General features: G+C 64.0%; 53 protein-coding genes, 1 other RNA gene and 1 pseudogene (2 of these 55 only partly in view). 15 read left to right on the plus strand and 40 right to left on the minus strand.

All coding sequences use genetic code 11. From position 1 onward, the window contains the following. The 5 genes from QFZ33_RS17450 to QFZ33_RS17470 all read left to right on the plus strand — a co-directional run. Positions 1–263, plus strand: partial view of an aminotransferase class V-fold PLP-dependent enzyme gene (locus QFZ33_RS17450; protein ID WP_307029489.1) — the end only. 1144 nt of this gene lie to the left of the window's left edge; only the last 263 of its 1407 coding nucleotides appear in the window; the start codon falls outside the window, past its left edge; its stop codon occupies positions 261–263. A gap of 102 nt (positions 264–365) precedes the next feature. Then, positions 366–1145, plus strand: coding sequence for a class I SAM-dependent methyltransferase (locus tag QFZ33_RS17455; protein WP_307029491.1), 780 nt, complete (start codon positions 366–368; stop codon positions 1143–1145). Between the two features lie 10 nt (positions 1146–1155). Continuing rightward, positions 1156–1869, plus strand: coding sequence for a metal-dependent transcriptional regulator (locus QFZ33_RS17460; protein WP_307029493.1), 714 nt, complete (start codon positions 1156–1158; stop codon positions 1867–1869). A gap of 6 nt (positions 1870–1875) precedes the next feature. Further along, positions 1876–2352 (plus strand): fluoride efflux transporter FluC, encoded by a 477-nt coding sequence (locus tag QFZ33_RS17465; protein WP_307029495.1) that lies wholly within the window; start codon positions 1876–1878, stop codon positions 2350–2352. After that, positions 2349–2714: a fluoride efflux transporter FluC gene (locus QFZ33_RS17470; protein WP_307029497.1), complete on the plus strand. Its 366-nt coding sequence runs from the start codon at positions 2349–2351 to the stop codon at positions 2712–2714. The genes QFZ33_RS17465 and QFZ33_RS17470 overlap by 4 nt, the downstream gene beginning before the upstream one ends. On the opposite strand, the gene QFZ33_RS17475 is transcribed toward QFZ33_RS17470, so the two are convergent. Beyond that, a complete protein-coding gene (locus QFZ33_RS17475; protein ID WP_307029499.1) occupies positions 2701–4089 on the minus strand; it encodes an MFS transporter in 1389 nt (462 codons plus the stop codon). The two genes, QFZ33_RS17470 and QFZ33_RS17475, sit on opposite strands and share 14 nt — an antisense overlap. Before the next feature lie 22 nt (positions 4090–4111). Between QFZ33_RS17475 and QFZ33_RS17480 the strand changes: the two genes are divergently transcribed. Both QFZ33_RS17480 and QFZ33_RS17485 read left to right on the plus strand, forming a co-directional pair. Further along, complete coding sequence (locus QFZ33_RS17480; protein ID WP_307031884.1) at positions 4112–4474, plus strand: hypothetical protein; 363 nt, start codon at positions 4112–4114, stop codon at positions 4472–4474. A 146-nt stretch (positions 4475–4620) separates the two neighbouring features. Then, positions 4621–4755 carry a hypothetical protein gene (locus QFZ33_RS17485; protein ID WP_285289604.1) on the plus strand — a complete coding sequence of 45 codons (135 nt, stop codon included), beginning with the start codon at positions 4621–4623 and terminating at the stop codon, positions 4753–4755. An 85-nt stretch (positions 4756–4840) separates the two neighbouring features. On the opposite strand, the gene QFZ33_RS17490 is transcribed toward QFZ33_RS17485, so the two are convergent. From QFZ33_RS17490 to galE, 15 genes are all read right to left on the minus strand, one after another. Continuing rightward, entirely contained in the window at positions 4841–5824 is a 984-nt protein-coding gene (locus QFZ33_RS17490) for a S1C family serine protease (protein ID WP_307029501.1), read from the minus strand. 173 nt (positions 5825–5997) lie between these two features. After that, positions 5998–6366: a transfer-messenger RNA gene (gene ssrA, locus QFZ33_RS17495) on the minus strand. Positions 6367–6487: 121 nt separating this feature from the next. Next, on the minus strand, positions 6488–6958 hold the full coding sequence (smpB, locus tag QFZ33_RS17500; RefSeq protein WP_003804881.1) for an SsrA-binding protein SmpB: 471 nt from the start codon (positions 6956–6958) through the stop codon (positions 6488–6490). 116 nt (positions 6959–7074) lie between these two features. Next, positions 7075–8460, minus strand: coding sequence for a M23 family metallopeptidase (locus tag QFZ33_RS17505; protein ID WP_307029503.1), 1386 nt, complete (start codon positions 8458–8460; stop codon positions 7075–7077). 24 nt (positions 8461–8484) lie between these two features. Next, complete coding sequence (gene ftsX, locus QFZ33_RS17510; protein ID WP_214853448.1) at positions 8485–9399, minus strand: permease-like cell division protein FtsX; 915 nt, start codon at positions 9397–9399, stop codon at positions 8485–8487. Beyond that, positions 9396–10205 carry a cell division ATP-binding protein FtsE gene (ftsE, locus tag QFZ33_RS17515; protein WP_214853451.1) on the minus strand — a complete coding sequence of 270 codons (810 nt, stop codon included), beginning with the start codon at positions 10203–10205 and terminating at the stop codon, positions 9396–9398. Before ftsE ends, ftsX begins: the two co-directional genes overlap by 4 nt. A gap of 175 nt (positions 10206–10380) precedes the next feature. Then, positions 10381–11496: a peptide chain release factor 2 gene (gene prfB / locus QFZ33_RS17520; protein WP_214853452.1), complete on the minus strand. Its 1116-nt coding sequence runs from the start codon at positions 11494–11496 to the stop codon at positions 10381–10383. After that, positions 11483–11971: a pilus assembly protein TadG-related protein gene (locus QFZ33_RS17525; RefSeq protein ID WP_307029507.1), complete on the minus strand. Its 489-nt coding sequence runs from the start codon at positions 11969–11971 to the stop codon at positions 11483–11485. The genes prfB and QFZ33_RS17525 overlap by 14 nt, the downstream gene beginning before the upstream one ends. A 65-nt stretch (positions 11972–12036) precedes the next feature. Continuing rightward, positions 12037–12429: a hypothetical protein gene (locus QFZ33_RS17530; RefSeq protein ID WP_307029509.1), complete on the minus strand. Its 393-nt coding sequence runs from the start codon at positions 12427–12429 to the stop codon at positions 12037–12039. Between the two features lie 163 nt (positions 12430–12592). After that, the gene (locus QFZ33_RS17535) at positions 12593–12988 is read right to left on the minus strand and encodes a TadE family protein (RefSeq protein ID WP_307029511.1); all 396 of its coding nucleotides are present in this window, start codon (positions 12986–12988) and stop codon (positions 12593–12595) included. A gap of 3 nt (positions 12989–12991) precedes the next feature. Beyond that, a complete protein-coding gene (locus QFZ33_RS17540; protein ID WP_307029513.1) occupies positions 12992–13240 on the minus strand; it encodes a hypothetical protein in 249 nt (82 codons plus the stop codon). Between the two features lie 76 nt (positions 13241–13316). After that, positions 13317–14258, minus strand: coding sequence for a type II secretion system F family protein (locus QFZ33_RS17545; RefSeq protein WP_307029515.1), 942 nt, complete (start codon positions 14256–14258; stop codon positions 13317–13319). Then, a complete protein-coding gene (locus QFZ33_RS17550; protein ID WP_307029517.1) occupies positions 14255–15109 on the minus strand; it encodes a type II secretion system F family protein in 855 nt (284 codons plus the stop codon). The genes QFZ33_RS17545 and QFZ33_RS17550 overlap by 4 nt, the downstream gene beginning before the upstream one ends. After that, positions 15109–16332, minus strand: a complete 1224-nt coding sequence (locus QFZ33_RS17555; protein WP_190601994.1) for a CpaF family protein — start codon at positions 16330–16332, stop codon at positions 15109–15111. Before QFZ33_RS17555 ends, QFZ33_RS17550 begins: the two co-directional genes overlap by 1 nt. A 145-nt stretch (positions 16333–16477) precedes the next feature. After that, a complete protein-coding gene (galE, locus tag QFZ33_RS17560; RefSeq protein ID WP_307029519.1) occupies positions 16478–17515 on the minus strand; it encodes a UDP-glucose 4-epimerase GalE in 1038 nt (345 codons plus the stop codon). A 494-nt stretch (positions 17516–18009) separates the two neighbouring features. Here galE and QFZ33_RS17565 point away from each other — a divergent pair, with 494 nt between their 5' ends. Continuing rightward, entirely contained in the window at positions 18010–19725 is a 1716-nt protein-coding gene (locus tag QFZ33_RS17565) for a GH25 family lysozyme (RefSeq protein ID WP_307029521.1), read from the plus strand. Positions 19726–19990: 265 nt separating this feature from the next. On the opposite strand, the gene QFZ33_RS17570 is transcribed toward QFZ33_RS17565, so the two are convergent. Genes QFZ33_RS17570 through QFZ33_RS17605 form a run of 8 tightly spaced genes read right to left on the minus strand, consistent with a single transcriptional unit; the run spans position 19991 to position 28631 of the window. Continuing rightward, entirely contained in the window at positions 19991–21427 is a 1437-nt protein-coding gene (locus QFZ33_RS17570) for a lipopolysaccharide biosynthesis protein (protein WP_307029523.1), read from the minus strand. Next, positions 21420–22571 (minus strand): aminotransferase class I/II-fold pyridoxal phosphate-dependent enzyme, encoded by a 1152-nt coding sequence (locus QFZ33_RS17575; RefSeq protein WP_307029525.1) that lies wholly within the window; start codon positions 22569–22571, stop codon positions 21420–21422. The genes QFZ33_RS17570 and QFZ33_RS17575 overlap by 8 nt, the downstream gene beginning before the upstream one ends. Before the next feature lie 24 nt (positions 22572–22595). Then, complete coding sequence (locus tag QFZ33_RS17580; protein ID WP_307029527.1) at positions 22596–23612, minus strand: SDR family NAD(P)-dependent oxidoreductase; 1017 nt, start codon at positions 23610–23612, stop codon at positions 22596–22598. Then, positions 23609–24667: a sugar phosphate nucleotidyltransferase gene (locus QFZ33_RS17585; RefSeq protein WP_307029530.1), complete on the minus strand. Its 1059-nt coding sequence runs from the start codon at positions 24665–24667 to the stop codon at positions 23609–23611. Before QFZ33_RS17585 ends, QFZ33_RS17580 begins: the two co-directional genes overlap by 4 nt. Positions 24668–24672: 5 nt before the next feature. Further along, positions 24673–25827 (minus strand): UDP-N-acetylglucosamine 2-epimerase, encoded by a 1155-nt coding sequence (neuC, locus tag QFZ33_RS17590; RefSeq protein ID WP_307029533.1) that lies wholly within the window; start codon positions 25825–25827, stop codon positions 24673–24675. A gap of 1 nt (position 25828) precedes the next feature. Next, positions 25829–26881, minus strand: a complete 1053-nt coding sequence (locus tag QFZ33_RS17595) for an N-acetylneuraminate synthase family protein (RefSeq protein ID WP_307029535.1) — start codon at positions 26879–26881, stop codon at positions 25829–25831. After that, on the minus strand, positions 26878–27579 hold the full coding sequence (locus QFZ33_RS17600; protein WP_307029537.1) for a PglD-related sugar-binding protein: 702 nt from the start codon (positions 27577–27579) through the stop codon (positions 26878–26880). The genes QFZ33_RS17595 and QFZ33_RS17600 overlap by 4 nt, the downstream gene beginning before the upstream one ends. A gap of 2 nt (positions 27580–27581) precedes the next feature. Then, positions 27582–28631, minus strand: coding sequence for a hypothetical protein (locus QFZ33_RS17605; protein ID WP_307029539.1), 1050 nt, complete (start codon positions 28629–28631; stop codon positions 27582–27584). 204 nt (positions 28632–28835) lie between these two features. Here QFZ33_RS17605 and QFZ33_RS17610 point away from each other — a divergent pair, with 204 nt between their 5' ends. Then, complete coding sequence (locus tag QFZ33_RS17610) at positions 28836–29600, plus strand: acylneuraminate cytidylyltransferase family protein (protein WP_307029541.1); 765 nt, start codon at positions 28836–28838, stop codon at positions 29598–29600. A 186-nt stretch (positions 29601–29786) separates the two neighbouring features. Here QFZ33_RS17610 and QFZ33_RS17615 read toward each other — a convergent pair whose 3' ends face one another. The 3 genes from QFZ33_RS17615 to QFZ33_RS17625 are packed head-to-tail and all read right to left on the minus strand — an operon-like array spanning position 29787 to position 31635. Continuing rightward, positions 29787–30611, minus strand: coding sequence for a glycosyltransferase (locus QFZ33_RS17615; protein ID WP_307029543.1), 825 nt, complete (start codon positions 30609–30611; stop codon positions 29787–29789). 1 nt (position 30612) lies between these two features. Next, positions 30613–30966, minus strand: a complete 354-nt coding sequence (locus QFZ33_RS17620) for a DUF2304 domain-containing protein (RefSeq protein WP_111905828.1) — start codon at positions 30964–30966, stop codon at positions 30613–30615. Positions 30967–30969: 3 nt separating this feature from the next. Next, a complete protein-coding gene (locus tag QFZ33_RS17625; protein WP_223257210.1) occupies positions 30970–31635 on the minus strand; it encodes a glycosyltransferase family 2 protein in 666 nt (221 codons plus the stop codon). Positions 31636–31748: 113 nt separating this feature from the next. On the opposite strand from QFZ33_RS17625, the gene QFZ33_RS17630 reads away from it, so the two are divergent. Next, complete coding sequence (locus QFZ33_RS17630) at positions 31749–33812, plus strand: DUF6541 family protein (protein WP_307029546.1); 2064 nt, start codon at positions 31749–31751, stop codon at positions 33810–33812. Positions 33813–34022: 210 nt separating this feature from the next. Here QFZ33_RS17630 and QFZ33_RS17635 read toward each other — a convergent pair whose 3' ends face one another. From QFZ33_RS17635 to glf, 6 genes and pseudogenes are all read right to left on the minus strand, one after another. Further along, a complete protein-coding gene (locus QFZ33_RS17635) occupies positions 34023–34154 on the minus strand; it encodes a hypothetical protein (RefSeq protein ID WP_307029548.1) in 132 nt (43 codons plus the stop codon). 224 nt (positions 34155–34378) lie between these two features. After that, positions 34379–34588: pseudogene (locus tag QFZ33_RS24025) on the minus strand (hypothetical protein); the annotation flags it as partial. A 296-nt stretch (positions 34589–34884) separates the two neighbouring features. Then, a complete protein-coding gene (locus QFZ33_RS17640) occupies positions 34885–35610 on the minus strand; it encodes an ABC transporter ATP-binding protein (RefSeq protein ID WP_307029549.1) in 726 nt (241 codons plus the stop codon). 2 nt (positions 35611–35612) lie between these two features. Further along, complete coding sequence (locus QFZ33_RS17645) at positions 35613–36491, minus strand: ABC transporter permease (protein WP_307029551.1); 879 nt, start codon at positions 36489–36491, stop codon at positions 35613–35615. Continuing rightward, positions 36481–38493, minus strand: coding sequence for a glycosyltransferase (locus QFZ33_RS17650; protein ID WP_307029553.1), 2013 nt, complete (start codon positions 38491–38493; stop codon positions 36481–36483). The genes QFZ33_RS17645 and QFZ33_RS17650 overlap by 11 nt, the downstream gene beginning before the upstream one ends. Continuing rightward, on the minus strand, positions 38490–39677 hold the full coding sequence (gene glf, locus QFZ33_RS17655; protein WP_307029555.1) for a UDP-galactopyranose mutase: 1188 nt from the start codon (positions 39675–39677) through the stop codon (positions 38490–38492). Before glf ends, QFZ33_RS17650 begins: the two co-directional genes overlap by 4 nt. Positions 39678–39868: 191 nt before the next feature. Here glf and QFZ33_RS17660 point away from each other — a divergent pair, with 191 nt between their 5' ends. Next, positions 39869–44101: an FtsK/SpoIIIE domain-containing protein gene (locus QFZ33_RS17660; protein ID WP_307029556.1), complete on the plus strand. Its 4233-nt coding sequence runs from the start codon at positions 39869–39871 to the stop codon at positions 44099–44101. Here QFZ33_RS17660 and QFZ33_RS17665 read toward each other — a convergent pair. Continuing rightward, positions 44098–44595, minus strand: a complete 498-nt coding sequence (locus QFZ33_RS17665; protein ID WP_373427291.1) for a hypothetical protein — start codon at positions 44593–44595, stop codon at positions 44098–44100. The genes QFZ33_RS17660 and QFZ33_RS17665 overlap by 4 nt on opposite strands. 232 nt (positions 44596–44827) lie before the next feature. Here QFZ33_RS17665 and QFZ33_RS17670 point away from each other — a divergent pair, with 232 nt between their 5' ends. Beyond that, positions 44828–45076, plus strand: a complete 249-nt coding sequence (locus tag QFZ33_RS17670; protein WP_003804966.1) for a WhiB family transcriptional regulator — start codon at positions 44828–44830, stop codon at positions 45074–45076. A gap of 94 nt (positions 45077–45170) precedes the next feature. Here the strand turns inward: QFZ33_RS17670 and QFZ33_RS17675 are convergent, their stop codons facing one another. From QFZ33_RS17675 to QFZ33_RS17690, 4 genes are read right to left on the minus strand one after another with little or no spacing between them, the layout of a single operon-like run. Beyond that, complete coding sequence (locus QFZ33_RS17675) at positions 45171–46640, minus strand: sensor histidine kinase (RefSeq protein ID WP_307029558.1); 1470 nt, start codon at positions 46638–46640, stop codon at positions 45171–45173. A 34-nt stretch (positions 46641–46674) separates the two neighbouring features. Beyond that, positions 46675–51528, minus strand: coding sequence for an NAD-glutamate dehydrogenase (locus QFZ33_RS17680; protein ID WP_307031887.1), 4854 nt, complete (start codon positions 51526–51528; stop codon positions 46675–46677). A 58-nt stretch (positions 51529–51586) separates the two neighbouring features. Further along, a complete protein-coding gene (locus QFZ33_RS17685; protein ID WP_307029561.1) occupies positions 51587–52915 on the minus strand; it encodes an AAA family ATPase in 1329 nt (442 codons plus the stop codon). Further along, positions 52912–53556, minus strand: coding sequence for a hypothetical protein (locus tag QFZ33_RS17690; RefSeq protein WP_307029563.1), 645 nt, complete (start codon positions 53554–53556; stop codon positions 52912–52914). Before QFZ33_RS17690 ends, QFZ33_RS17685 begins: the two co-directional genes overlap by 4 nt. Before the next feature lie 153 nt (positions 53557–53709). Here QFZ33_RS17690 and QFZ33_RS17695 point away from each other — a divergent pair, with 153 nt between their 5' ends. Next, complete coding sequence (locus tag QFZ33_RS17695) at positions 53710–53925, plus strand: helix-turn-helix domain-containing protein (RefSeq protein ID WP_307031888.1); 216 nt, start codon at positions 53710–53712, stop codon at positions 53923–53925. A 47-nt stretch (positions 53926–53972) separates the two neighbouring features. Here QFZ33_RS17695 and QFZ33_RS17700 read toward each other — a convergent pair whose 3' ends face one another. Next, positions 53973–54542, minus strand: a complete 570-nt coding sequence (locus QFZ33_RS17700; RefSeq protein WP_307029565.1) for a hypothetical protein — start codon at positions 54540–54542, stop codon at positions 53973–53975. Between the two features lie 158 nt (positions 54543–54700). Here QFZ33_RS17700 and QFZ33_RS17705 point away from each other — a divergent pair, with 158 nt between their 5' ends. Then, the gene (locus tag QFZ33_RS17705; protein ID WP_307029566.1) at positions 54701–55492 is read left to right on the plus strand and encodes a LysM peptidoglycan-binding domain-containing protein; all 792 of its coding nucleotides are present in this window, start codon (positions 54701–54703) and stop codon (positions 55490–55492) included. A 95-nt stretch (positions 55493–55587) separates the two neighbouring features. Beyond that, positions 55588–56016: an Rv3235 family protein gene (locus QFZ33_RS17710; RefSeq protein ID WP_307029568.1), complete on the plus strand. Its 429-nt coding sequence runs from the start codon at positions 55588–55590 to the stop codon at positions 56014–56016. A 56-nt stretch (positions 56017–56072) separates the two neighbouring features. Here the strand turns inward: QFZ33_RS17710 and secA are convergent, their stop codons facing one another. Beyond that, on the minus strand, positions 56073–57332 hold the 3' portion of the coding sequence (gene secA / locus QFZ33_RS17715; protein ID WP_307029570.1) for a preprotein translocase subunit SecA. Its footprint extends 1473 nt past the window's final position; the window shows 1260 of its 2733 coding nt (coding positions 1474–2733); the start codon falls outside the window, past its right edge; the stop codon is at positions 56073–56075.

Consider the following 57332-nt stretch of genomic DNA (forward strand, 5'->3'; position numbering starts at 1 on the left):
ACGGCCGTTTCTGCGCCCACCCGCTGCTGAAGCGCCTCGGCCTGCCGTCCGGATCCTTGCGCGCCAGCTTCGGCGTGGGATCACGGCTCGAGGACGCCCAGCGGCTGCTCGCCGGCCTCGAGGAACTCCACCGCTCCGGCCTCGGCTGGGACTACGTGGTGGACGCCGGACGCTGGGTCCCGGCGAACGACACCCGCACCTACCCGGAGTGGGCACCCAACACCCCCGGCACTGCGGGCGCCGCACCCTGCGCGCAGGACTAATCGCCACCCGGGACTAAGACGCCACCCCCGCCTGCCACGGCAGCGGTCCCCGTGCGGTAAATTCGAAAGGTAATTTTCGACGTCGGGCTAAGGAGACTGTGCGTGGCACGGGGCGGTCCCAAACTTCATCACGGGCGGCGGCAGGAGCTTGGGCAGAGCTTCCAGGACGGAGGCGAGCACTACCACCGCGTTCGTCCCGGCTACCCTGGTGATTCCGCGGACTGGCTCATCCCCCCGGGGACCCTTACCGCCGCCGACATCGGCGCCGGAACCGGTAAATTCACCGCACTGCTCGTGGAACGCGGGCTGAGCGTCAGCGGGGTGGATCCTTCCGTGGACATGCTGGAGCAGCTCAGCGGCGCCTACCCCGGGGTTCAAGCTCTGGAAGGGACCGCGGAGGCAACCGGACTGCCCGAGGCGGCGTTCGACGTCGTCAGCGTTGCCCAGGCATGGCACTGGTGCGATCCGCTGCGGGCCAGCACCGAGATTTCCCGGATCCTCAAGCCCCACGGGGTGCTGGGCCTGATCTGGAACCAGCTGGACACATCAGTGCCCTGGGTGCACCGGCTGTCCCGCATCATGCACGCCGGGGACGTCCACAAACCCGACTTCCGCCCCAAAATCGGCCCGGAATTCACCTCCCTGGAAAGCCACCTGACCCGGTGGGAGGATCCCGTCACCCCGGACGACATCCTCGAACTGGCCAAGTCCCGCAGCTACTACCTCGCGGCCAACGACGCCACCCGCGCCAAGGTGACCGGCAACCTCACCTGGTACCTGCACGAGCACCTGGGGCATGCCGAGGGTGAACTGCTGCAGCTCCCCTACCTCACCCAGACCTGGCGGGCTGCCAGGGCGGAACGCCGTGGTGGCAGCAGGTAGGCTTGAAGCTGTGAAGACCAGTACGCCCTCCTCCTCAATCGAGGACTACGTTAAGGTCATCTATTCCTTCACGGAATGGCAGGACAAGCCCATCACCTCCACCCAGCTGGCGCAGCGCCTCGGCGTGGCCAATTCCTCGGTCTCCGAGATGGTGCGCAAGCTCAAGGACCAGGGCCTGGTCCTCCACAAGCCGTACAGCGCCATCACGCTCACTCCCCAGGGAGTCCGGCTTGCCCTCTCCATGGTCCGGCGGCACCGGCTCATTGAGACGTACCTGGTCAAGGACCTCGGATACAGCTGGGACGAAGTCCACGACGAGGCCGAACAGCTGGAACATGCGGTCTCGGACACGTTCATTGAGAGGCTGGCAGCCCGGCTGGGCAACCCGTCACGGGACCCGCACGGTGATCCCATCCCCTCGGCTGACGGTACCGTCCGGATGCCGTCGGCCCATCGGATGATCGAGCTCGACGACGGCCACACCGGCAGGATCACCCGGATCAGCGACGAGAACCCGGAGCTGCTGCGCTACCTCGCCGCTGAAAAGATCAGCCTCGACGCCGACGTTGAGGTGCGCGGCCGCAAGCCCTTCGGCGGTGCGCTCGTGGTCCGCATCGGCTCCCCCGGGACCAGCCGCGACGTCGACCTCGCCGACGAAGTGGCCTCCGCGCTGTGGATCCACAGCGACTCCGCGCATCCCGGCTGCCGCATGGCCGGCCTGTAGGCACTGGTGCGGGCTCCCCTGGCCGGCAGCACCGGCGCCGCCGCCAAGACGGCCTCCGGCTACGGCTGGCGGGTCTGGACGGCCGTAGCCGCCGGCGGTCTGCTGGGCACGGAACTCCGGTACGTGCTGGGCCTGCTGTTCCCGGACCAGCCCGGAGACCTGCCCTGGCCCACGCTGGGCATCAACAGCGTTGGCAGCTTCGCGCTGGCATCCCTCACCACCATCTGGATCGCGCGGCCGCAGACCGCGTTCTGGCTCCGTGCGGCAATCGGGCCGGGCGTGCTGGGCTCGTTCACCACCTTCTCCGCCGTGGTATTTTCCACGGACCAGCTGACCCGCACCGGACTCCCGGTGTTGGGACTTCTCTACGTGGGACTGTCCGTCCTGTTGGGCCTGGCGGCGGCCGCCGCCGGCTGGCGGACCGGCAAGATGGTCGGCGCTGCCCGTGCTTTCCGCGGCGCTCCTCGTGGTGCTGGACAGTGACGGCGCTCCTCGTGGGTCTTTTCGGCATCGCCGGAGCCCTTCTCCGGTTCGCCGTGGATGCCTGGCTGGCCGGCTTCCCGTCGCCGCGGCGGCACTGGCCCTGGGCTACCCTGCTGGTCAACGTAGCCGGCTCGTTCGTAATCGGGCTGTCCGTGGGCGTCACCGCGGTATTCGGCCCCGAATGGCACTCTGCCCTGGCCACCGGGTTCGCCGGCGGCCTGACCACTTTCAGTTCCTGGACCACTGCCACGGTGCGGCTGGCTAGTGAACGGCGCTACCTCGCCGCCGCCGCCAACATCCTCGCCAATCTGCTGCTGGGGCTGGCTGCTGCCGCGGCGGGAATCGCGGTCAGCGGCGGCTAGCCGGCACCGGGTTGCGGATTCCGACGGCGGAGCAGGCCGCACCCAGCAACAGCAGCACGGCGGTGGCCAGCAGCGCGCGGTGCAGGCCCGGCGTCGTCAGCTCGGGACCGACGATGAAGCCCGCAAACGCGATGCAGACCAGCCCTGCGATCCTCGAAACCGCATTGTTCACGGCTGAGCCCACCCCGGCCTGCTTCTCAGGCACGGATCCCAGGATGGCCGCCGTCAGGGGTGCCACAGTCATGGAAAGGCCTAGGCCGAAGACCACCTGCCCGGGCAGGACCTGGGTCCAGTAATTCAGGGAGCCGCCAACGGACAGCGTCAGCAGGAATCCGGCCGCACACAGCACCGGCCCGGCGGTCATGAACCACCGCGGCCCGTACTTGCCGGCCAGGCCCCCGAAGAACGATGCCAACAGCATCAGGATCACCGTTGAGGGCAGCAGCGCCAGGCCGGCGGTGGTCGCCTTCATGCCGCCGACCTGCTGGATGTAGATACCGAGTGCAAAGAACCCGAGGGAAAAGCCGCCGTAGATCGCGGCGGTGGCGATGTTGCCCCAGCCGAAGTTCCGGACCGTAAACATGCCCAGGGGCAGGAGCGGCGCGGCTGTGCGCGATTCATGGATGAGGAAAAGCGCCGTGGCCACGAGGCCGGCGGCCAGCGGCAGCCAGACCTGCGGGCTGCCCCACCCCACGGTTCCCTGTTCGATCAGCGCATAGACCGGTCCGCCAAGTGCGATGACGGCCAGGAGCGCCCCTGCAATGTCGATGCTGCCAGCAGAGCCGGGGGCGGCGTCGACCTTCCGCAGCCTGGCCAGCACGGGCCAGATGGCCGCCGCGGGCAGTATGTTGACGAAGAAGATGATTCGCCACGAGAGCAGGTCCACAGACACGCCGCCGATCAAGGGGGCCACGATGGCGGCAGCACTGGTCCACGCCGACCACTTGCCGATGGCCGCCCCTTGGGCGCCGCTGTCGAAGTGGCTGACGATCAACGCGAGCGAACTGGGCACCAGGAGTGCTCCGGCCACTCCCTGCAGCCCCCGGCTTATCACCAGCATTTCACCGGTCCACGCGGCTCCGCAGAGGACCGAGGTGAGGGCAAACCCGCCCAGCCCCCACTGCAGTACCCGGACCCGTCCGAAATGGTCCGAGAGCGAGCCGGCCGCGAGAATGAGCGCCCCGAGCGTCAGGAGGTAGGCGTCCACCACCCACTGCTGGATGCGGAGGCCGCCGCCGAGTTCCCTGCCGATGGCGGGCAGCGCCAGGCTGACGACGAAGCTGTCCAGGATTGCCATGAACGACGCCACGATAGCGACAGCCAACACCTGTCGCTGCAGGCGCGTGGGGGCGGTGGTCTGACTGGCATCGCTCATGACTTACCGTATCGTGGACTGGATGATCAGCAGACGTGATGCGGCAATTGCCCTGGATGTACCACTGGAAATGGCGCAGCGCCACGGCATTCCCAGGCTTCTGACCGAAGCACAGCTCGGCGAACTGCTGGACAATCCCCCTGCATGGTTGGTCCAGTCCCGCGCCAACCGGACAGGGAAACGGCCGGTGTGGGTGCACCTCGTCTGCGCGGTCTGCGGTTACGAGGAAGCTGCCCGGCCAAAGAAGTGGTGGCCGGAGTTCACGTACGTCGTGTGCGAGCATCACCGCCCCTCCGAGGTTCCCCCGGCGGCGCCCGGATTCGTACGGGGCGAGTTCGACGGCGTTGGCACCAGGTTTGTGGGAATCGCGGACGTCACGGGTTGACGGGTTTTGTGGGCGGACAAGCTTTTTGGGCGGACAGGGTGATTTGCGCAGGTGCCTGCCGGACTTGGGCAGTTACATCTGGGCTGAAACAGGCGTAATTTACGTAGGGAGGGGCACCTCCTGCCCCTCGGACGAGGGAGCACGCCATGCCGGACAAGTCGCCGCACCAGCAGCATCAGAAAAAAGCGGGCAAGACCATCAAGCAGAAACGCGCGGACAAGAAGGCCAAAGCCCCTATCGAGGGAGCCCCGGACCCTGTGGCGCATCTGAAAAAACGCTGATTGCCAGATAACACCGAACGGGGTGGCCAGGATTTCCTGGCCACCCCTTTTGTGTGTCCGGCCCGTTTGTCTTTCCCCAGTCCGTCTATCCCCAGTCCGCCATCTCGCCGGGGACGGCCGCGACGTCAGTTAGGTGTCCGTCGCGAAGGACGGCTATGTTCATCGGGACGCCGATCGCCTCGGCGAAGAGGAGTTTCTGCAGGCTCTCGGCATTGCTGACGGCGCGGGAGCCTACCCGCAGCAGCACATCGCCGGTCTTTAGACCTGCCTGCTCCGCCGGGGAACCGGAGAGCACCTCCACGACGCGCAGCCCCTCCCGCTGGCCGGTGCGGACCACTTCGCTGGCGCCCAGGCGGATCGGGGTGCTGACCACGCCGAGATAGGCGCGCCGGACCCGGCCGTCCGACAGAAGCGCGGAAATGATCCGGCGCGACGTGCTGTTGACAGGAACAGCCAGCCCAAGCCCGGCACCGGCCACCGCAGTGTTGATTCCTACGATCCGGCTTCGTGAGTCGGCCAGTGCCCCACCGGAACTGCCGGCATTCAGGGCGGCATCGGTCTGTATGACATCCTCTATGACCCTGCGGTTGCGTCCGGCCCAGACAGGGATGGCGCGTCCCAGTCCGCTGACCACACCTGCCGTCACCGAGCCCGAGAGCCCCAGCGGGTTTCCGACGGCAATCACCAACTGTCCCACTTGCAGTGACTCGGCGTCCCCGAACTCCGCAGGAGCGACGCGCGGGGCGCGGCCCCGGACCACTGCAAGATCGGACAACGGATCCGCGCCCACCACCTCAAGGTCCGTGCCGGAGCCGTCAGCGAAGACGGCGCGGCCCTTCTGGGTGCCGGCCACCACGTGGGCGTTGGTCAGCAGGTAGCCGTCCTCGGTGAACAGGACGGCGGATCCGGCGCCGACCCGGAACCGTCCGTTGCGGCGGCTCCCCGTCATCTCGATGGCGGCCACATGGGGCGTGACGGTCCTGGCCACCCTGATGACCGTCTCCGAATAGGAGTCGAGGGCCGCGCCGTCGTCGGCGGGACCCGGTTCGTTCGCAGCCGCCGTGGACATGGCATGCCTCCCTGCCGTTGGTATCGAATCGCTGGATTCGTGATACCTGTCACAACCCCACCGGCAGGGCGGGTAGTCCCGTACCGGCTACGCCGTGGGTGAACGGCGGCAACGGGCTTAAACAAGGAATGCCCGGACCGAGGTCCGGGCATTCCCCGTTAGGTAACGGGATTTAGTGGAGATGGGGGGAATTGAACCCCCGTCCGATGTCGTGTTGTCAGGGCTTCTCCGGGCGCAGTTTGCGTCGGATTTTCTCGGCCCCAGCCATGCTGCAAACAGCTGGCTGATCCGGGCCCAGTCATCTAAGAGTCCCGCTTACCCCGGTGACGAAGGTAAGCAGCAGTGGCTATCTAAATGACGCCAGGATCCGGGGCGATAGCAGCCTCGGGCTGACGGACTGTCTTACTGCTTAGGCAGCAAGAGCGAAGTCAGTGCGCTTAGAATTGGCACTTATTGGTTTGCAGACAGCGTTTACGAGATAATTCTGCATCCTCGGCCCGCTTCACCTGTCGCGACTAACATCGTCGAAACCGATCATCCCCGTATTTTGTTACCAAACCGGCTGGGCGCAGGTTCTGGACCAGATCCCTGCCGGACTACCAATCATAACGCATCAGGGCAGCCATTCATTCCTGGTTGTTCACCGCGTGTCGTCGTGCCGCCTCAGCGCCGATTGCGTTCCCGCATGACGCGGAGGGCCTCGCGCTTGTCCTGCTGCTCGCGCAAAGTCTGGCGCTTGTCGTAATCCTTCTTACCCCGCGCGATGCCGATTTCCACCTTGGCGCGGCCGTCCACGAAGTACAGCTGCAGGGGCACAATGGTGAAGCCGGATTCGCGGATCTTGTGCGAGATCTTGATGAGTTCCTCGCGGTGCAGCAGGAGTTTCCGCCGCCGGCGCGCTGCATGGTTGGTCCAGCTTCCCTGGTTGTACTCAGGGATGTGGATGCCCTCCATCCAGAGCTCGTCGTTATAGAACGTGCAGAACCCGTCAACCATGGAAGCATGGCCTTCGCGGAGGGACTTCACCTCCGTCCCCATGAGAGCGATGCCGGCCTCGTAGGTGTCCATGACGTGGTAGTCGTGCCGGGCCTTCCGGTTGGTGGCCACGACTTTTCGGCCACTTTCTTTGGGCACGGTTCAACTCCTCAGTTCTCGGTACTGGCTGTCCCGGCGGCACCGGAACAAAGTCTTACTATTCTACGGCAGGTGCACCGGCGGGCCCGCGCCGTCAGGCTGCGGCTGCCCCCTGGTCAGAGCAGGCGCATCGGGTCAACAGCCTCGCCGTTCAGCCAGGTCTCAAAGTGTGAGTGGCAGCCGGTGGAGTTTCCTGTGGTGCCCGAGTATGCGATGAGCTGGCCCTGGCTAACCTGCTGTCCGGGCGAAACCACCACGCTGGTGTTGTGGTAGTAGATCGTAGTCAGCGAATTGCCCTGGACCACGCCGTGCGAGATCTTGACGTTGTTTCCGCCGCCGTCGTCCGCCCAGCCAGCTGAGAAAACTTCGCCGGCTGCCGCCGCGTACACCGGGGTGCCGCAAGCGGCACCGAAGTCAATGCCCGTGTGCATGTAGCCGCCGGCGCCGTAGAAATCGATGGTTCCGGGCGGCGTCGCCCGCCATCCAAAACCGGAAGTGATGGGTACGCTGCCGGGGAACGGGTGGCGGAGGCCAAAGGCCGACGGCGGGCCGGTCACCGGGACGAAGGGCTTCGGTTCCTCACCCTTTGCCTTAGCCGCGGCGGCGGCAGCAGCAGCGATCCGCCTCTGCTCAGCCAGCCACGCCTCCCGCAGCTTGCGGTCACGCTCGACGATTTCGGCCGCGACGGCGTCCTGGCGCGCCTTGACGGCTGCCAATTTCTTCTGGATTCCCGGCTTGGCGGCCTCGAGTTCATTATTGAGGCGGGTGGTGTCGGCGATGAGCTTGTCCACCTTGGCCTTCTTGGCGGCGGCCTCGTCGCGGGCGGCCTTCTCTTTGGCAAGCGCCGCGTCGGCCTTGGCCTTGAGGTCCTTGATCTCAGCTTCGACTGCCTGCAGGCGTGCCTGGGAGTTGACGTTGGTGGCGTTCTGCTGCGTGAGCTTATCCATTGCGGAGTTCTGGCTGCGCAATGCCTGGTCGGCCATGTCCATCGTGTCAGTGAGGCTGCCCGTGTTGTTGGAACCGAAAAACAGGGTGAGGTCTGACGGCACGCCGCCGGACTTGTACGCCTGGGTCGCGATCTGGCCGATCAGCTTCTTCGTGCTGGCGATCTTCTGCTTGTCCGCATCCAGCTGCTGGGTGATTTTTGCCTTGTTCTGCTGGGCCAGATCCACCCTGGCAGCGAGGGCCTCGACTTCCTTGACGGCACTCGCCACCCGGCCCTGGGCCTCGAGCAGCGCCTGCTGCGCGGCCGGAAGCTGTCCCCGGTAGATCACCAGGTCGCCGACAGCTTTGGAAATTTTTGCGTCGACGAATTCGAGCGACTGCTGGACCCGGGCGGCTTCGGCCTTGAGGGCGGCCTGCTGGTCTTCAAGGTCGTCTGCGAAGGCGGCGGGAGCCGACGCCCCCAGGCTAGCGGCCAGCACCAGTGCCACGGCGGCACTGAGAACTCTGCGCTGGCGCCCGCCTGGGCTTCTTCGCGCCGGCCTGCCGGAACTGGTCATGGGCATTCCTTCGATGAGCATGGCCTACACCCTCAAGTATCGGCGGAGTGTGAGCAGAGATGAAGTGCCCGCCAGAACAACACCCAGCCCGACGAGCGCCGGGGCAAGGAGCAGTGTCTGCGCCGGCGAGATGAACGCCGTATCCGGATACTGCTTGGACAGGTATTCGCCCAGGAAGAAGTGGGCCACGGCCCACAGTGTTCCAGACGCGAGGGCGGCGCCGATCACCGCGGCAATCACGCCCTCCAGGATGAAGGGCAGCTGGATCACTATCTTTGACGCTCCCACGAGGCGCATGATGCCGGTCTCCCGCCGCCGGCTGAACGCCGAGAGCCGGATTGTGGTGGCGATGAGCAGGATGGCGCACACCGTCATCACACCGGCGATAATCACTGCCACGAGCGACGCCGCGTTCATCACGGAGAAGAGCCGCTCCAGGACCTGCCGCTGGTCGATCACAGTTTCAACGCCCGGCTGTGAGGAGAACGTCTCGCTGATGATCTGGTACTTTTCCGGGTCCTTCATGTTGATCCGGAAGGAGGCGGGAAGCTGGTCCGGCGTGACCGAATCCACGATCGGAGAGTTCGAGAACTGCTCCTTGAAGTGCTTGTAGGCGTCGTCCGTGGATTCGAACTGGAAGTCGTTGACGTACTGGGCCACCGCTGGCGATTCCAGCAGCGTCCGCAGGTTGTCCTGCTGTTCGGCCGTCACCGGTCCCGAGGCGCAGCCGGCCGCCGTCGACCCTTCGCCGCACAGGAAGATGGCCACCTGGACCTTGTCGTACCAGTAGCCCTTCATCTGGTTGATCTGGAGCTGGAGCATCCCGGCGGCGCCCACGAAGGTCAGGGACACGAAGGTCACCAGGATGACGGAGACGACCATCGACAGGTTGCGCCGCAGGCCGCCGCCGATCTCACCGAGGATGAACTGGAGCCTCACAGCCGGCCCTCCCCTGCCTGCTCGCGCGCTGCCTGTTCGCCGGCAGCCTGGCGGCCGGAGTCCGCGGCCTCATCGCGTCCGCTGGCATCCTTGAGCCTTCGGGACTGACCGACCACAGGCAGCATCGACGTGTAGAGGGCCCGGGCTTCGTCGCGGATTACTTTGCCGTTCTTGAGCTCCACGACGCGCTTGCGCATCTCATTCACGATGTCGTCGTCGTGGGTGGCCATGACCACGGTGGTGCCGTTCTGGTTGATTTTGTCCAGGACGCCCATGATTCCCATGGACGTGGTGGGGTCCAGGTTGCCGGTGGGCTCGTCGGCCAGCAGGATGCCGGGGCGGTTGACAACGGCGCGGGCAATGGCCACGCGCTGCTGCTCACCGCCGGAGAGCTCGTGGGGCATGCGTTTCTCTTTGCCCTCCAGACCCACGGTCTTGAGCACCTCGGGGACGGTGTCGCGGATGACGCTGCGGCTCTTGCCGATGACCTGCATGGCAAAGGCGACGTTGGCGAAGACGTTCTTCTGCGGCAACAGGCGGAAGTCCTGGAACACCACGCCGATGCCGCGGCGCAGGCGGGGCACGCGCCAGCTAGAGATGTTGGCGACGTTCTGCCCGGCGACGTAGACCATGCCGGAGGTGGCGCGGTCTTCCTTGAGGACCAGGCGCAGGAACGTGGACTTGCCGGATCCCGACGCGCCGACGAGGAAGGCGAATTCACCACGGTCAATTTCAAGGCTGACAGAATCCAGGGCGGGCCTGGCCTTCTGGTCGTAGACCTTGGTGACATTTTCGAAACGGATCATGACCCTAAGACCCTGCAGGACACGGCTTTATGGGCAGGGTCTGCAACCGGTGCGGGGGCTTTCGCTAGGGGGAAGTAGGGCTCCGGCCTCTCGACTATACGCACGCACTGCCATGCTCAGGCGGGAGTCGGAGGGGCGTGTCGCGGGATTTGGTCCCTTGCCCGGGCGGGTGCGTCTAGCGTTCGGCGTTGCGGTTGTCCGTGCGCCAGCGGATCCCGGCTTCGATGAAGTCGTCAATGGCCCCGTCCAGCACGGCGGAGGTGTTTCCCACCTCGTGTTCGGTGCGGAGGTCCTTGACCATCTGGTACGGGTTCAGCACGTAGGAGCGCATCTGGTCGCCCCAGGAAGCCTTGACGTCCCCGGCGAAGGCCTTCTTCTCCGCGTCCTCCTGCTCCTTCTTGAGCAGCAGGAGCCTCGACTGGAGCACCCTCATCGCGGCGGCGCGGTTCTGCAGCTGCGACTTCTCGTTCTGCATGGACACCACCGTGCCCGTGGGGATGTGGGTCAGGCGGACGGCGGAGTCGGTGGTGTTAACCGACTGGCCGCCGGGGCCGGACGAGCGGAAGACGTCCACGCGGATTTCGTTGTCCGGGATGTCAATGGAGTCTGTCTGTTCGATGAGGGGAATGACTTCCACGGCAGCGAAGGAGGTCTGCCGGCGCCCCTGGTTGTCGAACGGGCTGATCCTGACCAGCCGGTGTGTTCCCGCCTCGACGCTCAGCGTGCCAAACGCGTACGGCGCGTTGACCTCGAAGGTGGCGGACTTGAGGCCCGCCTCCTCCGCGTAGGAGGTGTCCATTACGGTGGTGGGGTAGCCATGGCGCTCTGCCCACCGGAGATACATGCGCAGCAGCATCTCAGCGAAGTCCGCGGCATCGACGCCGCCGGCACCGGAGCGGATAGTGACCACGGCCTCGCGCTCGTCGTACTCGCCGGAGAGCAGGGTGACGACCTCGAGGTCCTTCAGCGACTTGCGGATAGACTCAAGCTCCGTCTCAGCCTCCCCCATGGAGTCGGCGTCGTCCTCGTCCTGGCCGAGTTCCACCAGCACCTCAAGGTCGTCGATGCGGGAAACCAGCGTGTTCAGCCGCTGCAGCTCCGATTGGCGGTGCGACAGCCGCGAGGTAATAACCTGGGCGGCCGCGGGGTCATCCCACAGGTCGGGCTCGCCGGCCCGCTCGCTTAGTTCTGCGATCTCTTCCTTGAGCGCCTCGACATCGGTGACCTTTTCGATGGAGGTATAGGTGCCGCGCAGCGCGCGGATTTCTGCAGCAAAATCAATTTGAGCCATGGTTGTTTAAGCGTACGCTATCCGCCCTGAGCGGCCGGACGTTGGGACCGGCGGCTTGGGCTACCGGGTCAGCCGCGAACGTGCGGTGGACGTGGCGGCAATGGTTATGCCATCCGGGATGAGGAAGTTGACCACCGGGCGGGTGCACGGTGGCGCTGAGGACCACGACGGAGGTGGAACCGTCCGGCGTCCCTGTTCCGGCTGCGACGGCCAGTCCGTCAACGCGCCCGAAGGCGCCGTTGCGGCTGAGATAGTCGGCGGCGACTGTCCGGACTCTGTCACCGTTCAGCAGTGCCGACGGGGTGCCGGTGGCCGTTTCGACCTGGCCAAGTGTGTAGGAGTCGGCGGCGGCCACAGAGGCGCCGTCCGCGAGCGACAGGAGTTTCTTGTGCTCGATGTAAAGGCTGGACGCGGCCATGACCACGGTGCTGACCAGCAGGGCCAGCATGACGAACCCGATGATGAGGAGTGTCATTTGCCCGTCCTCATCGCGACTGGTTCGCGGTGGCGCGGCGAAGGTGGGGCTGGCTGCAGGGGGCGTCAACGGAACCTGCCCACAACCTGGGTAGCCGAAGCGCTGAGCTGGCCGGCGTCGAGGCGCAGTGCCTCCCCGAAGGGGACGAAAGGCAGCGGCACGGTGAGCCGGACGGTGACGGTGACCGCCGAGCCCGCCGCGGTGCAGTCGCCGCCGGAGTCACAGTGGATCTCGACGTTGGCGTTCCCGGCGGTATGGCCGTAGTCAGCAAGGGCCACCAGGGTGGCCTGCTCTGCCGCCGCCCGGCCCGACGGTGCATCGGGCTGGGCCACGAAGACCTTGGCCGCCTGGTCCGCTGCGCCCACCACGGCGAACGAGCCACCCTGAATTTGGCCAACCGTGATGATGAAGTAGACCACGGGGACCATGAGGAGCAGTCCAAGGAACGTGAACTCCACGACTGCACTCCCCCGCTGCCCCTCGTCGCCCCCTGCGTTCCCGGGGGCAAGGGTGCCCTGGGCGCAGAGGCTGCCACGGGGGCCCGGAGTACCGCAAGGCCCGAGGCACAGAGCCTCCCGGAACCTGTCCGCAACGTGCTTGGTGGAGTCCCCCCGCCTGCGGTCAGCCGGTGATCGCGGCATGGCCGGTGACCTCCAGCCCTCCGCGCGGACCGATCAGACCGATGACCGGCAGTGGGGCCCTAACGGTCACCTCCAGTGTCCGCAGCCCTTGGAAGACGACTTCACGTGTTTCAATGTCGCGGGCAAAGTCGGCATTGAGCGCCGTGCCGATGAGCTCGCCGGTACGGTGCCGGGCGTCGTCCGCGCTGCGGTCGGCCAAGGTTCCGTGCCGGGCGCCGGACGCCGCAGCGTCGATGAGTGTGTTGCGGACGTGCAGGATGAGCGCGAGCTGAATGATGGAGACAAAAAACATGGTCAGCAGGGCGCCCACGAGCACAAAGTCGACAACAGCAGCACCGCTTTCACGTCCGGAAGTGGCCGCACCGGTTCCGTTCATGGGCTACTTTCCGACCGTGTCCATCGCCTGGTTGAACATGGCTTCCAGGGCCGGGCCGGCCACGGCCAGCAGCGCGGCAACAAGGACCGCCGACATCAGGGTGATCATGACCCAGCCCGGCACATCCCCGCGTTCAGCATGGTCCGCGAAGGCCGCTGTCTTCCGGGGGCGCGGGACCGCAGTCAAGGAGTGGCTGATCAGCGCCGCCACTGCGGCGACAAGTGCAAGTCCGTGCCTGGCCATGAATGTCATGTGCTTCCCTTTTCTCGGAGTTGTTTGTTTGTTTGTTGGATGTAGCCACAGCCGGCGGTTGCCGGAGCAGGCGGCGTCAAAAATTCAGGCTGAGTGCCGCTATTCCGGGGAACACGGCAAACACCACGGTCAGGGGCAGCACCCCGAAGACAAGCGGCACCATCATCGCGATCTCCTTCTTGCCGGCGGACTCCATCAGCTCACGCTTGGCCGTGTCGCGGACGTCCTGGGCCTGGGCCCTAAGGACTTCGGCCAGTGGCGTCCCGCGTTCCACCGCCACGATGATGCCGTCAACAAAGCGGATGAGCGGCCCCAGATCCGTGCGTGCAGAAAACTCCTGAAGCGCTTCCACCAGGGGCTTGCCCGCACGGGTTTCGGCCAAGACCCGGCTAAATTCCTTGGAGAGCTCGCCCCGGGCGGTCCTGCACACGCGGTCGAGGGCACCGGTGGCGCTCTCCCCGGCGCCCACCGCGAGCGCAATCATTTCCGCCAGACTGGGGAATTCTGCCAGCATCCGTTCCTCCCGCCGTTTGATCTGCACCCCCAGCCAGTAATCCCTGAAGAGGAATCCGCCGATCGCGCTACCGACGGAGATTGCCACGGCCAGGACGGGGCTGAATCTCCCGGCGAGCGCTGCCAGCACAATCACGCTGACAGCTGCAATGAATGTGCAGAGCCCCCAGAACAGCTGCTGGGCCCGGAAGTCCAGCGGCGACTTGTCGATGCGTGCTTGCGCAAGCCTGCGGCTGAGGGCTGCGGAGCCAAGATTGAATCTGGCCAGTTTGGCTGTGGCTTCCCTGATCAGCGGGCGGAGTATGTGTTCTAGGGGACCAAACGGAGTGAGGACGTGTTCCTCCGCCCGCAGGAGCCTGGATTCGAGGTTTTGGGATCTGAGCTGCGGTTCGATCCGTTCCACGAAACTGATTGACCGCATGAATGGGAGCCTGACAAGGAGGAGCCACAGACCGGCACCCAGGAATGCGCCGCAGACGATCGCAGCCGCTGGAACGGCGGTCATCGCAGCACCCTCTCTTCCTCTGGGAGGGCTCCTATCTTCAGCATGACCGAGTAGCACACCAGCGAGACAACCAGGCCTCCCAACAGCACGGCCGCCCCGATGGGGGTGTTGTATGCAGCCACAGCCTCCGGACGGCTGACCAGCAGCAACATGACGATCCACGGGGCCGCGACGGCCAGCCGGGCAGCGTTGACTGTCCACGACTGCCGCGCTTCAAGCTCGCTCCGGGTCCGTGCACTTTCGCGCAGGAACTCGGCGAGGGTCCCGAGCAGCTTGCCGAGATCGGAGCCGCCCACCTCCCGGGTTAGCCGAAGTGCCTCGATGATGCGGTCAGCTACGGGGTCCGCCAGCCGCTCCTTGAGCCTGTTCAGCGACGCGTCGAACTGGCCGCCCGAGCGGTAGTCCGAGCCGAAGTCGCGAAACACGTGCCGGAGCTCCTCGGGCCCCTTTTCGCCCAGCTGTATCAGTGCTTCGGGCAGGGATAACCCGGCCCGGATGGCCGACCGCAGATGGTCCACGACGTCGGGCCACACCCGCCGCAAGACGGAGCTTCGTCTTTTTATCCGCCATTTCACCACGGCCACCGGCAGCCAGGCACCGAACAGGCCGAAGCAAACGGAAACGGGCAAGGACCTGCTCACCGCGAAGAAGGCCAGCGTCGCGAAGGTGCCAAGTCCCAGGCAGCTGCCGATGAGACCTGCGCCGCTGACCTTTTCAATGCCAGCAGACAACAGCAGGTCATGGAGGCGGCTTGTCCGCGGTTCACGCCTGGCACGGGCGGGCTCGTCCCAGGCCGACCACCAGATGAGGAACAGCCCGGCTCCTATCAGAACCCCCAGCAGCGCAGCCATCAGCGCGGATCCAAGAGTGCCGCGACCTCATAACCGGCTCTGGCGAATTTCTCCTCCGCCGGCATGGTGTTGGCCGTTGGCTCCAGCAGGCCGCCGATCGTCGAGAAAATCATTGAGGACTCGATAATTCCGTTCTCGACCCGCCTGCCCAGGGAGAGGATTTCCGTCACCTGCCTCCGCCCGTTTGCAAGGCGGCTGCAGTGAACCACCAGATCGATGCACGAGGCCACAGTGGGAACCACAAACGCGCTGGAAATGTTGTCCCCGGCGAGCAGCGGCAAAGTGCACATCTTGGTCACGGCGTCGTGTGCTGAATTGGCATGGACGGTGCACATCCCCGGCAGCCCGCTGTTGAGGGCGATCAGCATGTCGAGGCTCTCTGCTTCGCGGACTTCGCCCACCACCAGGCGGTCAGGCCGCATGCGGAGGGCTTCCTTGACCAGCCTGCGGAGCGGTATCTCGCCTTCGCCTTCGAGGTTCGGCTGCCGGCATTGCAGCCCGACCACATCGCGCAGCGGAAACTGCAGTTCGAAGATCTCCTCGACCGTAATGACGCGCTCGCGGCTGCCAATGCTGGCTGCGAGGCAGTTCAGCAGCGTGGTCTTCCCCGCCTGCGTCGCGCCTGAGACCAGGATGTTGAGTCCGCTCGCCACAGCGGCGCCAAGGAAGCGCCCCGACTGAGGGGTCAGTGTGCCCAGTTCCACGAGATGGTCCAGCCGGGTCGCCTTCACAACGAACTTACGGATGTTGACGGCCCAGTGGCGTCTGGTGACGTCCGGGATGACCACGTGCAGGCGGGACCCGTCAGGCAGTGCTGCGTCCACGAAGGGTGATGAGATGTCCAGCCGCCGGCCCGAGCTCTTGAGCATCCGCTCCACGAGGTCCCGGACCTGCTGGTCCGTCAGGCTCAGTGATGTGAGTTCAGATTCGCCGTTCCGTGCGACGTAGATTTCAGTGGGCGCGTTGATCCAAATTTCCTCGATGCCCGGATCATCCAGAAATGGTTGGAGGGCACCGAACCCGGCCACCGCGTCAAAGACAAACCGGCGTGCTGACTCCAGCGGCCCAAGCGGCGGAAGCGGACCCATGAGGGCGCGCTCATCATAGTCGGTCACGGCAGCTTCCACGAGCCGCCTGACCTCGGCCGTCTGGTGCAACGGATCGAGACCCCGCCGACGAATCAGCTCCCGGACTTCATCCTCGACAATGCGTACTGCATCCATGAATTCCCCCGAACGACTGCCGGCCCCAGCGGAGGCAGTACATCTGGGTTAAAGCTAAAGGATTGCTTACGCCGAATACAGAGAAAAATCGCTATTGTGGATAACCGACCTAGCCGCCCATGTCGGCAGTCGGCCACCGGGGCGTCTACGTCGCCGATGCAGGTTGAACTTCACCGGCGTAGCCGTAGGGATTTGCGCTCTGCCAGCGCCAGTGGTCGGCGCACATCTGCGCCAAGTCACGGTGCGCGGACCAGCCCAAATCTGCCAATGCTGCGGAGGCATCTGCGTAGCTGACGGCCGCATCCCCCGGCCGCCGGGGCGCGAATTCAAAGGGCACCGGATGCCCTGCAGCAGCACCGAACGCGTCGATGACCTCCAGAACGGACGAACCCCGGCCGGTCCCAAGGTTCCAGCGGAACGAACCGGTTTTGGTCTGCAGGTAGTTCAACGCTGCCAAGTGGCCGGCTGCGAGGTCCATGACATGGATGTAGTCCCGGATCCCCGTCCCGTCTGGCGTGGGGTAATCGTTGCCGAACACCATGACTTTCTCGCGCCGTCCCACCGCAACCTGCGCAACGAAGGGCAGAAGGTTGTTGGGGATGCCGTGCGGGTCTTCGCCGATGCGCCCCGATTCGTGCGCACCCACGGGATTGAAGTAGCGCAGCAGTGCGATGCTCCACCGCGCGTCGGCGTCGCTCAGGTCGGACAGGATGTCCTCAATCTGCTCTTTCGTCCTGCCGTAGGGATTCGTCGCGTCCAGCGGAGACTTCTCAATCAGGGGAACGTGCTCCGAGGCACCGTAAACGGTGGCCGACGAACTGAAGACCAGCCGCCGGACGCCCGCCTTATCCATGCTCTCGAGCAGGTTGAGCGTACCCACAACGTTGTTCTTGTAGTACCAGAGCGGCTTCGCCACGGACTCTCCGACGGCCTTCAGGCCGGCGAAGTGGATGACGGCGTCGAATCCGCCCTCCGCGAACACCTGGTCGACAGACTCAGCGTCAAGGAGGTCGGCCTCGCGGAACTCCACCTTCTTGCCGCTGAGCTCCTCGACGCGGCGAACTGCCTCGATGTTCGAGTTCATGAGGTTGTCCAGCACGACAATGTCGTGTCCGTCCTCGAGCAGGCACAGAGCCGTGTGTGATCCGATGTAGCCGGCGCCGCCGGTGACCAAAACCTTCATGGCGTCCAGTCTAAAGCTGCAGCTATAAGCGCTGAAATCCCTGAACGAGACGCCGTAGCAAAAGCGCTTCCGCCGCGTCCCCTTAAATCACATTGGAACCAAGTCCATCATTAGCACCAATAGTAACAAGAGTGGTAGGGTGGGCCGCGCCAAGGACTACCCCTTGGGGCTGGGCTGATCGTGGGGCGACCCAATCGCGACCTCCCGGCGGCGCCTATTGGCCTTTGGGCCACGGGCCTGGACTGCGGAGCGGATATATGACACAGACCACAACTGCACGGCGTAGGACTGCTGGCACGTTCAGCGCTGGCCTTTTCGCCCTCGTGGTTCTTGCAGGTTTTTGGGCGCCGGTTCCGGCCTCAGCCATGGAATCACCGCCGGCTGCCACCACAGGCGAAGCAAGTGCCCCCGTGGAGCCTGCCCGGGGCCCCGAACTCGATTCCGAAGCAGCGAAGGCTGCGATGCGGGCAGCGGTCGGACCAGACGGTGCGCAGATGGGCCAAGGCACTAAACTTGCCGTCCAGTCGCGATTGGATGCTGCGGCAGAAGCCACATGGGTGCCGTCTTTCGGCGTCAAGGGCCAAGATGTCAGCAGCCATCAAACAGGCCTGAACTGGCAACAGCAATGGAACATGGGGTCGCGCTTTGCGTACGTAAAAGCCACCGAGGGAAACTACTACGTCAGCGACAGCTTCTCTTCGCAGTATCTGGGCGCCCGCAACGTGGGCATGATCCGGGGCGCCTATCACTTCGCTATCCCCAACGCCTCTTCTGGCGCAGATCAGGCCCGCTTCTTTGTAGCAAACGGTGGAGGCTGGACGGGTGACGGGTACACCATGCCCCCAGTGCTGGACTTCGAATTCAATCCCTACGCTGGCATGACGATCAACGGCTTCTACCATGGAAACACCTGCTATGACAAAACGCCGCAGCAGCTGGCTTCGTGGGTCCGGGACTTTGGCAACACCATGCGGTCGTTGACCGGCCGGCTGCCCGTCATCTACACGAACACAGGCTGGTGGAAGCAGTGCACCGGCGATGCCCTTGGTTTCGGCGACTACCCCTTGTGGGTCGCCAATTATCCCACCGCTCCATCCAACGATGCCGGGCCCGTCCCGTCCAGCTGGAATCAGTACAGCATCTGGCAATTTAGCCCGAGCGGGCCGTTCGCGGGCGACTCGAATGTGTGGAACGGCAGCTACGCACAGCTGCAGGCCTTTGCGAGGAACGGTTTGACTTCCGCCGGCGCCATCGAGCGAAAGTGGGTGGCCCTGGGCGGAGCCTCAGGGAGCCTGGGGGCGGCAATCTCCCAGTCCGACATCTGCAACCTGGTTGGCGGCGGGTGCTACAGGTCATATGCGGCCGGCAATATCTACTGGACCAGCGCAACTGGTGCACATGCTGTGACGGGCAGCTATTGGAAGGCCTGGGGCGCGGTCGGCTGGCAAAGCGCAATCGGCTATCCGACAGGCGACGTCACCTGCCCCTACGGGTCGCCAGCCTCCTCAACTTGCCACCAGACATTCCAGGGCGGCATCGTCTATGCCACTCCCGGTGTGGGTACGTTTGCCGTGGCCAACAAGTACATGTCCGGGTGGAAGGCTGCCGGCTGGCAGCAAGGAATCGGATATCCCACTGCTGCAGCCTCCTGTGGCCTGTATGGCGGCGGCTGCTATCAGCCGTTTCAGAAGGGAAACATCTACTTCACTGCCTCTACCGGTGCGCACGCCGTGACGGGATCGTACTGGAATGCGTGGAAGGAAGCAGGCTGGCAGCAGGGGCTCGGCTATCCTACTGGTCCCACCGCTTGTGGGCTTTACGGCGGGGGTTGCTACCAGCCCTTCCAAAAGGCCAACGTCTATTTCTCCTCGACTACAGGCGCCCATGCCGTTTTCGGGGCCTACTTCACTTCATGGAAGTGGGCTGGCTGGCAGGCAGGCGTCGGATACCCGACCGGACCTGTGAAATGTGGGCTCTACGGCGGAGGTTGCTATCAGCCATTCGAGCGGGCTACCAGCTACTACACTGCCGCAACCGGAGCGAACATGGTCGGTGAGCCCTATTGGTCGGCATGGGGTGCTGCTGGCTGGCAACCCCGTTTGGGTTACCCCCTGGGAGTGGCAGTCAAGTGGAACGGATACCGGGAGGTGCCTTTCCAAGGCGGATCCATCACCTACAGTGCCAATGGGGTCACCGTGCGCACCAAGTGAGTGGGGTGCTGCCGTAGAGCTTCTCCGCCACCCCGTCGGTCAACGCATGAAGGGGTTGAGGTCGGCAGCATGACGCGAAACCCTAAGCGAACACAGCAAGGAGTGTGCGGAAGCGCCGACCCGCAACGAAACGACGGGCCCTCGAGTACAGCCAACCGGGCGGCTTGAGCCGGCAATCTCCTTCACCTTCAGTACCGTCCTCTTCTTCCGGCGGCCCTCGGTACATCCGAACGGCCGCTGCCAAGAAAGGCGTTCCCAGCGCCAGTCAGAGCGAAGCGCTGGGCGTCGGCTTTGCCTTGCGCAGGCGCCACAGTACCAGTCCGCCAGCCGCCGCAACAGCCACGGCGACGGCAGTAATAACTCCCGAACCGATGTCGCGCGGGAGCATCAGGAGCCCGGCTACATACGCTACTGCGGCGAAACAGCAGAGCCCATAGGTGCGTAGCGGCCACCCACCCGGCGCCTGCCGTCGTGCTATCAGAAAATACACGATGCCGAGGAGGAAGAACGATCCTGCGGACGTTGCCGCCATCAGCACCAGATTCCCGGCGGATGCCGGGACTAGCGCTGCCACGGCTGAGATTCCCAGCACGGAGGGCGTCACCACCGCCAGAATCCACGTCCGCTTATCGGCAAAGAGCAGCGAAGAAGCGTTCAAATACAACAGGTAGCCGAGGGCGATGAGCGGCATTATCTGGGCAACAGGGATGAGGTCCTCCCGGCCGACAGCCATGATGTGGGTGACCACATTCGCTCCGCCGCTTGCCACTATCACCAACGCGAGCCCAGCGAGACTCGCTGTCTTCATGACCGAGCGAATCCGCTCCGGCCGCTCCTCCGGCTTCGCAGACATGATTGCCGGCACCCAGGCATTATTCAGGGCGCCCAGCAAAGTGACAGTACCCAGGACAAAAATCTGGACCTTGCCGTAGTCGCCGGAGACGCCCTCCGCTGCCACAGCCGCCAGCAGAAAAGCTGCTCCCTGTGTCAGGAGCATCATCGATCCGGTGTGGGGCAGGACGGGCAGGCCGATGAGCAGCGCCTCCTTTGCGGCACCCGGTACGGCGAAAGGCAGCGACGGCGGCGCGATGAAGAGGGCCGCGACTGCCGTGAGGCAGACCGCGGTCCCGAAGCCCACCATGAAAACGCTGGCGGTGGCGCTCACCAGTAGCATTGCGAGCAGTCCCACGCCATAGGCGGCCACCGATGACCCGAGGCTGAGCAGCACGAACGCGACAGGCCGCCCTTGAGCGCGAAGCAGTGCCTGGGCAGCCAGCACGGTGGCGAGCACGCCCATCGTCAGTAGCGCCACCGTGAAGCTGAGCACTCCATCGCCACCGCCAGCCATCCACCAGTATGCCGCTGCCACGGCAGCTCCGACTGCAACGCCGAGCAGGCTGAGAAAGCCGCTGATAGAGCGCGCTTTGGCTGCCCCGTTGTGGTCGAACCATGCCTTGGTAATTGCCAGCGGCAGCCCCGCGGCGCCAAGAACCACACCGATCTGGATAACCGATACGGACAGGAACAGTTCCTGCCACTCGGCATCGCTGTCCAGCACGCGGAGAGCAAACGGCTGTACCAGGAAAACTCCCAAGCCCTGCATGAGCGCGCCAGCCAGATACAGAACGGAGTTCCTACCGGTCCTGTCCACGGCGCTGCTATTCCCGGACTCGGCAACGTCTGCCCGACCGGTGCTACTCACCGCTAAGTCGTAGCCATTCGTGTACGCGCTTGATGACGCGGTCCTGATCGGTCTCGGTGAGGTCGGTCGAGCAGGGCAGCGAAAGGCCACGGGCGAAGAGATCCTCGCCGACGCTGCCGCCGAGGCTTAGCTCGTCACACAGCGGCGGCTGCATGTGCAGCGGCCGCCACAGAGACCGGGATTCGATGTTAACTTCGGCGAGGAAGTCCTGCAGTTCGTCCCGCGCCCCAGTTCCGCGCGAGGCCGGAACGAGTACCGAGTACAGCCAGTAGGTGGATTCCTGGCCGGGAAGGCTTGGAGGCGTTTGGATCTCAGTGCCGGCGAAAGCGTCTGCATAGCGGCCTGCGATTTTGCGCTTTGTCTCCACAAAGCCGTCGAGCCGCTCCAGCTGTGCCACTCCGAGGGCTGCGGCGATGTTTGTCAGCCTGTAGTTGAAGCCGATTTCGTCGTGCAGGTAGCCCCGATCCGGAAGCCGGGCCTGGGTTGAGAGGTGCTTCGCCTTCGCCGCGAGCTCCGGATCGTCGGTGGTGAACATTCCCCCGCCCCCGGTGGTCATGATCTTGTTTCCGTTGAACGAGTAGGCACCCATGTGGCCGACCGTCCCGACGTGGCGGCCTTCCAGCGGCCCCTCTGTCCACAAGGCGCCAAGTGCCTCAGCGGCATCTTCGATCAGGACGATGCCATATTCATCGGCAAGTTCACGTGCCGCCACGGCATCTGCTGGCTGCCCGAGGATGTGCACAATCTCAATGGCTTTGGGAAGCTTCTCCCCCGCCGCTGCCCTGCGCTCAATTTCCCGGCGCAGGCTCCCAACATCCATGCACCACGACTCAGCCAGCGAATCGACCAGCAGCAGTTCGGCAAACTGGTAGGATGCTGCATTGGAACTCGCCATGAAGGTGAAGTCGGAGACGGCAACGAGGTCCCCCGGTCCTACGCCGGCAAGGCGCATCGCAATGTGCAGTGCCGCTGTTCCGGAAGCGCAGGCTACCGCATGCTTGGCGCCGACGTAATCGGCAAACTTCCTCTCGAACTCGGTGACGAACTGCCCCACGGAAGAGACAAACCCGCTGGCGACGGCTTCGTTAACAAGTTCTGCTTCACGCTCGCCGATGTTGGGCACGGCTAGTGGGATACGGGTCACCACAAACGACCTTTCTGGCAATAACTATCGGGAGTATCGGGCTGCGGCGGACAGATCGACGCCGCGGGCCTTGATCCATTCAGCGGATTCGCGCAGGCCCTCTTCAAGGCTGACCTGCGGGGCCCAGCCGAGTTCGGCCAGCGCCTGCGACGGGTCCGAAAGCAGGTGCATGACTTCGCTGGCCTCCGGGCGGACCCGCTCATCCTGGGTGATGATGTCCGCCGTCGAACCCGTGACCTTCCGGGCCATCTCAACCAGTTCACCGATGGAGACGTCGTACCCGGTGCCGAGCTGAATGACCTGGCCCTCCAGCGGGATATCAGCGCTGGCTGCCTTCAGGAATCCGTCGGCGGTATCGGTGACAAAGGTGAAGTCACGGCGCGGTGTCAGCGAACCAAGGTGGATCTTTTCGGCACCGGCAACCATCTGCTGCAGCACGGTGGGGATGACGGCTCGCGCGGACTGCCGGGGTCCGTAAGTGTTGAACGGGCGCAGAACCACGACGGGAGTCTCGAAGGAGCTTGCCCATGCCTCGCAGAGCTTGTCGGCCGCGATCTTCGTTGCGCTGTACGGGGACTGGCCACGGAGCTCGTTTTCGATGGTGATCGGCACGGTCTTGGGCGTGCCGTAAACCTCGGACGTCGAGGTGTTGACGAGCCGCGGCACATTGTGCCGGCGCACACCTTCAAGGACATTCAGTGTGCCCACGACGTTCGTTTCCACGTAGGAGCGCGGAGCCTCGTAGGAGTACGGAATCGCAATGAGGGCCGCCAAATGGAGGACAACATCCGAGCCTGCAACGAGGTCGGAAACGAACTCGGCGTCCCGGATATCGCCGAGCCGCAGATCCACAGCGTCCCGCTCCTCGGAGCTCAGGTCATCGAGCCAGCCATAGGACCCATTGGAGTTGTAAACGCACAGTGCCCGCACATTGGCACCCTGGGCGATCAGCTGCTGGGTGACGTGGCTTCCGATGAAGCCATCCGCTCCCGTAACAACTACCGTCTTGCCCGTAAGGTTCTGCTGAGTCAAGGTGATCACTGGCCTTTCGCTGTCGCTAGGTCTTTAGGTGTTCCGACGTCGATCCAGTCGGATTCGATCGGCCATGCGGACACTGTCCTGGACTGTTCGATACAGGCCTGGACCAGTTCCGGCATGGAAAAGGGTTCAAGGTATGGCACCAGCGCCAGCGCCTCAGGCGAAACGGCATAGATACCTGTGCTGATTTCGAATTCGATGGTGGGCTTCTCAACGACTGCTGAAATCGAACGTCCCTCGCCGATTTCAAGGACGCCGAAGGGCACCTGATGGGTATACGGCCGGGCAGCAACGGTCACGCTGGCGTTCTTCGCGGCATGGAAGGCGAGAAGTTCGGCCGCCGAGTAGCGGACCATAAGATCCGCGTTCGTGACGAGCACAGGCTCGGAGATGTCAGGCCGCTCGTGGTGAAGCAACCCCAGCGCACCGGCGGTGTTGAGGGGCTTGGCCGGATCCTCGTGCAGGTACTTAATGGTGCAGCCAAGGCGGGAACCGTCGCCGAGGTGGGCCATGATCTTCTCAGCCAGGTACGCCACGGAAACGTAGATGTTCGTGACGCCCGACTCCACAAGGCCAAGAATAATCCATTCGATAATGGTCCGGTCGGCAACGGTCATCAGCGGCTTCGGGGTGTCCTTCGTCAGCGCACCCAAGCGCGTGCCCTTGCCGCCGGCCATAATGACGGCGATGTTGCTCAGCGATGTCCGTCCCACAATGTCGTTGAGCGTGTGCAGTCCCACGAGCCGGCCGGCATCATCAACCACCGGAACTTCACTGATCCGCAGGCTGCGCATGAGGTCCAGGACCGAGGCGCGCGTGGCATCTGGACCAACGACATGCGGAGCCCGGTTGGCGAACTCGTGGACAAGACCGTCGAGCTGCGCTCCCTTCAGCAACCCCCGGCGGATGTCGCCATCGGTAAGTACTCCCTGAAGTTTCCCCGACTCATCGGTAACCAGGGCAATCGCGGAAGCTCCGCGGTCGATGGTCTCCAACGCCTGCCTAACGGTGGCGTCCTGCCCGATACAGACGTTGCCGAGGGGCCCGTCAATACTCATACGTGTCATTCTCCAGTGCTGATGTCGATGAAGGCCTTGGTCAACTGCGCCTGAGCGCTGCTCACCACCACGCGTTCGATCCGAGCTGACGAATGCGAGTCCCCGTAGGGATTGACCACCTGACGTGACAATTCCCGAAACTCCGCGCTCAAGGCCTTTTCAATACTAGCGTGGATCTCCGAACGCTCGTCGCGGCAGTGGATGACGTTGGCGCCGCATTCGCGGCCTTTTTGCCGGTCTCCAACGTTGACCACTGGAACGGAAAAGGTGGCAGCTTCAAGAATCCCCGACGAGGAATTACCCACCAGGGCATCGATAGTGGCCATGACCTTTGGATACAACGGGCCAAGGCTCTCGCGCACAACGGCGGCTCCCTCGGCCGCAATCCCTTCAAGTTCTGCAACGATCTCATCGCGTCCGGCGTCGAAGCCCGGGTACGTGAGAATGGCGGTCCCGCCGGCGGCGATGGCCTCGTCGAACACCTGCCGTGCCAATGCACCGGCGTTCCCGTCCATCTCAGCTGTGGGCGGGTGGTAGGTCACCATCAGCAGGGGCCGGACCAAGGGCCGGCCGAATTCAGACCGGAACTCCTCGTCCGTCAGGGGATCCGGCGTGCTGAAGCGGTCAAGCCCTGGGGCGCCGGTCTGATGAATCCGTTCGGGCGACTCACCCAGTTGCGCAACCCGCCGTGCGGCGCCGGCTGTGCTGACGCAGTGCTGGTCCGCCAATTTGGTTACTGCGTGCCGCACGCGTTCGTCGAGAGCCCCCTCCGTAACTTCGCCGCCGTGGAGGTGCACCAGCCGCACACCCGCCACTACGACCGGCGGCACGACATAAAGCAGCTCCCAGCGGTCCCCCAGAACGACGACGGCGTCTGGCTGACTCTGTTGGAGCAGGTCCGCCATACTGCCGGACAGTTCGGGGCCGAGGGCCAGCTGGCCAGCCGCCGAGGCGTCGTCCAGATAGAGCTGCAGGTCGTGGTGCACGTACGCGCCATCAGCGAGTCCGGCTTCGCGAAGCCGCTCGGTCGCCGTCCCGGCAGGAAACCCCACCGCGGTTGCAACGTGCAGGTCCACGTCAGGATTCTCGGCCAGCCTGACAAGGACAGGCGCGATCGGGAAGAGATCGGCTCGCGTCCCTACGAAGCCCAGCACCCTCATGTCAGCCCAGGTCCTGTTCGACCAACGGGGTTCCGGCCTTGATGTCACGCCCTGCGGGACGGCCCACGACCTGGGCCGAGGGCCGGAGCCCGCCTTCGGGGCGCAGGATGGCTATGTCCGCAGCGGTGATGACCGTCCCTGCCGCAATGTCCCTCACAGCATGAAAGGAACGCCGGACCAGACCGGCATTGGCTTCCTCGCTAGGCATTCGGCGCTTATGACCGTCACCGAGAGCCCGGGACACGCCGCGGACGGAGCGAACGTAGTCCTCGAACTCGGCCTTCTCCAGTGACGCAGAGTGGTCCGGACCGTTGCGTGTCTTATCAGTGGTGATGTGCTTCTCCAGCAACGTCGCCCCCAGGGCGGTGGCGGCGATGGCGGTCAGGGATCCGGGCGTGTGGTCCGACCAGCCCACCTCGACTCCGAACTCCGTCCGCATGGAGGGAATGGCCAGCAGATTGGCCTCGTCTAGGGGTGCCGGGTAGGCAGAAACACAGTGGAGCAGTACCGTGGCCGGCGCCTTGGCTGTCGCTTCGAGGGCCGCCGCCACTTCCTCACGTGTTCCCATACCCGTCGACACGATCATCGGAATACCAAATTCCGCGATAGCGGCGAGATACGGGGTGTTGGTCAGCTCGCCGGAACCGATCTTGAGTCCCGGGACACCGATGTCCGCCAGCATCCGCGCGCTGTCATAGTCGAAGGGTGTCGAGAGGAACGTAATTCCCCGTTCAGAACAGTGATCTCGCAACTCAACCCACGCGGACTCGGGCAGTGTCAGGCGCCTGAGCATCTCGGACTGGGACTCTGCAAATCCAGCCTTCTTTTGGTACGGCGTGGTGTCCGCGGCTTCCGTGACCAGCGCTTCCGGCTTGAACGTCTGGAACTTCACGGCGTTTGCCCCGGTGTCAGCCGCCATGTCGATCAGCTCATGGGCGACTGCCACATCACCGTCATGGTTCACCCCGGCCTCGGCGATGATGAAAACTTCCTCGACAGCACCGATGCGGTGCGGACCGAACGTTACATGCTGGGCTTTGGATTCGGTGGTCACAGGGTTGTGCCTTTCTTGGATGACAATTCCCGGGCCGGAACACCAATGTAGGTTGCTCCCCCGGCGAGATCACGCGTTACGACGGCACCCGCTCCGATTACAGACCGTCCTCCTACGGTGCAGCCTGGAAGAATGCGGGCGCCCGACCCAACAAATACTCTATTGCCCACGAGGGATGCCCCCAAAAGAACCGCACCGGGAGCCAGATGCGAGCCGGAGCCCACGCCTACATCATGTTCGACAATGGCGCCTGAGTTGACGATGACAGCCGAGCCTATGTCTGCCAACGGACCTACGTGAGCGTGCTCGCAAACCTGCGACAGGGCACCCAAACTGGCGGTGGGATCCACCGTTGCACTTGCCGCAACAAGAGGGCCGGCGAGGTGCCTCAGATCGGCATCTGCAATGATCGCATCCGCGAGGCGGTTCCGGATTCCGTTGTCACCAATGCCCACTGCAATAGACAGTGAATTTTCCACCGCAAAACCCAATGCCTCGGCGTCGTCAGAGAAGTACCGCGGAGGCCGTCCGGCTGCGTTATTGAAGGGGCGGAGGTGCTGGTGGACCTCGGCGGAATCGTGGGTCGCGTCGGCGAGGCCAGCGTCGGCAACAGCTGCAACCGAGTCGCCGCGTCCGTTCACGATGGACGCTAGGCTGCGCGCGTGCCCGGAGGCCCCTATGATGAGCCAGGCCCCCACGCTCAGAGCCGGCCCGACTCTTTGAGCCTTACCGGTTCCACCGCGACTGCCGGTGTGAGCTTCGGCAGCGGGGAAGGCAGATGTTTCAAGGGGTGGCGAAGGAAGTGGATTGGCGAGAGGCCCGCTTCACCGCTGTGCGCGCCCTCCGGACGCTTCCGCAGTCCTAGGACGGCCTGGGCCTTTTCCAAGGGACCGCTGGCCCAGTAGTCCCAGAAGGCACCGACGGAGCGGCTGTTCCAGCCGAGCAAGTCCTTGAGTTCGTCGGGCGACTTCATGTCCTGCACACCAAGCTCCATGTCCGCGATGCGCTTGAGCTCCGCGCTGTCCGGCGACTTCTCATAGAACTCCGGCCACAGCTCACGCATCCGGAGTCCGGGATCGGTTTCCGCATTCTCACCGAGCTGGAAATCCGGCCCGTAGATTTGCACGGCTGCTCCTGCGGCCGCTGCGTAGAGAAGGGCGGTTGACATGCGGTTCGAAACCACCTTCTGTGCAGATCCCATCATCCACAGGATCCGTCCCAAGAACTGGGGATTCCGGCGCTCACCCGCGCTAATGACCTCATGTCCGGCATCGGTCCACGCGCGGTAGATTTCGGGGTGCGCGAGATCCTCAATATGCAGACAAACAGCAGACGGACCTTCCCTACGGAGGACCTCCTCTGCAAAGCCTTCGTGATCGCCGCTCACCTTCATCAACGCCGTCCCATGGACGGGAAGAACAACGGTGCCAGTGGTGCGTTTCGGCACTGCAACTCCGTCCCTGGCGGCCTGCAGCAGGTAGAGGAACGGCGCCCCAACAGCGGTCACCATGCTGGACCCGTCGGAGAATCGATTTTCCCGCCCGTCCATGGCGAAACCGCGGGAAGCAGAAGTCCAGATCAATCGCTTACGGTTGGAGCCGCGGTCATTGAAGTCGGCGAACTGTGCCAGTACCGGCGACTTGACAGTCCACCCGTGTTGTAGCAGGCCAGGAATATGGCGGATTTCTGACATTCCGCAGTAATTGGCCAACGCCGAGGAGTGACCGTAGTAATGGTTTTGGATGTCCATATGGAGTAGTGGCACCTCAGAAGAAATCAGACAGATGATGCTCACATACTACGTGCAGCTCCGCGGTGGCACGTCGACGGGACGAGCGGGGACGCCGATGCTACCGCTCGGCCGAAGGCCTGAACACGTTACCGGTAGGATGAAAATAATTTGCGACAGCGCATCGGCTTTGTCCAGCTCCACGACTGAGGTTAGAGAACATTTATGAATCCAGATACCGTACGCCCTCGTGTCTTGGCGGTCGTTCCGGCTCGCGGGGGATCCAAGGGCCTTCCCGGAAAGAACATCCGGCCCCTCATGGGGAAACCGCTTTTGGCTCACGCCGTTGCGCTGGCCGGGCTTCTGGGCGACAACGTCAGGTGCATCGTTTCCACTGATGATGAAGACATTGCCGAGGTGGCGCGGGAGTCAGGGGCCGAGGTGCCATTTATCCGGCCTGCGGAGCTGGCTTCTGATTTGGCACCGACAGCCGCCGTGCTTCGTCACGCTTTGAGTACGGCCGAGAGCATCTACTCTGAAGAGTACGACATGGTGCTGCTCCTAGAACCCACAAGCCCCACTCGGACGAAAGAAGCGGTTCAGGCGGCTATCGACCAGTTGTCGCAAACCCCTGAACTGGACGGCGTCATAGCCGTTTCTGAGCCATTCTTCAATCCGTTGTGGGTAGGCGTCCGTCCCCGCGATAAGGGACCAGTTCTGGAACGCTACTTCAAGGAGGGAACAGGCATCGTGCGCCGGCAGGACCTTCCTTCCTACCTAAGAATAAATGGGAACTTCTACGTCTGGCGCTCTGACTTCATTCGCAGGCTGGAGCACAGCTGGTTCGACGAGGGAGTCCACGGATACGTCCAAATTCCTGAACTCCACGCTTTCAGCATCGACGATGAGCACGAATTCCACTTGATCGAAGCCGTGGTAGCGGCCGGTTTGGCACCCTTGCCCGAAGTCGCCTCGCCCGTCGGAGAATAATCCGCTTTCCGCCGCCCCAGCTGAGCCAGGTCCCGGGGTCAGCTGGGGCAGGGCTTCAGGTGGCGGCGGCTATTTGTTCGGAATCCATCAGGAAGATGCGTGCGCCGTTGCCGCCACACACCCATCTCTGAGGCAGCCCGCCACCGTGACCGATATGCTGGGGACCGTGTCAGTTCAGGGAGAGTATTAGCGGGAGGCCAGCGTTCTGATCCGCCGAATCAGATCAGGTGGAAGATAGTACATCATGTAGAGCGCTGTGCGGAATGCCGTATTCCGGAGCAGTTGACTCGCTGCCGACTTTCCCAGCGACTCGGCGAGGTTCTTCCGACCGGCGAAAATTGTCTTGACGTAGGACGCGCGGGGATGGACACCCCGGCTGGTTTGGTTGGGGTGGATGCGGTACTCGACGACGTCGGCGTCGAGTACCGCCATGCGTCCGCGCAGGGCCAGGCGCAGCCAGAGGTCGTAATCTTCCATCTGCCTCATCGGGTTATACCCGCCCACCGCCCGATAGTCAGCGGCTCGGAACATGATCGCCGACTGGACGAGCACGTTCTGCTCCAGCAGTTTTCCGCGTACGTCAGCGCCTGATGCATGTCCGAAGGCCCCGATTCGGGCGCCTTCCTCATCAATCCACGGCGCCTGGCCGGTGACCGCCACTGTGTCCGGATGCTCACGCAGGTATGACACCTGCCGGGCAAGACGGCCGGGCAGGGCAACGTCGTCGGAGTCCAGCCGGGCAATAAATTCGCCCTGCGCGTGCTTGCATGCCTCGCCCAGGGCATGCCCCACGCCTTGGGGGTTCGTCCCGTGGACCAGACGCACACGTGGGTCGGAGGCCCATTCCTTGCCTGGGGCCAGCTCGACCCCGTCCAGGTAGAGGATCACCTCGAAGCTGGCGCCGTCCTGGTCCAAAACGGACTCGACAGCCCGGTCCAGCCACCGGTGCATGCTGTTGGTCGGAATGATCAGCGAGACATCCACAGTGGGTTCTGCCGGTTCGGCGGCCATACTATTTGCCGTCCGTTTCCCAGACTCTCGGAGTCTCATCTATGGCGATGCGCCGCGACAGCTTGGTCAGCGAGATCTCGGTCTGGCGAAACCGCTGGTACGTGGTGGCCATGAAGATCAGCAGCCATACAACGACGCCGTACAGGACAAGGTCGGTGCCACGGCCGATTCCGAACCATCCTGCGACCGTGGTCAACATCTGAGGAAAGAAGATCGACAGGGCCGCGACGAAGGTAAACACCATGAGCATGATGCGGCGGATGGCCAGATGCCTGGCATTGGAACCACCCCGCATGAGGATCATCGCAACCAGGACGACGGCGAGTACCAGGATGATCTGGATGACAATAAGCATGAATTACCTCAAAAACAGTTCCGCGAGAATGTTGACCGAGTTCAAAAGGGACTGCCCCTTAGCCTTCGAATAATCCGTGTAGATGATCTCCACGGGGTGTTCCACGTAGCGCGGCTTCATGGCTGCCAGCCTGTTGACCAGCTCGGAGGCATGCGCCATGCGGTTCTGCGTCAGGTTGATGTTGCGGGCAACATAGGGGTTAAAGGCCCTGAGCCCATTGTGCGCGTCCGTCAGGTCCAGCCCGGTGGACAGCTTGGACTGGAGCGCGGCAGTTTTGAGCACGATCCGCTTCATCGGAGTGAGCTTGGTTCGGTCGTCAAGGAAGCGAGAGCCGAGGACGATGTCTGCCTCGTTGCTGAGAATGCGGTTCGCCATCTCGAAGGCGTCAGAGACTTTGTGCTGGCCATCGGCGTCGAACGTCACAATGCAACCAAGCGCCGGATCCTGAAGCGCATACTCGATGCCGGTCTGGAGGGCGGCCCCCTGGCCAAGATTGATGGGGTGCTGCACCACCACGGCTCCCGCTTCGCGGGCGATTTTTGCCGACTCGTCCGAGCTGCCGTCATCCACGCACACGACGTAGGGGAAAGTAGGCAGGAGACCTCGGATTACATCGCCGACTACGGTCCCTTCGTTGTACATAGGAATGACAATCCACGTTCGATTCACTGGACTAGTCTCCCATACCGAACCCGGGCCCCGGGGACGGCACGGAGCGATCGCCCTGCTTACAGTATTGTTGGCCACTGGCCATATTTCCCTGAAACTGTCGAGGAGCCCCCATGCCCTGGGTGACATTCGTGCCCGTTTTACTGCTGGCTGCAGTGATCTTCCTGGGGCCCGGGCTCGTGGTTATGCGCGGAGCAGGAGTCAGGGGCCTTCCCCTCTTCGCGGTATCAGGTCCGACGACGGTCACTATAGCCAGCGCTGTTGCGGTTGCGGCTCCATACGCCAACATCGGGTACGGGATCGTCCCGGTGGCTGTCTGCGCACTGATCCTCACGGCCACGGCTCTCGTGCTGCGCTATGTCTTGGCTATGCGCGGAATAGTATTTGGGGCCCAGCCTCGGAAGTCGTTCGACGACGGTGCGGGGAACAGTGCCGGTATTGGGCCTGTGCTGACGTCAGCCCAGGAGTGGGTCAGGCGCGGTGCGATCATCGCCGCCTTCGCCATTCCCGCGGCCATCATCACGGTGCGGTTTGCGCGAATCATCGGCGCTCCCGGCAACATTTCGCAAACGTACGACAACATTTTCCATCTGAACGCCATTGGCCATATCTTGATCACCGGATCTGGTTCATCCTTGACTCTCGGAAACCTGACAACAGCTTCCGAGGCGTTCTACCCGGCCGCGTGGCACGATCTAATCGCACTCGTCGCCTCAACAGCGTCAATCTCAGTCCCGGAAGCCATAAGCGCCGGCAATATCGTCATTGCCGGGGTCATCTGGCCCCTGGGAATGATGTATCTGATCAGTCGGATCTCAACGGGTCAAGTCTTGCCCATGCTGCTGACCGGGGCACTCGCTGCGGGCTTCAGCTCCTTTCCTTACCTCATGATTGACTTTGGGGTTCTGTACCCCAACCTGTTGGCGATCGCGATCATGCCCGTGGCATTGGCGCTGACGATCGATCTTCTTGGCCTCAACCCAACCAAGCGGCGGATCATCCCTGTGCTCTGTCAGGGCGCCCTCATCCTCCCTGGACTGGCTTTGGCGCATCCGAGCTTTGTCGTGGCCCTGTTTGGACTGGCCCTCCCGCTGCTGCTGACGAAGCTCGTCCGCCTCGCCGCCGGTTACAGGCGCCGAGAGGCCACGGGACGGCAGCTGATCGGCTTTACAGTCCTGACGGCCATGTTCATTCCGTTGGTCTTCATCGTGTGGGACATGGCCGGTCAAAGCCTCACGTCTTCACGGTGGCAGCCCTATCAGTCCGTTTCCCAGGCCATCGGTGAGGTTCTTGGCGCCGGTCCCCAGGGAAGGCATGTTTCCCTGGTGATGTTCGTGATGCTCGTCTCGGGACTTGTCGCCTCCATCGCGCGGCGAAAGCTCGTATGGGTACTGGGCATGGCCTTTATTGCTGCCGGACTTTTCGTCGTGGCGTCCGCGCTTCCCGCGAGCGAGACCCGGCACTTCCTGACCGGCGTTTGGTACAACGACTCATTCCGGCTCGCCGCGATGCTCCCCGTCGTCCTGCTTCCCCTGGCCGTACTGGGTGGCGAAAGCATTCTGCGCGGAGCTGCCGCTGCGGCCACAAGGAACCGGGTGGGCGAGACCGCCAGCAGGATACTGCGCCTTCCCTGCGCGACTGCCATGGACAAGATTGCGCCCGCTGCCGTTCTGCTCGTGGGAGTCTTCGCCATCGCCGTAGGTGCGCAGTTCGGTGCCGTTGGAAAAGAGCAGGTCTTTGCGTCAGCCAACTACAGGACCGGGCCGCAGGCCCCTCTCGTCTCTACTGACGAGCGGGCGCTTCTGGACCGCCTGCCCAGCCACGTTCCGGCCGAAGCCACCGTCTACGGCGATCCCTGGACCGGGGCGTCCCTTACTGAGGGACTGTCGCTGCGCCGCTCTGTGTCCCCGCACATCGTCGGTCGCCGCACACCGGAAGAACTTGTCATCATGAGCAGGATTGACGAGGCAGGCGTTAATCCTCTGGTGTGCCCAGCAGTGAAGGACTTGAACGTCCAGTTCGCGCTCATTTTCGACGATCGGGAAGTGCACGGCGGTGCGCACCCCAATACGGCCATGGACGAGGCTGATAGCGCCCCTGGCCTCAAACTTGTCGACAGTCAGGGTTCAGCCCGGCTGTATCAGGTCACCGGCTGCGGACCACTCAGCAGCAATTAGGTAGATGTCCCCTGCACCGAACGGGTAAGCCCCGTGCGTTAATTGAACTGGTCCCCACGATTGTTGGACTGGCTGGGTGAGATCCTAAGCCGCGAGGGCATGGGCACGGTATTGCACCGGGGGCTCAGGCCCTCGGGCTTTGTCGAGATTATGGGTGTTGTACCAGTAAAGCTTCCGGTCTCCGACGCTGAACTAGGTCACGTGAGTCACTCACTTCTGGTTCGGGGCCATGGCGTCGAACTCCCGATTCAGCAGGTTCGGCGCGGCGGTGCCCTGTTCGCCTTGGTGGGAGTTGTAGCGTTTCCTCCGCCGGACCTTGCAGATCCCAAGTGCCCGCGTCATCTTCAGCACAGTCTTCTTCGCGGCCGTCCATACTTGATTGAGCAGTTCCGTGTGCTCTGTGCAGTGCCCGTAGCAACCATGTTCTTAGATTCAGGGGCCTGGAGCCAGGCCTGGTGATGGAAGAACATCGATCGGGTAAGACCTGAGACCTGCAGCAGAACCGGAACTGGGAAGTCAGCCTTGAGGGCGATGAGTGCCTGGACTTTCACAGTTGTTTTGAGCCCTCAAGACCCGCAATTTTCCCAAGTCGGCCACCTATGCCCGTAACCGTTCGTTCTCCCGGCGCAACCGCTCCAAATCTGATGTCCCCGCCGGCGGTGGGGCGTCGGGCCTCCGGGTCCCCCTTTGGGCTTAGGCCGCAATGCGTCCGCACCCTCGCGACGATACGCACGAGCACACGTTCTCACTAAGCCCGGCGAAGACAACCCAACCTTGGCCGCGAGATCCGGGTGGTCTCACCCGCCAGGAAGCGTTCCACCAATACGAGCTTGACGTCGAAGGAGTCCGACTGCTTCCACCTCGTGAGATTGACCCGAGTCATATAGACATCGACAGCCAAATCCCCGGGCAGCTCAAGTCACTGGCCACCGCGTCCTGACGGTGCCACATGACCCGCCACCCGCAGTCCGTCGGACAAACTAGGCGCTCGGCGGAGCCCAGGTCCCTTCAGGATCCGGTACATCCCGCCTTGGCACTCAGGGCATGTTCGCGAAGGTAGGTCGGCGTCGACTCAGCCCCTTAGCGTAGCGACTGCCTTTTCGATGGGGCCGTCAAATGTGATATTCCCGCGCTCGAGGAGGATTCCGCGGTCGCAAATACGCGACACGAGATCCAAATCATGGCTTACCACTACAAGGGTCTTACCCTCCGCCGCCAGCTCTTGGATCTTCTCGATGCACTTCTTCTGAAACGGCTCGTCACCGACCGCCAGGATCTCATCCACTAGGAACACCTCAGGGTCAGTGTGGACTGCGACAGAGAAGGCCAGCCGCAGATACATGCCTGATGAGTAGAATTTCACCTCGGTGTCGATGAATTTGCCTATTTCGGCGAATTCTACGATGGAGTCGAAGCGCTCGTTGATCTGCTCCTCCGTCATGCCAAGGATTGCCCCATTAAGGTAGACGTTGTCCCGGCCCGACAGATCATGATGAAATCCGGCCCCTACCTCGATCAGCCCGGCGACCCGTCCACGGGTCCGCACCGTCCCGTTATCGGGCACCATAACTCCTGAAATGTGCTTGAGCAACGTCGACTTGCCGGATCCGTTGAATCCCAGAAGGGCCACGGCTTCGCCTTGATTGATTTCCAGCGAGACGTCGTGAAGTGCGTGGAATTTTTCGGAGAGATCACCCTTGCGGCCCTTGACCAGCCAGACTATGGCTTCCTTGATCGACCGGGTATGGCGAAGAACGAACTGCTTGTTGATGTTTTTAACTTCAATAGCGGTGGGCAACTTTAAAGCTCCTGTGCAAAACGGCCTTCAAGCCGACGGAAGGTCGCCTGCCCGACGAGCAGAACGCCAGCAGAGACTAGCAATGCCACCGGCATCCAAAACTGGAGCAGGTTCGGCGGGAGAGGTGTGCTGCCGTCCGTCGTCGGGAGCCAAAACGCGAAGTGAAACGATTCCACTCCCACCGTTATCGGGTTGAATTGGTAAACGGTAAACCAGAATTGTCCCAGCTTGTCCGCCACCATAGTCCACGCGTACATCACTGGGGACGCCCATGTCGCCACCATCAAGAGCATGTCGACAAAGTTCTCCGAATCGCGGAAGTAAACGTTCACGGCACCGAACAGCAGTCCCAGTCCCGTCGCCAAGAGCCCCACAATGGCAAACCCCCCGACGGCAGCTGCCAACTGGAACACGGAGGGGTGCCAACCCGCGAACACACATGCCGCAACGAGGATCACGAGCTGCGGAAAGAAGTGCACAGCGGAAACCCATACGGACGCAACCGGAAACAGCTCCCGCGGCAGGTATATCTTCTTGATCAATCCGCCGTTGTTCACGATGGATCGGGAAGCGTTACCCAAGGCCTCAGTGAAAAAATTGATGAGGACTATTCCAGAGAACAGATAGATCGCATAGTTCGGCAGTCCGTTGGGGTTGCGGGGGCTGTTTTCCAGCCCCAAGAAAACGCCCAGCGCAATGTAGAACACGATGAACTGCACACCCGGCTTCACGTACGACCAAAGCAGGCCCAGAACAGAACCCCGGTACCTGACCTTCAGTTCCTTGCGAACCAGCAGCTTAAGCAGGAACCGCGTGCGGAAGACCTCAGCGAGCCCGCCGCCGAGGCCGGGGCGGGCCAACTCCTCCGTGCTAACGCTCATCTACACGTTCACTATGTGCGTCAAAGGTCTTCTTCCACGTTTCTATCGAAGTGATCTCAGGCAGCGCAGCCTTGTACTCAGCACTGAGCCTCTTCCAATCCTTCAGTAGCAGTGAGTGCAGGCGTACACTCTCTGCAAGCATCGAACGGAGCTGCTTCGGGTCGCGTTGGTACCATGCCGAGCCGGTGCCTTCCGCGTTCGTGACGACGGCGGAATCATACTGGGACATGCGCCACCAGCGGTTGTCCTGGTGAGCCACATTCGCTTGAGGCCGGACTTGGCTTGACGGCGCAACGGGCTGCACCAGCTGGCGCAGCACGGTCTTCGCCGCGATCGGGATCAACCCGAGTTTGTTCGGTTCGCGGACACCGTGCCCGTGCTTCGGGGGCTTATCCAGCTTCGCGGCCGGGAAGGTATCCGGATCAGTCGCGATCACCGAGTCCGGGTAGTTCTTCATCATGTCCCGGATTTCAGGCAGCTTTTTGGCCAACTGCTCATGCAGCTGCCCCGGTCCGCGCAGGAGATCGCGCAGCGCCATGTTCCGCCCCCGTGCCGTGGCGTACTGCATGGACACAAGGTGCTTGATATCTGCGTAGTGCGACTCGCGGACGATTCGGCCGCCAAACTCGTAGGGACTGTGGACCAGCGCGGCAATGAACCTGTTGCGGGCGTGGAAGTATGCCTGCCACCCCACGAGGTCGTCCTTGTCGATCCAGGAAACATGCCAAACCGCCGCGCCGGGCATGGAAACGGTCGGATAGCCATGCTCCTTGGCCCGGAGGGAGTATTCGGCGTCATCCCACTTGATGAATACCGGAAGGGCAAGCCCGATTTCACGGATGATCCGCGTAGGGATCAGCGACATCCACCAGCCGTTGAAATCCACATCGGCACGGCGGTGGAGCCAGCTGGTCTGACGCAGGTTCGTCGACTGGAAGTCGTGGCCAAGCAGCATGTCCTCACGGGACTGTTCCCAGAGGAAGCGCCATGGATTCACAACCTCACCGAAGGTGTGCAGCACCGTGCGGTTGTACAGGTCAAACATGTGGCCGCCGACGATGGTCGGGGTCTTGCACAGGTCCGCGAAAGTGAGCATCCTTGAGATGCTCTCGGGCTCTACTACGACATCGTCGTCCATCAGCAGCACGTAGTCGCTGCCGTTCTCCACTGCCTCGTACATGCCACGTGCAAATCCGCCGGAACCGCCCAGATTGTCCTGGTTGATGATCCTCAGCTTGCCGTCCAGCGCCGCAGCCACTTCGGCGAAACCGTCGGCATCGGAGACTTTCTGAGTCCCCTGGTCGACAACCACGAGCTCCTTGATGTGCTCCAAGGCATCCGGGTTCTCGGACAGCAGCCTGAGGTTGTTGATGCAGAATTCGGTCTTGTTGAGGGTTGTGATCTGCAGCGTGGCGCTACCCTGCTGGCTGTTGTCGCCCTCTGCCAGCCACTCAGCACTCCGGAGCACGAGAGGCTCGGACCCTGCCACAAGGTCGAACCAGTACCAGCCACCGTCGCCAAACGGGGCCAGGGTGAGGTCAAAAGTGCTCACCGAGCCGCCCTCAACGTTCCGGGAATCAACGCGCTGGAGCGCACCGCGGGCGTTCGACTTGTAGACGATCACGGAGCCGGAACCAGCAGTGGACACCGACAGTCGGACACTCTTGACGGTGGTCCAGCGACGCCAATAGCTTGCAGCAAACGCGTTGAAGTAGCTGCCGAACGAGACACGCTCACCGGGACGGACCGACGTCGAATGACGCGTCAGGAAGTCTTCCACGTGCGCTTCCTTGCTCGGAGCGCTGACGGTCTGGGTTTGGGTCCTACTGTTGGCCTCGAGGTTCGACGTCGGCAACTGCACACCTGTGGCCGTTCCAGTGTCAAGGTACAGGGGCACGGTGTCCATCTGGCTTTGGCTCGGCAAAATGACCCGCTGCAGGACCCGCCATGCCTGGCCTTCCTCGCTGACGCCCAGGTCCTCGGTCTTGGTTGCTGTGCTCATGCGTCCACTCCTCCGCTTTCAAGGTTGGCTCCGCTTTCGAAATGGGGCCGGATCTGGTTGTCGAACATTGTTAGCGCCGACCCGATGGCCATATGCATGTCAAGGTATTTGTAGGTACCAAGCCGGCCTCCGAAGAGGACGTTCTTCTCGGCTGCGGCGAGATCGCGGTACTTCAGCAAGCGGTCGCGGTCTGCGCTCGTGTTGATCGGGTAGTAGGGCTCATCGCCCTTCTCAGCGAAACGTGAGAACTCGCGCATGATGACGGTCTTCTCGGCCTGGTAGCCGCGTTCCGGGTGGAAGTGGCGGGGCTCGATGATGCGGGTGTAGGGCACATCGGCGTCGTTGTAGTTGACCACTGAAGTGCCCTGGAAATCACCGACGTCCAGCACTTCTTCCTCGAAGTCGATGGTGCGCCAGGAAAGATCGCCCTCAGCATAATCGAAGTAGCGGTCCACCGGTCCGGTGTAGATGACCGGGATACTGCCGACCACTTTGCCCTTGCTGTACTCGTGCGACTCGTCGAAGAAGTCCGTGTTGAGCCGAACCTCGATGTTCGGGTGCTCGGCCATCTTTTCGATCCAGGCCGTGTAGCCGTTGGTCGGCAGCCCCTCGTACTTGTCGTTGAAGTACCGGTTGTCGTAGTTGTACCTGACCGGAAGGCGGGAAATGATGCCCGCGGGCAGGTCTTTGGGATCCGTCTGCCACTGCTTGCCGGTGTAGTGCTTGATGAAGGCTTCGTAAAGCGGACGCCCAATGAGCTGAATGCCCTTGTCGTTCAGGTTCTGAGGATCTGTGCCGGCAAGTTCCCCGGCCTGTTCCTGGATGAGTTCCTTCGCCTCTCCCGGCGTCATGTTGGCGCGGAAGAACTGGTTGATCGTGGCCAGGTTGATTGGCAGGGAGAAAACCTCCCCGCTGTGCACGCCATAGACCTTGTGCACGTAGTTTGTGAAGGCAGTGAAGCGGTTGACGTATTCCCAGACGCGCTCGTTCGACGTGTGGAACAGGTGCGCACCGTAGCGGTGAACCTCGATCCCGGTCTGCTCTTCCTTCTCGCTGTAGGCATTGCCTCCGATGTGGTGGCGGCGGTCGAGGACGACCACCTTCAAGCCCAGCTCACTGGCGGCCTGTTCTGCGATCGTCAGGCCAAAGAAGCCTGATCCTACGATGACGAGGTCAGCAGTCACTAAATCTCCTGTTTCGAATTCGGGCAGCCCAACGTTGTGCATTGTCTGCTGACCTAGCCTACCTGAGTCTCCCCCGGCGGCAGTGATCCAGTCTTGGCGAGGGTTTGTCCACATACGCGGGCATGCAGGATCCGCTCGCATGTTATGAGGGCTAGCGTTTCCACCAAAAGGGCCCGGAAAGGCGGATACGAATGGAACTGCAATGCACCCTGGTGCGCGCTCCCGGGTCCCTATCCCGGGGTGGACCGGTCGAGCTGACGGTCTCGGCGCCGGACGGGTGCCCAGGGTCCAATCTGGAAACCGAACTCTCGCGCCGCTTCCAGACCGGCAGGCTGTCGGTGGAGGGCAGGCGCCTGGGCTTGTTGACAGTCGGCAGGAGCCCCCTCGTCAATGGGGCTGTTCTGGTGGATGGTCCTTCCATCGGAGACGGGTCCGACGCCGCCGTAGCCGGGGCGCGACCCGCCGGCGAACTTCCCGCTGCCGTGCTCCTCGTGGTGGACAGCGGCCCATCTGCAGGCTCTGTTCTTCCGCTGCGACGGGGAAGCTACCGAATCGGCCGGACCAACGCCGAACTGACGATTCCGGATGCCGATCTCTCCCGCGAGCACGCCAGACTCGAGGTCTCGGATAGGTCACTCACCCTTGTGGACCTTGGCAGCATTAACGGAACCGAGGTCGACGGCAAACGGGTGTCAAAAACGGCCGTCGCGATCGGTTCCCGTATTCGCTGCGGCAATTCGTCCATGTCGCTCGTGTTGGCTGCCCCGTCAGGGGCACGGGACGCTGAGCTTGGGTTCGCTGGGAGCTCTGTGGCGGAGCCGCTGACCGTGTCACACCCGGCTGTGCCGGCGGGCCGGTCCATGCTGCTCCTCGGGGCGGTTCTCCCCGTGATCGTAGGTGTGGGCCTGACCGTGGTGACGGGGTCGTGGATGTTTCTGGCCTTCACGGTGGTGTCGGCAGTGACTCTGCTTGTCCCGGTGTTCTCGGGCGCCCGCCAGCGCCGCGAGCTCAGATCGGCAGTCGCGGTGGCAGTTGCGCAGGATCTGGATCGACGACGGCGGTCCGCACCGTCCGCTGCTGTTCTTGCACTGAGCGCTGCGGTTCCTGCTCGGAGCCCTGCCGGCACCGGCCGGAACGCCGAACGGGAGACGTCAACGTACAAGGGAGCGCCAAGGCCTGCGCCGGGCGTCTGGCTCCGACTCGGCCTGGCTGATCAACTGGCCAACATACGCCTGGAGCCGGACCAGCCGGGCCTCAAACCGCCGGGGCTCGGGGCGGTGCCACTGCTCCTTGATCCGGGCCTCGCGGTCCTTTCCGTCCGGGGGCCAGAGCCGGAGGTTCACGGTCTGGTCCACTCGTTCATCATGCAGCTCACGGGATATCCGCTGGCCAGGGGTACCCGGATCGCGATTCACGGACCGGCTGCTGTCCTGCCACTCGCTGCGCGGTTTCTTCCCGGCGTCTCACTCCATTCAACGATCCCTGACACCCTGGCGGCCGTGACGGACACGTCCGGCGGACAGGATGTGTCCCGCATTCTCCTGCTCTTCGGCGAAGCAGAAGAGGGCACCCTGGAGGCCGGCATCATCGCAACAGCCCGCGGTCTCGGCTGGCGGGTGGTCCATCTGCCGGGCCGTGGACAGCCGCCAGCGGAAACCGACATTGAACTCGGCGAGCGCGGAGCCGTGCTTCGGGCGCGGGCCAGGCACCACCGCTTCGTTGCAGACCTGGTGCCCTCCGGCGTTTTCGACCGCTACTGCCGGACATACCGCCAGTCCCTCCCTGACATGCCGGCCGACGAACGTCCCCTCCCTGCGAGCTGCGGGCTGGGCGATGTCCTTGACCTGTCGGCTCCTGCGACCGCCAAGCGCTGGGCGGCAGGCAGGCTGGAGCCAGGACTCACCATCCCCCTGGGCCGGACCGACCGGGGAGTGCGTGTCCTAGATCTTGAGGCGGATGGCCCGCACGTCCTCGTTGCGGGCACCACAGGTGCCGGGAAATCGGAACTGCTTCGCACGATTACCGCTGGGCTCGCCCTGTGCTACCCGCCGGACCGCGTCAGTGTCCTCTTCTTCGACTTCAAGGGCGGCTCCGGACTCAGTCCGCTGACTGGCATCCCACACTGCGTCGGCATGCTGACGGACCTCGCCAGCAACCAGCTGGAGCGCACCATTGTGTCACTGCGGGCAGAAGTGCGCAGGCGTGAGCAGCTGCTCGCGGCCGCCCGCGCCCCGGACCTGGCCGCCTATCGCCTGTCCCCTGCGGGCGGACCGCCCCTCCCCCAGCTGATACTCATCATCGATGAGTTCCGGATGCTCGTCGAGGACGCTCCAGGGACCCTGACCGATCTGATGAGGATCGCGGCCATTGGCCGCTCCCTGGGCATCCACCTGATCATGGCGACCCAGCGCGCGCAGGGGGCTCTCACAGCAGACATCCGCGCGAACGTCACCACAAGCATCGCCCTTCGGGTGCAGTCCGCGCACGAGTCAGCCGATGTGATCGGCACCAATGCGGCATCGGCAATACCCGTCAACCGGCCCGGCCGCGCCTACCTGGCCAGGGGCACCGAAACTGCCGAGGAGTTCCAGTCAGCATCAATTGCCACCACCGGCGAGGATCCTGCGACTTGCCGGGTCAGGGTGTTTGAGGCCACCGCGGCGCTGAAGATGCTGCCTTCTGTCACCGGCAGCAGCCTTCCGCCGACAACCCCGTCGGACGCCGCCAGGCCCGTGGTTGAGCTGGCTGCCTCCCTCTGGGCCGGAATGGGGGGTTCCCCGGTGCGCCGTCCGCTGGCTCCGCCGCTGCCGGACGTGCTGGCCGATCCCGCCGATCTGGCCGCATTCACCGCAGTTGGCCTCTTCCCTGCCGGCCTCGTCCTTGCGAGCCTCGTGCCTGGGGGCGCGGTGCCGGCAGACACCGTCCCTGCAGACACCGTGCCTGGGACAGCCGGGGACTTGGCCGTAGGGCTGGGCTTGCTGGACCTGCCCGAGGAGCAGCGGCTAGCCGGTCTGACATGGCGGCCCGGAGCCGATGGGCATTTGGCGCTGATCGGGGCAGGATCCCGTGATGCCGCCCACGCCATGTCAATGGCAATGCAACAGCTGCTGGCCCATCCCACGGAATCCCACCTCTATGCCCTCGATGCGGACGGGTCCTTGGCGGGCCTGGCCGGCGCGCACCGCGCCGGGTCCCTTGTAAACCTCGACGACCTCCGCCGAGGTGTGCGCCTCCTGGAGCGTCTTGCGGCCGAAGCCTCCGGGCGGCTCAGTCGGCTCCCGGCAGCCTTCGGGCCACCGCTGGTGCTGGTCATTTCAGGCTGGGGTTCCTGGCTGTCGGCCCTCCGCTCCGGTCCTCTGACGCGTGCCGAGGACCATGTCCAGGACATCGTCCGGGACGGTCACCGTGCCGGAATCACCGTGGTGATCTCCGGCGACCGGGAACTCGTGACGTCGAGGTTCTTTTCAGCAATCCCCAACCGCATCTACTGCCCGCGGGGCGCCAGCGCCGAGAGCAGGCTGGCGTGGCCCAAGATGCCCGACCTTCCGCCGCTTCCGGGCCGGGCCGTGGCATCCGGTGCGTTGTCGGCCGGGCGCCAGGCGGTCTGCCAGCTCTATGTCCCAGGACGTCGAGGTGCCGGTTCCGGAACTGTCATTTCCCTCGGCGAAGCGATGCAGGGGCCGGTGCGGGTCAAGCCCTTCCGCGTGGATCCCCTTCCCGTGCAGCTCTCAGTGGCGGAAGTACTCTCCCGAATGCCTAGAGCGGATCGGGCTTCAGGTGACGCTGTTTCCGATGGTCCTGCTTCAGACGTCCGCCCGCACGGATCAAATCCCGCAGCGGCTCGCCCGGTGAGTACAGCCGCCCGGTGCCTGGTGGTCGGAGTGGCCGGGGACGAACCCGCCCCTGCCGGGGTGCGCCTGCCGGGAGGCGCTGTCCTTGCCGTGCTGGGCAGCGCCGGTTCGGGCAAGTCCTCGTTCCTGGCTTCCCTGCCGATGCTCAATCCCTTGGTGGCCGGGTGGCTGCACCCCGGCCCGGAATCCAACCCGGGCGACTTTTGGGCTGGGGTCCACCGTGACGCCACAGAAGGAAGCCTGCCCGCGGACGCCATAGTCCTCGTCGATGACGCCGACATGCTGCCTGCCACCACCCAGCAGCAGCTCGTGGAGCTGAACAGTCGCGGCTGGGCGATAATTTTCTCCGCCGCGTTCAGCCAGTCACTGATGCAGCGTGTCCCGCTCGCGCTGGCCGCCCGCAGTGGCGGCAGAGGCATCCTCATTGCGCCCCGGAGTCCGCTTGACGGCGACATCTTCGGCCTGCGGATGGAACTGGATCCCCAACCCCCGCCAGGACGCGCCCTGCTCGTGGCGGACGGCACGGCGGTGCCCGTTCAACTGGCGGTGGCCGGCGACGTCAGGAGGCGTTAAAGCGCCGGCGGAGCGGAAGCGGCACGGGAGGCGAAGCGGATCACGCGCTTGTCGAACAGCAGGACGATGGCCGTGGCGGCCGGGATCAGCATCGCGGCGCCGGCCACCGGGAATCCGCCGGTGAGCGTGGGGAAGCCGATGGTCAGCACGAACAGCTGGGCCACCAGCGCACCGGCCCTCGGCCAGCGGAAGCCCCGGAACAGGAACACGGCAACGGCATACAGCCACGACGCAAAGGCCAGCAGCAGGCCGAGTGTGAAAATGGCACCCCAGAACGACATGACAGGCGCTCCGCTGGCCAGCTGGAAACCGTACCAGGCTGCTGCCCCCAGCAGGGCCGTGGCCTCGGCTGCCACAATCCCAGAGATCACGGCGGCGGCGCGGGGACGGACGGGGCCCGAAGGATCCGTTCCGGCCGAGGCCTGGTCCTCCGGCACTCCACCGTCTCCGGCGTCAGCGAATGGGGCGGACGGGTCTTCTGGGGGTCTTGACACACTGGCACACTACCCGAGATAGTCGACACACGGCGGGACAGCCCGCCGATGTGATGCATCGCTCACGTTTCTTGGGGATTTCGTGGTCCACAACCCCTTGTTTACACAGCGTTAACATGAAACGCTTGATCCAGATGACCAAGGGGGCCCTGCAGGGCCCCTTTCCTTTGTAAGCCCTAGTGAATATTTTCACAAAGGGTATTGACTTCCCAGGAATGGAGTACTGATCAGCATGGATTGGCGTAACCGCGCGGCCTGCCTCGACAAGGACCCGGAGCTGTTTTTTCCCGTAGGCAATACTGGCCCCGCGCTTTTGCAGATCGAAGAAGCCAAGAGCGTCTGCCGCCGGTGTCCGGTCGTTGACACCTGCCTGCAGTGGGCGCTGGAGTCCGGACAGGATGCAGGCGTGTGGGGGGGCATGAGCGAGGACGAGCGGCGTGCGCTGAAGCGCCGCGCCGCCAGGGCCCGGCGCGCGTCTTAACGCGCACAAGAGCAGCGAGGGCACCCGAGCAAAAGCTTCACTAGAAAAGGCGACGGCCGCGGACCTCATGGTCCGCGGCCGTCGCCTTTGTCGTTTAGCGGCTTGCCAGACTCAGGACAATCTGCACCGCCGTGCCGCCGCCCTCGCGGGGCTGCCACTGGATGGTGCCGCCGAGTTCGCTCGTGACCAGCGTCCGGACAATCTGCAGCCCAAGGCCCTCCACATGGGGCGTCTCCGGCAGGCCCACCCCGTCGTCCGCCACAGTGACGGTGAGCAGTTCCTCATCGTCGTCGCCAGCTGAACGGTCGGCGAGCAGCCACACCGTGCCGGTGCGTCCCTCCAGTCCGTGCTCGACGGCATTGGTGACGAGTTCGTTGATCACCAGCGCCAGCGGCGTCGCGAAGTCGCTGGGAAGCTCACCGAACAAACCTGACCGCTGCGTCCGGACTTGCTGGGACGGTGAGGCCACTTCTGCAGAAAGGCGGAACTGGCGTCCGATCAGTTCATCAAAGTCAACGCTTTGGGTCAGCCCCTGCGAGAGCGTCTCGTGCACCAGGGCAATCGTTGCCACGCGCCGCATGGCCTGTTCCAGCCCCTGCTTTGCCTCGTCACTGACCATTCGACGGGACTGCATGCGCAGCAGCGCTGCAACGGTCTGTAGGTTGTTCTTGACCCGGTGGTGGATTTCACGGATCGTGGCATCCTTCGTGACCAGTTCCATCTCGCGGCGTCGCAGCTCGGACACGTCACGGCAGAGGACCAGCGCACCGAAACGCTGCTGCTCGTCGCGGAGCGGGATGGCGCGCAGCGACAGGCTTACGCCGCGGGATTCAATCTCGCTTCGCCACGGCATCCGCCCGGTGACAACAAGAGGCAGCGTCTCGTCCACCAAGCGGCGGTCCTTGAGCAGACCCGCCGTTACCTCAGCCAGCGAGCGCCCTTCGAGGGATTCGCCGTCGCCGAGGCGCCGGAACGCCGAGACGCCGTTCGGGCTGGCGTACTGCACGATGCCCTCGGCGTCGAGGCGGATCAGGCCGTCACCAACGCGCGGGGCCCCGCGGCGGGAGCCGGTCGGCGAGGCGAAGTCCGGCCAGAGACCCAGTGTGCCCATGCGCAGCAGGTCATAGGCACACTGGCGGTAGGTCAGCTCCAGCCTGGACGGCATCCGCGAGCTGGAGAGGTCCATGTGTGAGGTGACCACCGCCAGCGTCCGCCCGTTCCTGACCATCGGCACGGCTTCGACCCGCAGTGCCATGTCGCTGCTCCAGTTCGTCTCACTGGAACGCTCAATGGTGCGGCTCTCCCACGCCTTGTCCACCAGCGGCTGCAGGTCCGAGCGGATGCCCTCCCCGACGAAGTCGGCGTGGAATACCGTATGCGTCGTGGAGGGCCTGACGTGAGCCAGGGCAACGTAGCCGTGCTCCGGGTGGGGAAACCACAGGGCCAGGTCGGCAAACGCAAGATCGGCCACCATCTGCCAGTCGCCCACCAGGAGGTGCAGCCACTCGGCATCCCCCGGCCCAAAATCAGCGTGCTCCCTGATGGGGTCCGTAAAGATTGCCACTGCACCTCCAGTTTTTCGACGGCGGGACCTTGTCCTAGCGTCGGACGATTGACCTCAAGAGCCTCAATGCTACCGAGAGCGAGGCCATGTCGTCCGCTTCGAGGGCATTGACCTCATCGAACATGCTCTTCGCCCGGCCCAGATGTTCCGCGTTCAGCTGCTCCCAGGCCTTGAGCCTGTCCTCGGCCGGCGACCCTTCGTCAGTAGAGTCCAGGACCGCCGTCGTCATGTCTGAGACGGTCGAGTAGAGGTCATCGCGCAGAGCGGCACGGGCCAGGGCCTGCCAGCGGTCCGCCCGGGGCAGGGAACTGATCCGCTCCAGCAGGGAGTCCACGTGGAACCGGTTGAACACCGTGTAGTAGACGTTGGCGATGTCCTCCACCGGCTCCTTGCGGCTGTGCGCGATTTTTGCGATGTCAAGCAGGACAAAGCTCTCGAACAGCTCTGCCCAGCGGTGGCCCAGGTCCTCGGGCACGCCCCACGACCGCGCCTTCTCAAGCCATGAGGCAACGCGCTCGCGGTCCTCACCGCGCAGGTAGTCCAGCAGCCGGGCCCGCATCGGTTCCATCGGCGGCTGGAACTCGGCGACGATGTCGGCGATGGGCCGCGACGCGCTGCCCTGGGCAAGGACCCAGCGCACCGAACGGTCCAGCAGTCGCCGGACATCGAGATGGACGGTGCTCCAGTGCTCAGTGGGGAACGAAGCAGGCAGGTCGTTGAGCTCGGACACCATGACATCGAGCTCGTAAATTTCCCGCAGTGCCACGAACGCCTTGGCCACAGCTACCTCGCTCGCCGAGGTCTCCTCCATGGTTCGGAAGGCAAAGGTGATGCCGCCCAGGTTGATCATGTCGTTGGCCACGACCGTTGCGATGATTTCCCGGCGCAACGGATGGGTGTCCAGTTCGGCGTCGAATTTCTCCCGGAGCTGGACCGGGAAGTACTGCCGGAGCGTCGCGCGGAACCACGGGTCGTCTGCCAGGTCGCTGTCGCGCAGGGCCGTCGCCAGTTCGATCTTGGCGTAGGCGGCCAGCACGGACAGTTCGGGTGAGGTGAGCCCCTGCCCCTGCTCCAGCCGTTCGCGCAGGACCGCGGTGGACGGCAGTGCCTCCAGCTCCCGGTTCAGGTCCGCCGTCTTCTCCAGCCAGTCCATCAGCCGCTCGTAGCTCGGACTCCATTCCGCGACCTTCTGGCGGTCGTTCAGCAGCAGAATGTTCTGGTCGATGTTGTCTTCCAGGACCAGCCGCCCCACTTCGTCGGTCATCGCCGCGAGGAAGTCGGAGCGCTCGGCGGCGTCGAGCTTGCCGGCAGCCACCATCCGGTCCACGAAGATCTTGATGTTGACCTCGTGGTCAGAGCAGTCGACGCCGGCGGAGTTGTCGATGGCATCGGTGTTCAGGATGACGCCCTGCAGCGCCGCTTCGATACGGCCCCGTTGCGTCATGCCGAGGTTTCCGCCCTCGCCCACAACCTTGACCCGAAGGTCCCGGCCATCCACCCGGATGGCATCGTTGGACTTGTCACCCACCATGGCGTGCGTCTCAAAACTGGCCTTCACATAGGTGCCGATGCCGCCGTTGTAAAGCAGGTCCGCGGGTGCGAGCAGGATGGCGCGCAGGAGTTCGGGCGGGCTGAGCTGCGTCGTGTCCTCGGGCAAGCCCAACGCGGACCGGACCTGAGTCGAGACCGGAATCGACTTGGCCTGCCGCGGGTAGACCCCGCCGCCTTCGCTGATCAGGCTCTTGTCATAGTCGTCCCACGACGACCGGGGCAGCTCGAACAGCCGCTGCCGTTCCGTGAAGGAGGTCGCCTCGTCCGGGTTCGGATCGAGGAAAATGTGCCGGTGGTCGAACGCCGCGAGCAGCCGGATGTGCTTGGACAGGAGCATTCCGTTGCCGAAGACGTCTCCGGACATGTCACCGACACCGACCACGGTGAAGGGCTCGGACTGCGTGTCCAGGTCCAGCTCGCTGAAGTGCCGCTTGACCGACTCCCAGGCACCCCGGGCGGTGATGCCCATGGCCTTGTGGTCATATCCCACCGAACCGCCGGAGGCGAAGGCGTCGCCCAGCCAGAATCCGTAGTCCGCGGCCAGTCCGTTCGCAATGTCTGAGAAGGATGCGGTGCCCTTGTCCGCTGCGACCACCAGGTAGGAGTCGTCGCCGTCGTGCCGTACAACGCTCGACGGCGGGACGAGCCGTTCGCCATCGGCTTCCGTAACGAGGTTGTCCGTGATGTCCAGCAGTCCGCGGATAAACGTCTTGTAGCTTTCGACGCCCTCCGCCATCCAGGCCGACCTGTCCTTGGCGGGATCCGGCAGCCGCTTGGCGAAGAACCCGCCCTTTGCGCCCGTCGGAACGATCACGGCATTCTTGACCGTCTGCGCCTTGACCAGACCCAGAATCTCCGTCCGGAAGTCTTCCCGCCGGTCCGACCAGCGGAGCCCGCCGCGGGCCACCTTGCCGAAGCGCAGGTGAACGCCCTCGACCCGGGGAGAGTAAACCCAGATCTCGAACATGGGCCGCGGGAAAGGCAGCCCTTCGATGGCTGCGGGGTTGAGCTTGAAGCTCAGGTGCGGCTTGTCCTGGTAAAAGTTGGTACGCAGCGTTGATTCGATCAGGTTTGTGAACGTCCGCACCACGCGGTCGGCGTCCAGCGTGGCGACGTCGTCGATCGATGCCGCCAGCTGGGCGCGGACGGCCGCCTGCTTCTTCGTGCGCTCGGCCTCGGGCAGGCTGGGATCGAAGCGTGCCTCGAACAGGGCAATGAGTCCGAGGGTGACCTCCGGATTGGCCAGCAGCGTATCGGCCATGAACTCAAACGAGTTGGTGTTTCCCATTTGCCGCATGTACTTGGCGTAGGCCCGCAGCACGATGACCTGCCGCCACGTCATGCCCTCGCGAAGCACCAGCCGGTCAAAACTGTCGGATTCGACAGCGCCGGAAACCGCCGCCCCGAAGGAATCCGCCAGCAGCCGGCCCGTGGACACCGGGTCCACCCCGGCCGGGTACTTCAGTCCGAGGTCGTAAAGGAAGAAGTCCCGGCGGTCGGCGGTCTCGATCTCGAACGGCCGCTCGTCCAGCACCTCCAGCCCAAGGTTGTGGAAATAGGGAAGGATCTGGCTCAGGCTCTTCGGCTCCAGCATGTACAGCTTGACCCTGGCGTCCTCCTCGAGGGTTGCACCGGCGCCTTCGGGAAGATAGACATGGACTCCCGGCCGTTCCTGCCGGGCGCCAACAGTTCGCTCGGCCTCGGCCCCGTACTGTTCAAACCGGGCGATGTCCTCGAGGGCATCTTCGATTTCGTAGTCGACGCGGTAGCCCGCTGGGAAAGCCTCGGCCCAGATGGCCGCCAGTTCATTGGCGCCGTCGTCGGCGCTGCGCTCGCGGAGTACCTCGGTGATCCCTTCACTCCAGGACCGGGCAGCGCGTACGAGCCGCTTTTCCAGCGCATCGGTGTTGACGTGGCTGACGTCCTCGCCCTTGGGCAGGCGGATGCGGAAGAACAGGCGGGCGAGGGCTGATTCGGTCATCCTCGCTTCAAAGTCGATGGACTCAGCGTGGAACGTCTCGCGGAGTTCCTGTTCGATCCTCAGTCGGACGTTGGTGGTGTACCGGTCACGAGGGAGGTAGACGACGGCGGACATGAACCGTCCGTAGATATCCGGCCGGAGGAACAGCCGGGTCCGGCGCCGTTCCTGAAGCCGCTGGATTCCCGCTGCCGTCGCGGCAAGGTCGGGAATTTCAATTTGGAAGAGCTCGTCACGGGGGTACGTTTCCAGGATGCCCAGCAGGTCCTTGCCGGAATGCGAGTCCGGCGGAAACCCGGCACCGCGCAGCACGGCCTCGACCTTTTCCCGCACGATCGGGATATTGCGCACCGAGTCGGTGTACGCGCTGGTGGCAAACAGTCCGATGAAACGCTGCTCGCCGTTGACATTGCCCGCGGCATCGAAGCTTTTCACGCCGATGTAGTCCAGGTATGCAGGCCGGTGTACCGTCGAGCGGGAATTGGCTTTGGTGACGACCAGGGCACGCTTTTCCCGGGCCTTGCGTCTGCCCGCGTCGGTCAGATGCTGCACCTGACGGGTGTCGTGGTGCGCCCGCAGCAGGCCGAGGCCGCTGTCCTCGCGGAGCTCCAGGACATCCTCGCCCTCTTCGTTGACCAGGTCATATTCCCGGTAGCCGAGGAACGTAAAGTTGCCCTCGTCGAGCCAGCGGAGCAAGTCCTGGGCCTGGCGCAGCTCAGCGATCTGAGCCGGGTGCGCCACCTTGTCCAAGTGCTGGGCGATCTGCATTGCCTTGTTGCGCATTTTCGGCCAGTCTTCAACGGCGGCCCTAACGTCTCCGAGGACGCGTTCCAGCCCTACCTGCAGCTGCTCAGCGGCTTCGTCACTGGCGCGGCCGATCTCGACGGCGATCCAGGATTCCATGTGGGACGCGTTGTCGCCCTGGGCGATCAGGTGGGACAGGACGGGCAGCGCCGCGGTGTCGCCGCTGGAAATTCCAATGCTGGAGGGGACCCTGTCCACCTTGACGAGTTCGTTGGTTTCGCGGTTGCGCGTGACCACGAACATGGGGTGCTGCACGAGGTGAATGGCCGAATTCTGCCGTACCAGCTCAGCGTTGACTGAATCCACCAGGAAAGGCATGTCGTCGGTGACGATGTACACAACGCTGCGGTCGCCCTCCGGAACGATCGAAATGTTGGCGCTCCCCGGCCGGCGTTCAAAACCCACTGCGCGGTGGGTCTCAGCCCGCGCTGTCAGCACCTCGTGCGGGTAAGCGCGCGCGTCCTCCTCCGCCAGATGCTCGTAGTAGTCCGCAAAGAAGCCTTCTTCGGCTCCGATTGAACGGGACTGATCCTCCACGCTGGACCCAGACGACATCGACACACGCCTCCATCACACAGTTTGCGGCTGCTTCCTTGCAGCCCTCACCGTGAGCCTAGCCCGTCAGCCGGCGCCCTGCTGTGGAGGAGAACACAGAAGATCGGCGCTTTTGCTGGGCAGGTGCACAAACCAATTCCGCAATCGCCGACCGAAGTCGGGAGTCCGGTGCCGATTCCAGCAATAACGACCCCGATAGCAGCGCGGCGTCTGTTGCGCCAGGGTCCCACGGGAGGAAGGCTTTAATGCTCGCCGACGGGCCGAACCGGTCCCACGCCTCGCGGAGCTGACGTTCCGGTGAACGGCCTACAGCCGAGGCCCGCACTTTGTTGAGCACCACCTCGGGGCTGATCCCCGGCACTGAACCTTCCAGTTCCGCCAGCCCCCTGACCAGGCGGGGAACACCGACCGGATCCGCGGAGCCAACCGCGATCACGGTATCGGCCATCTCAAGGCTCCTGAGCGTCGCGGCGTTGCGTCGCGGTGCCATGGTGTCGAAGCTCAGCTCCTCGTCGGCCTCAAGGCAGAAGCCGGCGTCGATCACGATGAAGTCGGCCACTTCCCGCGCCCGGTCCAAAACAAGCGCCAGCGCGGCCGCCCGCAGCTCGGTCCAGCGGTCGGCTCGGGTAATTCCGGTCAGAACCCGGAAAGTCCCGGCCATGGCAGTAACCGGTACGGCGACGCGGAGCAGTGCTTCCCGGTCCAGGAGGCCCTGGTCGGCGAGCCGGCAGGCCTGCGCCAAACCCGCCGCTTCGTCCAGGAGCCCGAGGACGCCGGCGACGCTGGCCCCGTAGCTGTCAGCGTCGACCAGCAGGACGGACTTGCCTTCCGCAGCCAGCTCCCCCGCGACGTTGACGGCAATCAGGGTTCTGCCGGGTGCACCGGCCGGCCCCCACACCGCAAGGACCCTGCCGGTTCCGACAAGAGCAGGCTCCGATTCGGCGTCGGCAGCCTCCGGGCGCAGGGCCGCGCCGGCGTCCGCGAATCCCGTGCTGTAACCGGGACCGGCGCCGGGAGTCAGCCCTGCCGGGCTCAAGCCTGCATGCCTGCTGACGGCGTCGGCAATACTCTCCGCCAGTGCTGTGGATTCGACGGTCGAAGGCGCCGCCGTGACTCCGATCCCGCGGAGCCTCAACCGCTCCTCAGGGCTGTCGGTCAGGGCAATGATCGCTACGCCTACTACGGCGAGCCTGTCCACCAGCGAGGCAGTCAAGTCCTGACTTCCCTCGGCAACAACAGCCGCCCGGGCCAGCCCGCTCTGGCAGGCAGCCAGCAGTTCTGCCAGCTCCGCGCAGCGCCGGACTACTGTGACGGGACCGTGGAGCCGCTCCAGTCCGCCCACCAGATCTTCCTGCGACTCACCGACCGTGACAACCGGAATGCTCACTTGGCGGCCCCGCCGGGATTCCACACCACGGAGATTTTGGCCTCGTTCGCCTGCGCGCCGAGGAGGGAAGGCATCTGCTCATCCCCGACCAGGACCATCATGACCGTGGATTTCGAAGCGCCAAGGGCGGTGGATCCTTGTGAGACCTCCGCGATTTCCGCGCCCGGGAGCAGCAGCTTCGGTTCGGCAAAACCGTTCCGGGCGTCGGGCATGGAGACCCAGACGTCGACCCGGGTGCCCGCTACAGCCTGCTCCGGCAAGGCCTCCTGAACCGTGACGGCCACGGGTTTACGGTCCAGGGCGTCGACACTGCCCAGGCTTTCACGGGGAACCAACTGGTCCTTGGCAATCCGCTGAACGGCCACCTGGTCTTCGGGGACGCCTGACGCCGCTGTGACGTAGTGTGCTTCAACGTCGCCCAGGCGCACCTTGACCCGGCTGATGTTGTCAGGGGTGAGTTTCTGACCGACTGCGATTACCTCACGGGCGGCAAACACCTCTGTGGTCCGGTCCGCGCTGCCGACGAGTGCAACGACTCCGACAACAGAGGCGAGGACAAGGAGCACGCCCACCAGAAGCCTCGGGTCCTTCCAGGAAGGCTTCTTTAGACGGGCTCCGGTGGCCACCGTGCTTGCACTCATGCGTACTGCTCCCCCTTGACGCCTAGGCGCTTCAATCGCGCCGGTCATGATTATTGTTACGGCATGCCTGCTCAATCGGAAAGGTTTTGAGGCAACCAACATCAAACTGTGGATAACGGCATCACCCGCGCCCAACGGTGGCACAATTGGACTATGCCCCGATTCCTCACGCTTGCAGATGTAGCCGAGCAGCTTCAGATCAATGCACCGGCAGCGTATGCCCTCGTCCGCAGCGGCGAACTGAAGGCAATCCAGGTGGGCGGCCGCGGCCAGTGGCGGGTCGAGGAAAAGATGCTTGAGCAGTACATCGAAGAACGTTATGCCGAGGCAAGCCGCATTATTCAAGAGGCCAAGTCCAAGTCGGTTTGAGCACGGGCGGCTTCCGGACCGGACGCTGGATTCCCTGCAAGGGACGGTCAGAGTTTCCCTCCGCGCCGTGAGCGGAGCGCGCCCAGCGCCCGAAACGGGACGGTAGCCACATCGGCAACCCGGCCAGCCCGGCGGGCTTCTCCTGGCAACGTCATGGCGAGGTCAAAAAAGTCCCGCCCCACCCTGTCAATCACACCCGAGAGCTGCACATCCGGTGTCCGGCCCGCCATCAGGACGGTGAGTTCAGCCCTGTCCCGCGCCAGCCCCCGCAGCGCGCTGGCAAGGCCCAGTTTCCGGCGCACGGGGGATGCCTCGCCCACCGCCAACCGCCCGAGTCCGGCGTAGTGGCCCACGGCGGCGTACGGAACAAGCACCTGGTGCGCCGCCTCGTCGATGACCAGGCTTTCCGACCCCGCATGGCTGAGGGTGCCTGCAAAGACCAGTCCCGAGCTCAGATGAATGCCAATGCGGCATCCCAGGGATCCCCGCAGCCTGTCATCGAGCGCGATGGCAGCCGTGTCTGCCCGGGAGCGCTCGGCAATCTCGGACTCCAGGCCCAGGACCCCGGCCTCGGCAAGCTGCAGTTCAAGATCCTGAAAGAGTGCATTCCATCGCATGGCGACAGCGTAGGCCCGCCCGCGAGGGCGGTCAATTAATCCACAAACTTTCCTATCTCCATAGACAACAGAGATACACCTGCCGCAAACTTGCTCCATCGGAACCAAACACATCAAAGTTGATCAAACTGCATCAAATGCACTCTTTGGGGGATGTCATGGCGGCAGAAGTACAGCGCCCGGTGGGGCCAGAAGCGGCCCTGGCGGTCGTCATCCTGGGGCTCGGAGTCTTTCTCGCTTTCACCGGGGCCGGGATCGTCGACCATTGGAGGCGGTCCGCTGCACGCCAGCAGGCTTTGCAGTTCGATGACCTGATTGGCTTGCTGGCCCTCGCCGCCGGGCTGACAGTCATGGCCTGGTGGCTGCTGTCCCTGGCTACGGCCTTTGCGTCGGCACTCCTGGACCGGACCGGGCACCATGCCGCCGCCCGCGCCACCGGGCGGTTCACCCCTGTTTTCATGCGCAGGCTGGCGATGGCCGCGGTGGGCGTGCAGCTTCTCGGCGCACCGCTCGCCCATGCGGATACCTTGTCCGCCGCCGGCTTTTCCTCGAACGGGTCGTCCCTGTCCGCAGCGTGGGCGCCCCTGGCTGACGGGCGGCCTAGCCTACCCGTCGGCCGCTCCGCGGGCTCCGACCCCACCGAAAGATCCGTCTCGAAAGGCAGCGAACTCCAGCCTCAATGGAAGCCGCGCGTCCCCGTTGTGGAACCCGGCCTCGTCACCTCATTGCCTGCCAGGGCAACGGCTGAGCCGGCAAGTGCCCGCCGCGAGGTAACCGTCCGGGCCGGAGAATCACTGTGGACCATCGCTGCACACGAGCTGGGGCCCGGTGCTTCCGAGGTGGATATAGCAGCCCGCTGGCCGCTCTGGTACCAGGCCAACCGGAATGTCATCGGAACCGATCCCAACGTCCTTCTCCCGGGCCAGCTCCTCAGCCCCCCGCCGCCGTAGGCGGCGTTGGCATGCTTTCCTTTCGCGCCACCGATCCCGCGGCCGCCGCCCCTCTCGCGGCCTTCCCAAGCCTGCCTCTACCGAAGGACCGAATCATGACTGCAGCAACTCCCATACGGCGTGCAGGAAACGCTGTTCTTGACCCCGTACCGGCTGCACAAGCCGGCCCGAGAGACGAGGCGCGCCAAATTTGCGCCATCACCAGGGCAACAGTCCAGGCCGCCGTTGAAGTCCTGGCGGGAACAAGGCCAATCCACCAGCTGGCACGGCGGCTGGATCAGCGCTGCCTCTCCGCGCTCCAGCACCGGGCGGCCCTCACCCGGCGAGTGACTGCCCGGGCTCCCCGGAAAATGGGGCTGCTCCACCGCAACGCATCAGTCCGCTCGGTCCGCGCATGCGAGGTGACGCCGGACGTGTACGAGGCCAGCGCGGTGGTGATCGATGAACTACGGGTCCGGGCAGTCGCCGTCCGGCTGGAACGCAGCAAGAACGTCTGGCGCGTCACTGCACTGGAGATTGGCTGACGCCAAAAGGAAGGGACCGGAGCTCCTGCTCCGGTCCCTTCCTGTCATATCCTCTGCTAGCGCTTTTTCTTCTTCCCGTCGCGCCGGTCCTGCGAAGCGGCCTTGGCGGGGTTGCCCGAGCGGCCGGCAGCCCGGCCCTCGATCCGTGTCTCGGCTCCGCCGTCTTCCCGGGGCGCGGTGTACTGGAGCTGGGCTGACTTCTCCGGCGCCTCAAGACCGGCGGCGCGGATTTGCGGCTCGTGGTGTTCGGTATGGCCGCCAGCGGCATCGGCAACCACGACGTCCTCTGCGGGGGTGACTTCCACTTCGAGGTTGAAGAGGAAGCCGATGCTCTCCTCCCGGATGGCTTCCATCATGGACTGGAACATCGTGAAACCTTCACGCTGGTATTCCACCAGTGGATCACGCTGGGCCATGGCACGCAGGCCGATGCCTTCCTTGAGGTAGTCCATCTCGTACAGGTGTTCCTGCCACTTCCGCCCGATGACGGAGAGCACAACACGCCGCTCGAGTTCACGCATGCTCTCCGAACCGATGGCTTCCTCGCGTGCCTGATAGACCAGCTTGGCATCAGACATGATTTCTTCCTTCAGGAACTCCACGGTGATGCGCGACTTGCCGCCTGCCTCGTCGATGACATCGTGCGGCGTCACGGTGACGGGGTAAAGCGTCTTGAGGTTGGTCCAGAGCTGGTCGAAGTCCCAGTCGTCGCCGTTGCCCTCGGCGGTTGCTTCGTCGATCAGTGCGTTGATGGTGTCTTCCAGGAAGAACTGCACCTTTTCGTGAAGGTCGTCGCCTTCCAGGATCCGGCGGCGGTCGCCGTAGATGGCTTCGCGCTGGCGGTTGAGGACATCGTCGTACTTGAGGACGTTCTTGCGCTGTTCGGCGTTCCGGCCTTCGACCTGCCCCTGGGCCGAAGCGATGGCACGCGAGACCAGCTTGGATTCCAGCGCCACGTCGTCGGGCACGGAGCTGTTCATCAGCCGCTCTGCTGCGCCCGAGTTGAACAGGCGCATGAGGTCGTCGGTCAACGACAGGTAGAAGCGGGACTCGCCGGGGTCGCCCTGGCGTCCCGAGCGCCCGCGGAGCTGGTTGTCGATCCGGCGGGATTCGTGGCGCTCAGTTCCCAGCACGTACAGGCCACCCAGGCCCAGGACTTCCTCGTGCTCGTCCTTGACGGCCTTCTTCGACGCCTCCAGCGCACCGGGCCAGGCTGCCTCGTACTCGTCGGAGTTTTCCTCCGGGTCAAGTCCCCGCTGGGCGAGTTCGGCGATGGCGGTGAACTCGGCGTTGCCGCCCAGCATGATGTCCGTACC

The organism is Arthrobacter globiformis, from assembly GCF_030815865.1.
Lineage (GTDB): Bacteria > Actinomycetota > Actinomycetes > Actinomycetales > Micrococcaceae > Arthrobacter > Arthrobacter globiformis_B.

Excerpts from the sequence above, each read along its gene's own strand:
- QFZ33_RS17475 (WP_307029499.1), bottom strand. The coding sequence starts at position 4,089 with ATGAGCGATGCCAGTCAGACCACCGCCCCCACGCGCCTGCAGCGACAG.
- QFZ33_RS17480 (WP_307031884.1), top strand. The coding sequence starts at position 4,112 with ATGATCAGCAGACGTGATGCGGCAATTGCCCTGGATGTACCACTGGAA.
- QFZ33_RS17485 (WP_285289604.1), top strand. The coding sequence starts at position 4,621 with ATGCCGGACAAGTCGCCGCACCAGCAGCATCAGAAAAAAGCGGGCAAG.
- QFZ33_RS17490 (WP_307029501.1), bottom strand. The coding sequence starts at position 5,824 with ATGTCCACGGCGGCTGCGAACGAACCGGGTCCCGCCGACGACGGCGCG.
- QFZ33_RS17505 (WP_307029503.1), bottom strand. The coding sequence starts at position 8,460 with ATGACCAGTTCCGGCAGGCCGGCGCGAAGAAGCCCAGGCGGGCGCCAG.
- ftsE (WP_214853451.1), bottom strand. The coding sequence starts at position 10,205 with ATGATCCGTTTCGAAAATGTCACCAAGGTCTACGACCAGAAGGCCAGG.
- prfB (WP_214853452.1), bottom strand. The coding sequence starts at position 11,496 with ATGGCTCAAATTGATTTTGCTGCAGAAATCCGCGCGCTGCGCGGCACC.
- QFZ33_RS17525 (WP_307029507.1), bottom strand. The coding sequence starts at position 11,971 with ATGACACTCCTCATCATCGGGTTCGTCATGCTGGCCCTGCTGGTCAGC.
- QFZ33_RS17535 (WP_307029511.1), bottom strand. The coding sequence starts at position 12,988 with ATGAACGGAACCGGTGCGGCCACTTCCGGACGTGAAAGCGGTGCTGCT.
- QFZ33_RS17540 (WP_307029513.1), bottom strand. The coding sequence starts at position 13,240 with ATGACATTCATGGCCAGGCACGGACTTGCACTTGTCGCCGCAGTGGCG.
- QFZ33_RS17545 (WP_307029515.1), bottom strand. The coding sequence starts at position 14,258 with ATGACCGCCGTTCCAGCGGCTGCGATCGTCTGCGGCGCATTCCTGGGT.
- QFZ33_RS17550 (WP_307029517.1), bottom strand. The coding sequence starts at position 15,109 with ATGGCTGCGCTGCTGGGGGTTCTGATAGGAGCCGGGCTGTTCCTCATC.
- QFZ33_RS17555 (WP_190601994.1), bottom strand. The coding sequence starts at position 16,332 with ATGGATGCAGTACGCATTGTCGAGGATGAAGTCCGGGAGCTGATTCGT.
- galE (WP_307029519.1), bottom strand. The coding sequence starts at position 17,515 with ATGAAGGTTTTGGTCACCGGCGGCGCCGGCTACATCGGATCACACACG.
- QFZ33_RS17565 (WP_307029521.1), top strand. The coding sequence starts at position 18,010 with ATGGGCCAAGGCACTAAACTTGCCGTCCAGTCGCGATTGGATGCTGCG.
- QFZ33_RS17585 (WP_307029530.1), bottom strand. The coding sequence starts at position 24,667 with ATGAGTATTGACGGGCCCCTCGGCAACGTCTGTATCGGGCAGGACGCC.
- neuC (WP_307029533.1), bottom strand. The coding sequence starts at position 25,827 with ATGAGGGTGCTGGGCTTCGTAGGGACGCGAGCCGATCTCTTCCCGATC.
- QFZ33_RS17605 (WP_307029539.1), bottom strand. The coding sequence starts at position 28,631 with ATGGACATCCAAAACCATTACTACGGTCACTCCTCGGCGTTGGCCAAT.
- QFZ33_RS17610 (WP_307029541.1), top strand. The coding sequence starts at position 28,836 with ATGAATCCAGATACCGTACGCCCTCGTGTCTTGGCGGTCGTTCCGGCT.
- QFZ33_RS17615 (WP_307029543.1), bottom strand. The coding sequence starts at position 30,611 with ATGGCCGCCGAACCGGCAGAACCCACTGTGGATGTCTCGCTGATCATT.
- QFZ33_RS17620 (WP_111905828.1), bottom strand. The coding sequence starts at position 30,966 with ATGCTTATTGTCATCCAGATCATCCTGGTACTCGCCGTCGTCCTGGTT.
- QFZ33_RS17630 (WP_307029546.1), top strand. The coding sequence starts at position 31,749 with ATGCCCTGGGTGACATTCGTGCCCGTTTTACTGCTGGCTGCAGTGATC.
- QFZ33_RS17635 (WP_307029548.1), bottom strand. The coding sequence starts at position 34,154 with ATGACGCGGGCACTTGGGATCTGCAAGGTCCGGCGGAGGAAACGCTAC.
- QFZ33_RS17645 (WP_307029551.1), bottom strand. The coding sequence starts at position 36,491 with ATGAGCGTTAGCACGGAGGAGTTGGCCCGCCCCGGCCTCGGCGGCGGG.
- QFZ33_RS17650 (WP_307029553.1), bottom strand. The coding sequence starts at position 38,493 with ATGAGCACAGCAACCAAGACCGAGGACCTGGGCGTCAGCGAGGAAGGC.
- QFZ33_RS17660 (WP_307029556.1), top strand. The coding sequence starts at position 39,869 with ATGGAACTGCAATGCACCCTGGTGCGCGCTCCCGGGTCCCTATCCCGG.
- QFZ33_RS17670 (WP_003804966.1), top strand. The coding sequence starts at position 44,828 with ATGGATTGGCGTAACCGCGCGGCCTGCCTCGACAAGGACCCGGAGCTG.
- QFZ33_RS17680 (WP_307031887.1), bottom strand. The coding sequence starts at position 51,528 with ATGTCGTCTGGGTCCAGCGTGGAGGATCAGTCCCGTTCAATCGGAGCC.
- QFZ33_RS17690 (WP_307029563.1), bottom strand. The coding sequence starts at position 53,556 with ATGAGTGCAAGCACGGTGGCCACCGGAGCCCGTCTAAAGAAGCCTTCC.
- QFZ33_RS17695 (WP_307031888.1), top strand. The coding sequence starts at position 53,710 with ATGCCCCGATTCCTCACGCTTGCAGATGTAGCCGAGCAGCTTCAGATC.
- QFZ33_RS17700 (WP_307029565.1), bottom strand. The coding sequence starts at position 54,542 with ATGCGATGGAATGCACTCTTTCAGGATCTTGAACTGCAGCTTGCCGAG.
- QFZ33_RS17705 (WP_307029566.1), top strand. The coding sequence starts at position 54,701 with ATGGCGGCAGAAGTACAGCGCCCGGTGGGGCCAGAAGCGGCCCTGGCG.
- QFZ33_RS17710 (WP_307029568.1), top strand. The coding sequence starts at position 55,588 with ATGACTGCAGCAACTCCCATACGGCGTGCAGGAAACGCTGTTCTTGAC.